The sequence below is a fragment of the Acinetobacter corruptisaponis genome (assembly GCF_030053775.1).
Classification (GTDB): Bacteria; Pseudomonadota; Gammaproteobacteria; order Pseudomonadales; family Moraxellaceae; genus Acinetobacter; species Acinetobacter corruptisaponis.
This window is the reverse complement of sequence record NZ_CP125669.1, coordinates 1,267,256-1,324,926: the sequence shown is the minus strand read 5'-3', so window position 1 is coordinate 1,324,926 and position 57,671 is coordinate 1,267,256. Positions and strand designations below refer to the sequence as shown.

The following is a 57,671-nucleotide window of genomic DNA, read 5'->3' as shown; positions in this document are numbered from 1 at the left end:
CTAGCCGCACCACCATTTTTCAAATCTCTTAAGCTAAACTGGGTGTAGCCAAGCGAAACATTGACCTGATTGGTCAATTGTCCAGCCAGACCAACCTCAACCCCTTGTGAACGTAAATCACTGATTCCCACCTTACGGTTGAGCGGATTGCCATCGGAAGAACGCAGTGGATAATTGTTTTCCTCAGTTCTAAAGATGGCCAATGTTCCTGTTAGCCTATTATCCAGCCAGGCACTTTTAAACCCGACTTCATAGCTTTTACCATCAATTGGATCGGCCACTTTTCCTGTTGCTTCATCCACAGAGGTTTGGGGACGGAAAATTGAGGTGTAACTCATATAGCCCGTATATTCAGGTGTAAAATTATAGGTAATCCCCGCATAAGGTGAAACCTTACTTTCATCATAGGTCATTGGCGCATCGTAACTTACACCCTCGCTTTTTGCCTTGACATAGTTCGCGCCTAGTGTGAGTTTGAGCTCATCGGTTAAATGTAAACGTGTTGCTGCATAAATGGACTGGTTGCGTTGGGTATAATCTGCCGTTTTTGCAAAATCTGACCAAGTTACGCTTTTCGGTGTCCAGCTTGCCCAGTTGGTGGTGTATGGCGTGGTATAGGTTACCCCATCGTATACTGATTCCTGAAAGTCGATGTTGCTGTCATGCAGGGTTCCGCTTTTTTCATGGTCGTTCTGATCACTTTTTGAGAATGTATAGCCAATAATCGCTTCATGCTCACGGCCTAATAGGTCAAACTTACCCTGTAGGTTGAAGTCAGCGGTATGTAGTTTATTATTTTCCAGATATCCGCTCGGTGTTAATGAAATGCCTGAACCATCCGTGTTTGGATAGCCATAATAGTAGAGCAGCTGGCTTTGACGGTCTTTTTCATTATAGTTGTAGCTGAGGTTGGCCGACCAGGTGTTGAGGAATTGCTGTTTCAGCTCAAGAAATGCATTTTTAGAGGTATTGTCCCAATAGGCCCAGTCTGGATTTGGATTGTATGAGCGATCAAAACTGAGCTGTTTACCCGATGAATCCATAAGAGGTAGGGCCCCCCAGTTATTGGCATTCGGCTTGTTCTTTTCCTGACTTGCACCTACAGTAAGCAGGGTTTTATCGCTAATGTCTGCTTCTAGAACACCTGCAATCCCATTCTTTTCCAGAGAGTAACGATCTAAATGGGAGTCACCCGTTTGCTGGAAACCTGAAAGTCGTCCACGAACACGGTCATTTGGCAACAGGCTACCTGATACATCCGCTTCATAGCGCTGCGTATTCCATGAACCATAACTGAGGTTGGTGTTTGCCTGAAGTTCTTTGCCTGGACGTTTACGCACATAATTGATGGTTGCGCTTGGATCACCAAATGCATTGGTCAGTGCATCCGCACCCTTAATTACTTCAATGCGATCATAGAAAAAACTGTCTGGGTTGGTATCGTTGTAGTTCCATTGACTAGATGGGAAACCGACACCATCAACCAATATGTTGGAGATTTCAAATCCACGCGCCATATAAACAGCACGTTCAGTTTCCACTGAGTTTACGGTTACACCAGGAGTGTTGTTGAGCACATCTCTGGATGAGGTAAGGCCAAAGTCATCCATCTGCTGGCGTGTCACCACATTGATAGTTTGGGGAATTTCCTTGGCTTCGATATTTAACTTGGTGGCGCTGTTGCTATTTTTAATGGTATAGGCTTTGGTTTTTTCAGAATTGTTCTCATCTTGGATAGCCTGAACCTTGATGGTTGGCAACTGGGAGGTTTCATCGGCAGCATGGCTATATGATGCGCTGATTGAAAGTATCCCAGATATGGCAATAAATAAGGGAGTGCGTTTGGTGAACAGGAATTGGCTCATATAATAACCATATAGATGAGAAGTATTGTTATTACAATTATTATTACTGTTTGCTTATTTTGCAATTTATTTCATCGTTTGGCTTATAGAAAAATTAAAGAATATAAAAACGATTGATAAGAATTTTTAATCGGAAAGGTTGTTGTTTTATGCAGTAATCTCAAAACCTCCTCAAGAATTAGCCGTTTTAATTCTAATGGACATAGTATAGTCATTTAATAAAGTGGTCATTTGCAGGAAATATAAGATGGAAAACCTCGTCTGTTATAAACAAATGCCGATTTGGATGCATGACACGATTCCGAGTGGTTTTCAGAAAGCACACAATACCAAGCTGGGTACATGGGCAAGGCTCCATATTTTAAAAGGACAGGTTCAATTTGCCATGCTCAATGAAGCAGGTGAGACGATTTCAGAACACAACTTTTCCAGTGAACAACAACCGCCATTTATTCCTCCACAGGTATGGCATAAAATTGTCTCTAGTAGTGATGATGTGGCATGCCAACTCAGTTTCTATTGTCAGCCTCAAGATTACTTTAGCAAGAAATATCAATTGACTGCGACACATTCAGAGGTTTTGGCCGCCATGCCTTACTTAAATGGAGGAAAGGCCTTGGATGTTGGCTGTGGCAGTGGACGGAATAGTTTATATTTAAGTCAGCAGGGCTTTACCGTCGATGCGTGGGATGTAAATCCGAATAGTATTGAAACACTGAATAACGTGATTCAGCAGGAGAATATCAGCAATCTTCATACCCAGCTTAGGGATTTAAACCTGAATTGCCACATCTCGCGGCAATATGATTTTATTTGCTGTACGGTGGTGATGATGTTTTTACAACCTGAAACAGTGAAGCAACTGATTGCACAGATGCAGCAGGCCACTGAAGTGGGAGGTTTTAATTTAATTGTCTGTGCAATGGACAGTGAGGATTATCCTGTACAACCTGATTTTCCATTTAGTTTTCGGGCGGGGGAATTAAGGGAGGCTTATCACGGCTGGACATTGATTAAATATAATGAGGATGTAGGTGAGTTACATCGTGTGGATGCGCAAGGGCAGAGGATTAAACAACGCTTTGCCACATTGTTGGCACAGAAATGTTAATGCCTTGATATCTGTTTTGAAATAAGACAAATTATTTTTATGGCATAAAGCAAAAAAGGTCGCCGAAGCGACCTTTTAATGTATCTGAAATATTAAGCAGATTTAACCGCGTTTAATAATTCAGCCTGACGATCTTTAAGTGCCTGAGGTAAGCGGTCACCCAGTTTGGTAAATAACTCAGTGTGGCTTTCAAGTTCCTTGATCCATTGATCTTTGTCCTGAGTTGTCACTGTGTCGAATTGCTCTTTAGAGAAGTCGATACCTTCCCAGTTTAACTGCTCATAAGCAGGAACTAGGCCGATTGGTGTTTCAGTTGCTTCTGCACGACCTTCACAACGGTCAATGATCCACTCAAGAACACGCATGTTCTGACCGAAACCAGGCCATACGAAGTTGCCTTCAGCGTCACGACGGAACCAGTTTACGTTGAAGATTTTTGGCAGCTTGTTACCAGCAGCTTCAGCTTTCGCACCAACTTCTTTACCTAATTGTAACCAGTGGCCAAAGTAGTCAGCCATGTTGTAGCCAGCAAATGGAAGCATTGCAAATGGGTCACGGCGGACAACACCTTGTTGACCAACTGCCGCAGCAGTGGTTTCAGAACCCATGGTTGCTGCTTTATAAACACCATCCACCCAGTCAAATGCTTCTGATACCAAAGGCACAGTGTCTGCACGGCGACCACCGAAGATGAACGCGGAAATTGGAACACCTGCTGGATTTTCCCAGTCAGCGTCGATAGATGGGCATTGACCAGCAGAAACAGTGAAACGTGAGTTTGGATGTGCTGCTTTTTCGCCCTCAACATATGGCTGACCTTTCCATGTGATCAGGTTTGCTGGGACTTCTTTGGTCAGACCTTCCCACCATACTTCACCATTCTCAGTCACGGCAACGTTGGTATAGATCACGTCTTTATGCATTGTTGCAATACAGTTCGGGTTGGTTTTGGTATTTGTACCTGGTGCAACACCGAAGAAACCAGCCTCTGGGTTGATTGCATATAAGCGACCATCTTCACCTGGTTTAATCCAGGCAATATCGTCACCTACAGTTTCAATCTTCCAGCCTTCATAACCAGCTGGTGGAATCAACATTGCAAAGTTGGTTTTACCACATGCAGACGGGAACGCCGCCGCGATATAATGTTTTTCGCCCTGTGGATTGGTCACGCCTAAAATCAGCATGTGTTCAGCCAACCAGCCTTGTTCACGGCCCATGACAGATGCAATACGTAATGCAAGGCATTTTTTACCTAATAGCGCGTTACCGCCGTAACCTGAACCATAAGACCAGATTTCACGGGTTTCTGGATAGTGCACGATATATTTTTCAGGGTTGCAAGGCCATACAACGTCTTTTTGACCATCTTTCAATGGTGCTGCAACAGTGTGTACACATGGGATGAACTCGCCATCTGTGCCCAACACGTCATAAACTGCTTTACCCATACGCGCCATTTTGGTCATGCTAACTGCAACGTAAGGTGAGTCTGTTAATTCAATACCAATGTGGGCAATGTGGCTGCCTAAAGGTCCCATTGAGAATGGAACCACATACATGGTACGGCCTTCCATTGCACCATCAAATAATCCATTTAATTTTGCACGCATTTCAGCAGGAGCAACCCAGTTGTTGGTTGCGCCAGCATCTTCTTTGTTTTGAGAGCAGATATAAGTGCGATCTTCAACACGAGCAACGTCAGAAGGGTCAGAATTTGCAAGATAAGAACCAGGATGTTTTTCTTGGTTAAGTTTTTGCATGGTGCCGTTAGCGATCATCAAGTCGATCAGACGTTGATATTCTTCTTCGCTGCCGTCACACCATTCGATTTTTGCTGGCTTGGTTAGTTTTGCAATTTCTTCCACCCATGCAATTAGCTTAGGGTGACGAACGAATTCTGGTGCGTTCACTTGGGTCATGGTGATGCCTTTTTAAAGTGTGTACAACGTACAAGTTCCATTTACTGGATGACAGTAAGATAGATGAAGTAAAAAAAGTGGCTGTATTAAAGCATAAAATCATAAAAAAAATAAGACTAAAGAATGTCAGAATCTGTTAATGCAAGCATGTATATTTATATATAGGTAGTTGTTTTTAATTGATTTGATCGTTTTTTGAGTAATTATTTGAAATTTTTATATGTGTTATTTTTATTTAAAATTATATTAAAAAACAATATTTTAAAATATTATGATTTTTTTGAGAATTATTATTGATTATATGAATGACGTTCATTCAAAATTTACATAAACAAGCTTTTATTTGTTGATTTTGTAAACAAAAATAAGATTGTTAACTTTATTCAGGTTAAGTTGTATGAGTCAAAATTTACGGCCTTTATCCCTCATTTATAATCAAAAATCAGGTTTTCATGCAGCACAACAAGATGAGCAATATGAACGTCTTATGACGCTCTGGACACAATATGGCTTTGAAATCCAAGTTTTTGAGTTAAATCAGCAGGTTAATTTTGACGAAATGATGACATCGGTACTCTCCAGACATCAGCAGGCCGATTTGCGTGGCGTTGTGGTGGCGGCAGGAGGGGATGGTACCTTGAATGCGGTTGCCAAAAAATTGATGCATACTGATATTCCAATGGGAATCATGCCACTAGGGACATTTAATTATGTTGCCCGCGCCCTGAATATTCCAATTGATCTGGGTCTGGCTGCGGAGGTGATTGCCACAGGTATTGAACATAAGGTTCATGTTGCCACCCTGAATGACCAGATTTACCTGAATAATGCCAGTCTGGGTTTATATCCCTTATTTATAAAAAAACGTGAATTATATAACCAGCGTTTTGGCCGTTTCCCCCTGAATGCCTATACATCGGGTTTGGATGTGCTGTTGCGTGAACACAAATCATTAAAACTGGCGGTCACTGTAGATGGACAAAAATATCCTGTTGCTACGCCGCTGGTTTTCTTTGGCAATAACCAGCTTCAACTCAGCGACATGAAGTTGAGGATTGCGGAATGTGCTGCTAATGGAAAGCTGGCAGGGGTGGTTGTGGCTAAAAGTGATCGGTTAAGCTTGCTGAAAATGTTATGGACACTGATTCAGGGGAAAATTGATCAGGCTTCTGATGTTTATTCATTCTGTGCTGAACAGATTCAGGTGGATTGTAAAAAGAAAAAGCTCACTGTGGCGGTGGATGGAGAACTGATGGAAATGCAGACCCCCCTAAAATTCGCAGTTGAAAAATCTGCCTTGAAGGTAATGGTGCCAAATGCTGTTGCATCTGTCTGATTTACACTTTGGCACTGAAAGAGAAGTATGTATTCAGGCCATACAGCAGTTTTGCCAACAGCATCGGCCAGAGGCGATTGTGGTGAGTGGGGACTTAACCCAGCGTGCCCGCTTTAAGCAGTTCTATGCTTGCCGACAATTTCTGGATTCCCTGTCACTGCCTTATTTGGTGGTGCCAGGAAATCATGACATCCCTCTGTATCAGGTCTGGAACCGATTTTTTTCCCCTTTTGTACTGTATCAGGCATTTTTTGGTCGCCTGGAAACAACGCTGGAAACTGAGCATTTTTATATTGTGGGGGTAAACAGTATTCGGCGGCGTTACCACACGCGGGGACATATTTCCCTGGAACAAATTCATGAAACCTATGAAAAGTTAAACAATGCACCCTCAAATAAAATAAAGCTGGTGGTTTTTCATCAGCCTTTTTACATATCTCCTGATCAGCATGATGATAAGGATTGTCCTGTTTTAGGAAAGATTGCTTTGGAACGCTGGGGCGAAACGGGACTGTTTGGCTTGTTGCATGGGCATTTACATCAAACAGCAGTATATGACCTCACAAAGATTTATAAGTTAAATGTCAATCATCCCATCTATGACATTCATGCAGGCACCGCAATTTCGAGCCGTTTACACCATGACTCAACCAATAGTTTTAATGCCATTTTAGGCAACGGCAAGATTGAGCATTATTGGTTTGATGAACGCTTGGGAATGTTTAAAAACTTATAATAGAAAACGAGATGAAAAGTTTCGCTAAGCGTTTTAAATCTATCCTGTTATATGAAAAACATAACTTATTAAATATCTTTAAATTATGAGTTCCGTACACTGATATAAAAATAAGCATATTAGACTTGATTTTTGAATGCTTGAAAAATATTAATGTTTTAAATATCAGAATATTGTGTTGATTTTTTTAAAAATTATCAGTCGATTTTTAACTGGAAAAATCTCTTAATACAGGTCAGTCTATTCCCCATTTGAGGAATATAACTGCCACAAAAAAATACATAAAATCTTTTGAGAGTTGATGAAATTTTGCTCCCCAAATTCTTCATTTGTAAGATATCGGAAAACTCTAAAACTGGAAAAATAATCATTTTAAATAACATATACATACGCACAAAGTAATAAGTATAAGTACTTTTGCGATTTCTGCATGCTGAAAGGTGACAAAATGACACGTATATATTTGGTGGATAAAAGTATTCATAAAACAACAGCTAAATCTGAGGTCATAGCAACTGGGCAATCAACAGCAATCCCTTTAGATCAACGCTTAATGGCAAAGTTTGAGATTCATCCAGAACAAGTCTCTTCAATTGTGCGGGTGGGAAATAACGCGGTTGTACATTTAATAGATGGTACGCAAGTTGTTTTAGAGGGGTTCTTTGTTCAGGAGCTTCTACAACTTCCCTTACAGGATGGGCAAAGCTTATGGGCAACACTTGTTGAGGATGAGGTTACAGAGCAACCTATAGATGATTATCTGGTACTGGATGGTGTGCCACCTGAGGCTGTGGTTCCTGATAGTTCGATTGTTCCTGCCGCTGGCCTAAACCCTGAGATACCAGCTGCAATTGTACCTGAAGCTACAGGTGCTGCAGCAAGTGCGGCCACGGCAGGTACTATCGCCGCGACTACAGTACCCACTTGGGCTTTGGTTGCAGGTGGACTTGCTGGTGCTGGAGCCATTGGTGCCGCTGTCAGTGGAGGAAGTGATAAAAAGGATAATCCTCCAGACACCACAGCACCAACTCAGCCTCAGGGTGGTTTTACTGATAATAAAGATGGCAAAACCATTACCGGGCAGGCTGAAGCTGGCAGTACCGTGATTGTAAAGGATGTGGCAGGTAAAGAGCTGGCCAAGGCAACGGTAGGTGCTGATGGCAAGTTTAGTGTGACTTTGCCAAATGCATTGAGTAACGGTGAAAAAGTCAATGTGACTGTCAAGGATCCAGCAGGCAACGAAAGTACAGTGGCGAGTATCACTGCGCCTGATACAACCGCACCAACGAAGCCAGAGAGTACTTTTACTGATAATGATGGCAAAACCATTACTGGGCAGGCTGAAGCTGGCAGTACCGTGATTGTGAAAGATGCGGCAGGTAAAGAGCTGGCTAAGGCAATGGTAGATGTTGATGGCAAGTTTAGTGTGACCTTGCCAAATGCATTGAGTAACGGTGAACAGGTTAATGTGACTGTCAAGGATTCAGCAGGCAACGAAAGTACAGTGGCAAGTATAACTGCACCTGATACCACAGCTCCAGTTGCAGGCACCTTGGGTTTTACCAATTTAATAGATACGGGTACTTCATCTACAGATCGAATTACGCAGGATAAAGCCTTTGACCTGAATTTGATGGGGCAAGAGACAGGTAGTACAGTTAAATATCAGCTTTCCAAAGATGGAGGAGCTTGGACCAATACAACTGCAAACCAGACGAATCTGTCAGATGGTGTCTATCAGTTTAAGGCGATTGTAACTGACAAGGCGGGTAACAGTGCTGAGACTCTGTCACCGAAAGTAACAGTGGACAATACTGTACCAGCGGCAGGTACTTTAACCCTAACCAACTTAACAGACACTGGTTCATCATCTACAGACCGCATTACCCAGGACAAGAATTTTGATCTTAGCCTGACAGGTCAGGAAGCAAATACAACGATTATGTATCAGGTTTCTAAAGATGGTGGGGTCTGGACTAATACTACTGTAAATCAAAATAATCTGGCAGATGGTATCTACCAGTTTAAGGCGATTGTGACTGACAGGGCGGGTAACAGTTCAGAGGTATTATCTTCAAAAATAACAGTAGACAACACGATAGTAGCTGGCAATTTATCATTTATTAATTTTGTTGATAGTGGTGCTTTGGCAACTGATCATATTACGCAGGACAAAGCTTTTGATCTCAGCTTAACTGGGCAGGAAACTGGAACGACTGTCATCTATCAAGTTTCAAAAGATAGTGGAGTATGGAGCAATACAACCGCCAAACAAAGTAATTTGACAGATGGCATCTATCAATTTAAGGCGATTGTGACTGATAAGGCGGGAAACAGTGCAGAGGTATTATCTAGCAAAGTTACGGTTGATAATACAGTACCAGTTGCAGGTGTTCTTTCATTTGCTAACTTAACCGATACAGGTTCATCATCTACTGACCGCATTACACAGGACAAAACCTTTGATCTCACCTTAACAGGACAAGAGGCTGGAACAACAGTCGTTTATCAAGTCTCTAAAGATAATGGTGCGTGGACAACAACGACAGCAAACCAGACCAACCTGACAGATGGAATTTATCAGTTTAAGGCGATCGTGACCGATAAGGCAGGAAACAGTGCAGAGGTGCTATCTGCAAAAGTTACCGTTGATAATACAGCACCGATAGCGGGAACCCTGTCATTTACGAATTTAAACGATACAGGCTCATCACCTACTGACCAAATTACACAGGATAAGGCTTTCGATTTAAGCCTGACAGGGCAGGAAGCAGGGGCCACAATTCAATATCAGGTGTCTAAAGATGGTGGGGTTTGGACCAATACCACTGCAAACCAGATGAACTTGTCAGATGGAGTCTATCAGTTTAAGGCAATTGTGACTGACAAGGCGGGAAACAGCGCAGAAACCTTATCAACAAAAATCACAGTAGATAATACTCCGCCAGCTACAGGAATATTATCTTTTGCTAATTTAGACGATACAGGTGTTTCTGATACGGATGGTATTACAAAAGATAAAGTCTTTAATTTGGCACTAACAGGGCAAGAGACGGGAGCCACTGTTATTTATCAGGTTTCTAAAGATGGAGGTGTCTGGACAGATACCAGTGTAGAACAAAGTGGCCTAGTTGATGGAGTCTACCAGTTTAAGGCAATCGTGACTGACAAGGCGGGTAACAGTGCAGAGGTATTATCTACCAAATTAACCGTTGATAATACTGTACCAGTTACAGGCATGCTTTCATTTACCAATCTAACGGATACAGGCTCATCAGCTACTGACCAAATTACACAGGATAAGGCTTTTGATCTCACCTTAACAGGACAAGAGGCTGGAACAACAGTCATTTATCAAGTATCCAAGGATAATGGTGCCTGGACAACAACGACAGCAAGCCAAACCAACCTGACAGATGGAATTTACCAGTTTAAAGCCATTGTAACGGATAAGGCAGGTAATAGCTCAGAAGCATTATCTTCAAAAATAACAGTAGACAACACGATAGTCGCTGGCAGCCTGTTGTTCACTAATTTGACAGATACAGGTTTGTCCTCTACGGATTTAATTACACAGGACAAGGCTTTTGATCTGAGCCTGACAGGTCAGGAAGTAGGAACCACAGTTGTTTATCAAGTGTCTAAAGATAATGGTGCGTGGACAACAACGACACCAAGCCAAACCAACCTGACTGATGGTGTTTACCAGTTTAAGGCGATTGTGACTGACAAGGCAGGGAACAGTGCAGAGGTACTATCTGCAAAAGTTACCGTTGATAATACAGCACCGATAGCGGGAACCCTGTCATTTACCAGTTTAACTGATACAGGCTCGTCATCTAGTGACCTGATTACACAGGACAAAACATTTGATTTAAGTTTAACTGGGCATGAAGCTGGAACCACTGTTGTTTATCAAGTGTCTAAAGATAATGGTGCATTGACCAATACCACTGCAAACCAGATGAATCTGTCAGATGGTGTCTATCAGTTTAAGGCGGTTGTGACTGACAAGGCGGGTAACAGTGCAGAGGTGTTATCTAGTAAAGTTACGGTTGATAATACAGCACCAGTTGCAGGAGCTTTATCAATCACGAATTTAAGTGATACAGGTTCATCATCTACTGACCGCATTACCCAGGACAAGACCTTTGACCTCAGCCTGACAGGTCAGGAGGCGGGAACGACTGTTGTTTATCAGGTTTCCAAGGATAATGGCGCATGGACAACAACGACCACAAACCAAACCAATCTGGCAGATGGAATTTACCAGTTTAAGGGGATTGTGACCGATGTTGCGGGGAACAGTGCAGAAACGCTGTCTCCAACTGTAACTGTTGACAACACTCCACCAGTAGCAGGCACATTGTCATTTAGTAATTTGACAGATACAGGTATTTCAACCACAGACTTGATTACGCAGGACAAAACATTTGACTTAAGTTTAACTGGGCGTGAAGCTGGAACCACTGTTGTTTATCAAGTATCTAAAGATAATGGTGCATGGGCCAATACTACTGCAAACCAGACCAATCTGGCAGATGGTGTCTATCAGTTTAAGGCAATTGTGACCGATGTGGCAGGGAACAGTGCGGAAACACTATCAGCCAAATTGACTGTGGACAATACCCCACCAGCAGCAGGCGTACTGTCATTTAGCAGTTTAACTGATACAGGTATTTCATCTACTGACCTGATTACACAGGATAAGGCTTTTGATTTAAGTCTAACAGGACAGGAAGCAGGAACGACAGTTGTCTATCAGGTGTCCAAGGATGACGGCGCATGGACAACAACGACTGCAAGCCAAACCAATCTGGCAGATGGCATTTACCAGTTTAAGGCGATTGTGACTGATGTTGCTGGAAATAGTGCGGAAACCTTTTCTCAAATTGTAACTGTGGACAATACGCCACCAGCAGCAGGCACACTGTCATTTAACAATTTGACCGATACAGGTATTTCATCCACAGACCGAATTACACAGGATAAAGCTTTTGATTTAAGTTTAACTGGGCAAGAGCAGGGTACCACTGTTGTCTATCAAGTATCGGTGGATGGTGGACAGACTTGGGTTGATACTGATACAGCACAAAGTAATTTGGCAGATGGAGTGTATCAGTTTAAGGCCGTTGTGACCGATGTCGCAGGGAACAGTGCAGAAGCCTTATCTCCAATAATCACTGTAGATAATACTGCACCCGTAACTGGAACATTGGCTTTCGCAAATTTCAATGATACAGGTATTTCGGCTACAGATTACATCACCAAAGACCAAGCCTTTGACCTAAGTTTAACGGGACAAGAGACAGGAACAACGGTCGTTTATCAGGTCTCTAAAGATAATGGTGTGTGGGTTAATACTGGTATTGCACAAAGCAATTTGGTTGATGGCCGTTATCAATTTAAGGCGATTGTAACTGACAAGGCAGGTAATAGTGCAGAGACCCTGTCTGCAATTGTTGTTGTGGATAATACACCACCTGTTGCAGGAACCTTAACATTTAGCAATTTGAATGACACTGGTGCGTCAGCAATTGATCGAATTACTCAAGACAACAGCTTTGATTTGCAATCCTTACATCCAATCGTAATTGGAGAGGAAGCTGCGATTACTGATCATTATGAGGTTTCTACAGATGGTGGATTGACATGGACAACCACCACAGCACAACAGACAAATCTGGCAGATGGAACGTATCAGTTTAAGGCGATTGAAACCGATGTTGCGGGCAATATCGTAGAGACAGCCATTGAAACGGTTGTGGTGGATACCTTGAAGCCTCAAATCGCAACCGATTTATTCATCAGTGAAGATGGCTGGACTTTAACAGGCTTGACCGAAGCTGCTGGTTTAAAGGTAAATGTATTTGATCAAAATGGGTTATTGGTTGGAACTACTGAAAGCTATGCTAATGGTGAATTTAGTCTGCAACTCAACCAATCCTATGTTGATAATGAAGAATTCACGGTTGTATTGCGTGATCGTGCAGGGAACGAGAGTGATGAAGCGAATGTCGTTGCATTGGGTGATGTGACCCGACCTGAAGCTGCGACAGAGCTTGAACTTAGTGAGGGTGGCAGTGGTTCGGTTTTAACAGGTAAAGCGGAACCTGATGCCATCATTAAAATTTATGATCAGGATAATAACCTCGTCCATCAATGGAACAACAATGTTAATGCTGATGGCACATTTACCATTTATTTGAACCAGTATTATTTAAAAGGACAAACCTTAACGGTAACAGTGACAGATGCTGCTGATAATGTCAGTGAAAGCGCAACGATTGTCGCGCCAACGGACAATACGAATCCTGAACCGATTGATGAGGTTGTTTTTGATGAAAATGGTCTGAACTTTACAGCCCAAGCCGAGGCCAATAGTACGGTTAAGGTTTACGATATAGACAACAACCAGGTCGGTACTGGATATGCGGATAGTGAGGGAAACGTTTCAGGCTGGTTCGATCATGTTTATCTGGACGGTCAGTTACTCACATTTATCGTATTTGACCGTGCTGGAAACCAAAGTGCTGAAGTGCCATTGAATGCGATAAATGATGACTCTATACCTGATCCAGCAACAAATCTTGTCTTGATCGAAGAGAATGGTGGTTCAGTCTTAACAGGTACAGCCGAACCGAATGCCACCATTCAGGTTTATGATCAGGATGATAACCTTGTCTATCAATGGAACAACAATGTCAAGGCTGATGGCACATTTGAGATTTATTTCAACCAGTACTATCTAAAAGGGCAAACCTTAACTGTCACTGTCACTGACCGTGCTGGTTTGGTCAGCGAAAAAGCCACGATTGTTGCACCGTTGGATAATACTAATCCTGAACCAATCCAGAATATTGAGTTTAATGAGGATGGGCGTAACTTCACTGCAACAGCCGAAGCCAATAGCACGGTTAAAGTGTTCTATCAGGGGAATGAAGTTGGCAGTGGTTACACAGATAGTGAGGGCAAGGTATCTGGTTATTTCTATGAGGTATTTCTGGATGGGCAGGAACTTTCATTTATCGTTGTTGACCGTGCACAGAATGAAAGTGACACAGTTAATCAAAATGCCCTGACTGACCGTGATGCTCCAGCGGTTGCGACTGACCTTGAACTGATTGAGGGTGGTTCTGGCTCTATTCTGCTTGGCAAAGCGGAGCCATACGCAACCATTCAAGTGACTGATACAAATGGAAACTCAGTAACCGCATGGTTCGCAAATATCACTGTGCAGGTGGATGGCACATTTAGAATCAACTTAAATGACTACTATCTACATGGTGAAACCTTAAAGGTTACTGTCACTGACCGTGCTGGTAATATCAGTGAAGTGGCAACAATTGATGCCCCAATTGATGAGGTTAAACCCGATCCACTGGATGTCAGTCATATTATTTTCAATGAAAACGGCTGGAATTTCACCGCAATTGCTGAAGCAAATAGCACTATTAAGGTGTTGTATCAGGGCAATGAGGTCGGACAGGGGTACACTGATAGTGACGGTAATGTTTATGGTTCTTTCAATCAGGTATTCCTGGATGGTCAGGAGCTCACCTTTATTGTGGTTGACCGTGCGGAAAATGAAAGTAATCCAGTAACCGCTATTGCATTAAATGATGACATTGCGCCTCTAGCCGCTGAAAATGTCACGGTTACACCTGAAGGATGGATTTCTGGGGAAGCTGAGCCGAATGCAATGGTTGAAATTATTGACAAATATGGTGCAGTTATCACATCAACCTATGTGAATTATAATGGTTCCTTTGGTCAATGGATTAACCTGAGCCAATACCAGTCACAAGAGTTAAGTATTGTGGTGAAAGATGCCGCTGGAAATCGCAGTGACCCTGTCTACAAGGTTTTGCCTGCATTGGTGGATACACCAGCGGCGGCGATTGACTTGGTGCTTGATGCCGAAGGGCATGTTCTGATAGGTATGGCAACGGCTGGTTTCTATATTGTGGTGACCAATGCGGCTGGTGAGCGTGTCGATAGTGGTTGGTGGAATACACTGGTTAATGAGGATGGCACATTCAGTATTCAGCTAAATGACTATTATCTACAGGGGCAGACATTACAAGTCCGTGTTGTTGATTTATCAACAAACCAATATAGCCCAATTACTGAAATCGTTGCACCTTTGGACAATATTCTTCCTGTTGTTGAAAATGTCGTGATCAGTGAGGATGGCTATTCTGTTGCTGGACAAACAGAACCTAAATCAACCATTAAGATTGTGGATGCGGATGGTGATCTTCGAGGCGAATATCAGGCCGATGAGACAGGTTATTTCAATTTCAGTGTCTATCCACAAATCTTGCGTGGTGAACAGCTCTTTATTACAGCCACGGACTTAGCAAAAAACGTGAGCAACCCATTCAGCATTAGTTTTAATGCGGATAGCAATGCACCGAATCCAGCCGAAAATGTAGTGGTGTCTGAAAATGGCTTCTTTATTGAGGGCGATGCAGTACCAAATGGCTACGTCCGTATTGTGAATACACAAAGCAATGCGATTGCTAGTGGTACAGTGGATGAGTTTGGACACTTTAATATTCAGTTATATCCACCTCAGGCAAATGGTGAAGTCCTACGTGTTGTTGTGGAGGAAAATGGATACCAAAGTGCCTATACCGAAATTACTGCACCAATAGATAATGTTGTGCCTGAAGCGGCAACAGAACTCGTATTGGAAAATGGACAACTACTTTCAGGACAGGCGGAAGCTTATTTAACCATTAAGATTTTTGATGCCGATAATAATCAGGTTGGGCAGACCACAGTAGATGCTAATGGAACGTTCACGACCTATTTATGGTATCCATACTGGCATGGTGAAACCTTGACTGTAAAAGTGGTTGATGGCAACCAAAATGAAAGTCCAGATAATACTATTGTTGCGACGAATGATACGACAGCACCAGATGCGGCAACGCAACTTGCAATAAATGAGTGGGGTTATCTGACGGGCCACGCCGAAACCAATGCCACAGTCGAAGTGACCTATTATTTTGCCGATCAGGAACCTTATACCAATAGTGCAACAGCAGTGAATGAGGGAACTTTTGAAATCTATATGTATGACAACGCCACTTCATTTGATGTGACTGTGGTGGATCGTGCAGGAAACCATAGTCCGACTGTGACGGTGAACCAGACGGAAATTCCGCATATTACCGTAGACCAGTTGAGGGGAGATAATACCGATAACATCTATCAGTTTGATCATACTTATGATTTTGTTCAGGAATATATTGTTGAATACTATGAAACTTATGAAGAAGTTTGGGTAGGTGCTGGTTATTATGAACAACAGTGGGTTGAAGAGGGGCATTACGAGCAGCAATGGGTAGAGGGCCATTATGAGGATGTCTGGGTAGAGGGCTATTATGACTATGTCTGGGTAGACAGTGGTGAATGGCGTTATCGTGATTATTATAGTGATCAATATGGTGTGCGTTACTATACCGATGACGGTTCGTATGATTCTTATTTCAGTACTTATTATGACTATAGTGCTGGTCAATGGCAGGAGGGATATGCACTTGATGGTCCATTTGTTGAAGAAGAGTGGTTTGGTGATGGTTATTATGAATACCAATGGGTAGATGGTCATTATGAGCAGCAATGGGTAGATGGCTATTATGAGGATGTATGGGTAGACACCAGTCATTATGAAGATGTATGGGTTGAAGGCGGTTATTGGGAAAACCAACTGGTTGATCAGGGCTATCGAGATGTAGACTTTGGTGGCCATGACAAGATTATTAGCTCTGTCAGTTATAGCCTGGTAGACCACTATGATTCAGTTAATGATCCAACCAGTGCTGAGTCTTATTTGGAAAGTGGGCGTTATATTGAGGATTTAGAACTGGTTGGTAGTGCGAATTTAAGTGCTACAGGCAATGGGCTGGATAATGTCATCACAGGTAATACAGGAGATAACATTCTGGATGGACGTGGTGGGCACGATACTTTCTTTGGCGGCGCAGGTTCGGATACGGTCATCTATAACCTCTTGAACTATAGTGATGGATTGGTCGATAGCTGGCAGGATTTCCATGTTGGCAATGTGCAGGAAGATTCACAGGCAGATAAAATTGATCTGAGTGAGTTATTAACCGATTATGCGGGTGATGGTTCAGCCGAGTCCTTGTCTGGCTTTATCAATGTGAGTCAGGATGGGGACAATACCGTGATCAGTATTGACCGTGATGGCGGTGCAAATGGCTATCCACAGGTTCAACTTGTAACCTTAAACCAGATCCATACCACTCTGGATGAGTTGTTGGCAAATCAGCAACTTATTATCTAGAAATCGTGCAAGATAGAAAAGAGATCAGCAATGGTCTCTTTTTTGTGTTTTTTTTAACCTGAGACATCTTTTTTATAAAAAAAATTCTTTTTACCCCTTGAAGCCATTTTTTTTAACCCCACAAAAGTGGCATATCAAATTTTGTTATGGCGCTTTTGTCTTGTCATAACAATTTATCAAAAAAGACTAAGTCTGATGGAGTTAATTATGAGCAACATTCGTCCATTACATGATCGTGTTGTGATTCGTCGTGTAGAAGAAGAAACCAAAACTGCTGGCGGTATTTTACTTCCAGGTTCTGCTGCTGAAAAACCATCTCAGGGTGAAGTGATTGCAGTGGGCAATGGTCAGATCACTGACAATGGTGTGCGTGCTTTGGATGTTAAAGTTGGAGACAAAGTATTGTTTGGTACTTATGCGGGAACAACTGTAAAAGTAAACGGTGAAGAACTCTTGATTATGAAAGAGTCAGATATCTTGGCTGTGCTTGAAGGCTAATCGACACATAACTCACATTTATTATCAGATTAAGTATTTAAAAAGATTCGGAGTTTAATATGTCAGCTAAAGACGTAAAATTTGGTGATTCAGCTCGCTCAAAAATGATTGCAGGCGTAAACGTTCTTGCAGATGCGGTAAAAGTAACTTTAGGTCCTAAAGGCCGTAACGTTGTCATTGACCGTTCTTTTGGCGCACCGCACATTACTAAAGATGGTGTTACTGTTGCGAAAGAAATTTCATTAAAAGACAAGTTTGAAAACATGGGTGCTCAACTTGTTCGTGAAGTTTCCTCTAAAACCAATGACATTGCAGGTGACGGTACAACAACTGCAACTGTACTTGCTCAAGCGATTTTAAATGAAGGGATCAAGTCAGTAACTGCTGGTATGAACCCAATGGACTTGAAACGTGGTATCGACATCGCAGTGAGAACTGTGGTTGAAAATATCCGTACCAATGCTAAACCTGCTGATGATTTCAAGGCAATTGAACAAGTGGGTTCGATCTCTGCAAACTCTGACACCACTGTCGGTAAATTGATTGCGCAAGCAATGGAAAAAGTGGGTAAAGAAGGTGTGATCACTGTAGAAGAAGGTTCTGGCTTCGAAGACGCTTTAGACGTTGTGGAAGGTATGCAGTTCGATCGTGGTTATATCTCTCCATACTTCGCGAACAAGCAAGACACCTTAACTGCTGAACTGGAAAACCCGTTCATTCTTCTTGTTGATAAAAAAATTAGCAACATTCGTGAATTGATCACGGTATTGGAAGCGGTTGCTAAAACAGGTAAACCACTTCTCATCATTGCAGAAGATGTTGAAGGTGAAGCGCTTGCAACTTTAGTTGTAAACAACATGCGCGGTATTATCAAAGTATGTGCGGTTAAAGCACCTGGTTTTGGTGACCGTCGTAAAGCAATGCTTCAAGACATCGCGATCTTGACTGGCGCAACCGTGATTTCTGAAGAAGTGGGTATGTCTTTAGAGCAAGCTTCTCTTCAAGATTTAGGTACTGCACACAAAATCACTGTATCTAAAGAAAACACTGTGATTGTTGATGGTGCTGGCAATGCAGAGCAAATCGCTGAACGTGTTCAACAGATCCGTGCGCAAATCGAAGAGTCAACTTCTGAATACGACAAAGAAAAACTTCAGGAACGCGTTGCTAAATTAGCTGGCGGTGTGGCAGTCATCAAAATTGGTGCTGCAACTGAAGTTGAAATGAAAGAGAAGAAAGACCGTGTAGACGATGCACTTCATGCAACGCGTGCCGCAGTTGAGGAAGGTGTGGTTGCTGGTGGTGGTGTTGCGCTGGTACGTGCGGTTAATGCATTAGATGGCCTAAAAGGCGCGAATGAAGACCAAACAGCAGGTATCAACATTTTACGCCGTGCGATTGAAGCGCCACTTCGTCAGATCGTTGCCAATGCGGGTGATGAGCCATCTGTTGTAATCAACGCTGTTAAAGCGGGTGAGGGTAACTTCGGTTATAACGCTGCAACTGGCGAATATGGCGATATGCTGGAAATGGGTATTCTTGACCCTGCTAAAGTAACCCGTTCAGCACTTGAACATGCAGCTTCTGTTGCTGGCTTGATGTTGACGACTGAAGCAATGATTACTGATATCCCAGAAGATAAACCAGCTGTTCCAGATATGGGCGGAATGGGTAGTATGGGCGGAATGATGTAAACCGCTCATATATAGTTTAAATTATTGTAATTTAATAATATTTAAACAATATTTGTTAAGCTTACTCATAATGTTACTCACATTCGAGTTTGTTACAAAAAAGGTCACAAATTTTATTTGTGACCTTTTTAATTTTATAGATCTACTAGATCTCTTAAAAACTAAAGTCATCATATTAGATAAGAATTTAACTATTGGATGAATGAAAATATTGAAAAAATACGCCTGAGAAAAATCAGGCGTTTTTGACTTAGAACAACAGCTATTTCATTCTGACGTAAGAATGGAGTTTTCCTCATGAATAATACAGGAAAGGACATAGCTATTAAGCCAGTAATTTTTACGTCCATCTTTGATTGGTCTTGTCACGCGACCATTTTTAATTCGATCATATAGCTCCTTTTCTGAAATATTCATGCGCAAAGCGAATTCGGCAGTAGATACTCGACGTTCGGTATTAGTTAGGTCTATAGATACAGCCATTAAATATCTCCTTCAATAAAGTTTTAAGAGAAAACCTCTTAAAATAAAGGCTATCAGAATATTAAAAAAAAAGATGAGATATATGGAAAAAACTAAAAAAATATGAGATATATGCAGAAAATAAAAAAAGATGAGATATGTTTAAAAAATCAAAAAAAAGACTTATTTTTTTATTATGTCAGTAAATAATCTTTTGTTAGTTTTAGGTAATAACAACGTTGACTGCTTATCTCATTTAAAATAAATGAGATAAACGTATACTGCTTTATCTTTTAATCTATATTTCTATTTAAAAGGATTTTTAGGATCAGATAAAATCGCGTTTTTCTTGTCGTTAAAGTTTCTACCTTGCTCTGAAAATTTAAATTCTTTAGTTTCTGATTTTAAAAATAACTCTTTTCTAAAATAGTTTTTAATTTGATACAGCTCTATCATTTTAAGTGTAATATCAAGATAATTCATTTCAATATTTTGTGATTTAAAAAATGATATAAGCGCACTTCCAAGAAAAAATTTCTCATGATTCTCTTGCTTTCGATCTTTTATCTTTTGTTTTTCTTGTCTGTAAGAACTATGAAATGAATTTTTGATTTCATCATGTGCTTTTTGTTTTATTGAATCAGGAACTCTTCGATTGTAGTTTCTTAGCATTTTTAATGCTATTTTTAATCTTTCATCAGTCTGAGAAGAAGGATCTTCATATCCACTAAAAAAAACGATATCATTTTCAATATCAGAACGATCACCCTTTGCGATTGTGCAGATGGAGTCCATTAATTCTGCTAATCTGTTTAATTCCAAAATTTTGTGATATTTATTTTTTAATTTTCTTGTGTCTTCTTCTGTAAATTGATTTACAGTTTTCGATTGAATTAATTGTAGTATTAACTCATCTGAATGAGTACGTTTAGCTATCTGTTTTAAGTGTTTTTCGACTCTTAAAGTTATTTCATTCACTGTTAATTTCACTCTAGCCATTTTAAACCATATTTAATTAAGAAAATGTTGGTATATCACAGAGTCTTAAAAAAAATCGCCATATGTTGAGTTTTTCAAAAAATACTACTCTTCTGTTAATTTGAGCTGTTAATTTATGGCTGTTAATAGTGGGACAGATAAAAAATCTTTTTTGCGAATGCAAAAAAGATTTTTTATATCTCGTATCCGTGTCTTTTTAAATTTCGCTTCGCTCCCATTTAAAAAGACACTTCTCCTCGTGCTGCGCAGCCCTGTTAATTTTTAAGTCTATGATTATTAATGATTATAGGGTGTTACTCTTATGTGCTATCGGCGTTACTCATATTTTTAGTAGGTGTTACTCTTATTTAGTTGAACTGTTACATGTTTTTTATAAATATCTTATGTGTTTGTTTTTATTGGTAAAGATTGATATTTTTGTTTTTTTATCGTCTGTTACTCTTATTTTTAGGTTTTGTTACTCATGCAGTTTTATTGACTGTGTGTTTTTTGATCGAAATTTAAGTTTTTTTTATTTTTCTTCACGAAACGAATCATGAATTTTTAAAATTTTGTAGGATCCGATATTCCAATTAAATTAATATCGGAAGTAAAAATGTATTATTTTCATTTAAGTCACAACGTTAAAGGTAATAGTCAAATAAAATTGAGTGACGGTCACTCAAAGTATCGTCTATCAAAAAGTGCTTATCATTATATTACTCGTACTTTATATTTTTCTAAGCATAAGAGTGAGGTTGAGGAGCTTGAATATTGTGCTTCATATAATATGCCAGAATGGGTTGAGAGTCATCCTGAAAAATTCTGGTATGCGGCAGACCAATATACAAGTGTGACTAGACGAACATCATCCCACATTACAATTGCTTTACCAAAAGAATTGGATAAAAATCGCCGTATAGAATTATCTGAAATATTAATGCATGAATTTTGTGGTCAATATAAAATGCCATGTACAATTGCAATTCATAATCATGTAGCTGCGCTAGATGGACAGTCAGAACAACCACATTTACATTTATTATTTTCTGAAAAAAGTATGCTGGATAATATTCAACGTTCCCCAGAGCAGTTCTTTAAGCAATATCGTCAAAAAAATCCAGCTAAAGGTGGTGCATTAAAAATTACTGCGGATGTACTAGGATTTAGTCGTAATATATTATTTCACTACCGAACAAAAACTGAAAAAATAATAAATGAATTTTTAGAAAAATATGCGCCAACTAAGATTGTAGAAATTCATGGTCTTAAATTAGAAGTGAGCAGTGCAGTGTCATGTTTATCAAATGAAGATTATAATAAAAAATATGGAACTAAATTAAAGGATGTTCCTCAAATTCCTAGGCACTTACTGTATAGCACCGATCCTGAAGATCAAGACAAGGTAACTGAATCTAGAAATGAGATTCGGGAAATTCGTCAAAATAACCTGTGTGAACTCTATAAAAAAGAGTATGAGTTAACATTGGCTAAAAAACGTGAACTGGAAAATGCGAATACACATCATCGTGATCAATCGAAAAATTTAGATTATGACTTTTAATATACATAGATTAAAAAACCAAGGTCGGTTATCTCTGATGAGCCTGTTGAATGGATTTAATCAGTCTTTGTTTAACCTTTGATTTAATCAAATGATCCGTCTAGGCACTTTAATAGATGGATCATTTGAAATTGGTCTTCGTTCAATTTGACCTATTTCTTTAAATAATTTTCCATCTGCAATTGTTCAAGCGTGTGCCATTGGTAACGCTCATGTCCTGCAAAATTCTGTTTGATATATACAATATGTTGAAGAATCCGCTTTTGATATTTCAACATTTGTTGAATGCGTTGATCATCACAATCAATATCTACACGTTGCTGCCTGAGTGCTTGATAAAAGCGGCGGTAATTGAGATCCATATTTTTTAACGTTTCGTTTAATGCAAGAGGGTGGAGTGGTTGGCTTAATCCCTTTACTGAATAAGATTCAGGCGTTACAAAGTTGGGGCGTAGATGGGATTCTTTTGCCACTTTTAATGAGGGTTCAACTGTATTTGATTTAACCTTGATATTTTGAAATGCCTGTTGAATTGATTAACATGGATGATTGGACGGCTTGAACAGAGTTTCCCAAAGGTGGTGTGATTACGACTGAATCAGAAGAGGGAATTACTTCGTTAGGCAGATTATTTTGTCCGTTATTCATCGTGATGAGTTGTTTTAATTTCTTATAGTTAATCGTATAGAAATTGGTTTGTAGCCATTTATTTTGTGCCAATTTTTCAATGACTAAAATTCCAGCTTGCTTTAACTTTGCCACAATTCTTTTAATCGTTGATATGCTATACACACCAAGTGTGTTTTGCCATTGATCGTAGCTGTGAAACCAATACTTTTTTCCATTAAAAATTTTCCCTTCGTTATTTTCTAAACAGTAATGCAATTTCTGTAGAAAATTGGCGGCGGCTACGCCAAACGCTTTTGCAAGCGTTGGCGAAGCAATTAAAGGATAGTCTCCCGAAATCAGGAGATTGTTCTTATTAGCTTTGGACATAACCAGCTCCAAGCAGTACACGCTGTGCACGTTCAATCATCTTTTGGCGTTGATGTGTGCGGAATGCCCATAAAGAGGAGAGGTTGTTATTTTGATTAAGTTTTGCGACTTCAAGAATTTGTTCATCATTCATCTCACGCATACATTCACGAATGATTTGATGTGCTTGTTCAAGCTCTTTGAGCAAGGAATTTGCGGTGTCAACAGCAATATAAAGATTGGTGAGTGTCTGACGCTGAGGGTTTGAAATAGATTTACCGAGTTCAACAATCAGTTGAGAGGCTTGTTTTTTAGGTGTGCAAGTGTTTGCACCATGAAGAATTGCGTTCATAGCAGTAGTCCTAGATAAGTTTAATTACTTACCGCCATCATTTTCCTACGATGATGGTGGCAGCTTAACAGGAGTAGGAAATACTGAATCTAGGCTCAGCCAACCTTACGGTTGTCCTGTCAAACTGCCATAACGACTGCTAAACAGTAGACAAAAAAATAGCCGCAAGTGCGACATTTATTTGCACCTAGATAATATCAGGTTTCCTACGCCTGAACACAGATTTTGCTGTGTAGAATTAGCTTAGCTGGGTATACCTTAACCTGTCAACGATCCAATTCAATCTTTTTACATATCTTAACATTAAATAATTTATTGATTAACCTGAAGATATTTTAGGTTTCTGACGGCTAGGAAACTGGTTATCAGAAGTGTTAATGGACGATGGTCATTGTTCAATGTTTGTTCTTTTTCTTGCTTTTAGGGCTCATCTGAATAGGTCTTAGATGTGTTTAGGTCATAAACTCAGAGTGATTGCTCTTAATCATGAGCTGAATTCATGATCGATTTGTCAGTGCCTCAACAATGTTTAAGGCTTTCACTAATCTTTTCTAATATGAATGGGTTGAATCGGGATAACACCCATAGCTGTATTGGATAAGATCATAAAAGGATAAGTCCAATCTGAATCTTAGCTGATATGACTAATCCCATTTCATCAGTCCAAATATTTAAAGGTATGGTTGGGAGATTTATTGATTCATTTTATTGTTTTATTTTACTAAAGAAGAAAAGTTCATTTTAGCCCCATCCATGAAATCAAAATAAGCCAATCGAGTGGCTTAATTTGGCCTAATGGGAAAAATCAACCATTTAGATTAAATTCGTTTACTCCTCACTGATTGTCCAGAATTTAGTATTGCTAAAATTGACTAAAGCGCTGGATAAAATTAATATGGGCTCGCTGGCCTACATTGCCAGTCGGTTTTGACAGACCGTCCAACACAAGAACATTAAGGGACTTGTCCTTTAGTGTTTATCCCCTCGTGCCCCTCTGCGGTGGAACGGGAGGGGGACGTCTTCGGACGTGCTGGATTCTTGTGTTCCAGTCTGTCAACCCGCTCTCGTTCTGCCACCATTATTTGACAGTAATTGGTAGAACTTCTTTAACACAAGGAGCTTCTCATGCTGTATCTATCTTTTCAGATTTGTGCCTCGCCACCTGTTCAACTTTGTTGTGCTTTGCAACGGGGGCTAGACGGCTAACTATTATTATTCGTCTGTATTAAAAAACATTTTACAAGAACAATCCAATGGTGGATGGCTAAATCACGCCTATAAAAAATAGACTTTTTTATATCTGCTGCTGATTGTGAATTGCATTGAACATGCGGGAAACAACCATGACTGAATTAACTAAACCTAAAATCATTCCAATCGAAAACCGTCCTCAGAAATCCAAACTATTTTTAAAGTGTGTGGTCTTGCCAGTTGTGATCTTTCTCATTGTCGCCAAAATCTTTTCCTTTGGATGGTTTGGCTACTTTTTCTTTGGCTTTGACCTATTCTGGTTTGTGATCATCTACTACCTCTATGAATACGGAAATACCTACTTTGACGGGATGACCGAGCAACTGAAACGTCAGGGTGAAAGCTTTAATTATCAAAATCGTGGCGTCTGGATTAACAGTCAGGACAAAACCATCATTCTGTTTGATCAGCCTGATCAACGTCTCGTGAAATATCCTTTTGACTACATTACTTCTGTTGGACATTACAATCTGGTTGAAGATCGCTTTAGAACTACGACCACTGTGATCAGTAACCCAATGATGGGAACCCATGTTAACCAACAAGCCCATCGGACACCGATGAAACGAGAGTTTCAAGTCAATATAGGAACACGGGATCAATTTAAACCAAATTACAGCCTTAAAGTGCTGTTTCCTTGGCGTAGTCCAAAAATGGCCAGTGAAATCCGTCAATTATTATCCGCTGATCATTATCAATAACAACAATATAAAAATTTGAGGCAGTTAATCATGATGATTTCAAGATCGTTTATGCCATCTGTTTTAATGATGGCAATCAGCACCGTAATGGTCGGATGTGGTGGCGGTGGTTCGGGTGGAGATTCGAGTTCATCCAATGGAGGTGGAACGGGAAATCCAGATAATGGCAATCCCAAGCCCGTGACCTGTGCTGAAAGCCAATATCTGGAAGAGGGGGTATGTAAAAACAAGGCAGTACAGAATATTCAGGCATTCCCATTGAGTAACCTGATTCAAGGTCACAGCTATCCATTATCGCTGCAAACAGATCAAGGTCTGGCAGTGACGTTTAGCAGTAACACACCCAACATCTGTAGTGTAAGTGACGGTGAACTCAAAGCTTTAAATGTTGGTCAATGTACTCTGGCACTGACACAGCTGGGCACGGAAAAAGTTCTACCATTGAACAGCAGCATGACCGTCAATGTGACTTGTGCGGCGGAACAATATTTAGAAAAGAATGTGTGTGTGAATAAGCTCAAACAAACCATTACCCCGCTAAAAATTAAATACATCCTGACGGAGAGTATTTATTCACTAGAGGCTGAATCCAGTGCCAAACTTCCTGTCACGATTAGCAGTCTTTCTACTGTAACCTGTACTTATTCTAATGGTGAACTAAAGGGGATTAGTGCGGGTGTATGTACCCTTAAATTCACCCAAGAGGGGGATGCTAAAACACTGGCAGCAGAGAGTCAGAGCATCAGCTTTGATGTATTTAAAGCCTCATCTATGAGCGATGCTCCTGATATCAATAACTGTTATGCAGGCAAGCTCAGTGCAAAGTTTAGAACTGAGTTTTTAAATGAGCTCAATACGGTTCGTGCCTTGCATGGGCTGCCAAGTATTACATACGACTATGCCCGTGAAGATGAGATGATGCAGACGGCACTGATTCTTGCTACAAACAATATCCTGACCCATTACCCTGAAGTTAACACTAACTGCTATTCAGATATTGGTGCGGTGGGTGCAAGAACCAGTAGTCTGGAAATGGGGGTAAGACAGAATAAGAATGACTATTCACCTGCTGAAAGCATTACAAATATGGTGCATGACAAATTAAATCTGTTTGCAGGAGATGTAGGACATCGACTCTGGATGCTCAATCCTTTCTTACAAAAATCGGCGTATGGTTCAGTCAATGCGCCATCATTTAAGGATAGCCGATTCCCTTATGTGATCGGTACGTCCTACAAAGTAGTTTATCCCTTCGACAATCCAACCACTGCACCACTCGGTGTGGTTGCCTATCCCTACCACAACTATCCAGCCAAATATTATATGGCGGGTTCAATTCTCTCGATTTCAGTTTTAACCGATCAGAAGAATTTTTTTGCCAATCGTAATGTGGACTATGCCAAAGCCACTGTTGTTGTGACAGAACGAAGTAGTGGAGCTAAACAAAAGATCAGCAATATTCGTTATGAAAATATCGGAGTTCCTAATCATATTCAGTTTAACTTCGACGATTTAAAAAAGAACGTGATCTACGATGTCAAACTCAGCAATGTTCTGGTGAATGGTCAGCCTAAAGAATATTCCTATTGGTTTAACGTGAATGATAGGTAAATCCTCACAGCACATCTTACAGTGAGGCTTTATTGATAATGTGTTTTAACTAACAAAATCAAGAGTCAAATTAAATGAAAAAATTAATAGTCGCAGGATTATGTTTAAGTCTTTCAACGCTGGCTTGTGCAGGTATGAAAGAAAGTCTGGTAGGAAAGCGTCTAATCTTAGATCTTCCAGATATTGAATGTGCAGGATTGTCTTTTGCCAAAAATGGTAAAGATGCAGCAATGTATGCTGAAATGGGGCAATGCCAAGATCCTTTAGCACTGAGAGTGAGATGGCTAGATGACAAGACCTTTATTTTAATTGAGAAAGTACGAACGAAAAATATTTCTCCACCACGAAGCTATTTATATAGAGTCCAAAGCCTCAATCAGCATTACGTAAAGTTAACCGAAATATGGACAGGGTGGGGAGATTCAAAAGACAATACGTTAGGCTATTATTTTAAATAGCTTAAGCTGGGAGAGGCTGAATAGATGAAGCTAAAACGATAACTGGTCACAGGGTTTTTAAAAAATGAATTACTATGCAGAGGATCCCTTCTAGATAACTTAATCTAGGAGGCAATATGCAAAAGCTGAAATTTCAGTACCAACGACTTGTAAAAATCTATCCTAATGATGGTATCCGAAGAAGATATCCATACCACAACTATCCCGCAAAATATTATATGACAGGTCTAATCCTCTCGATTTCAATATTAACTGATCAAAAGAATTTCTTTGCCAATCATAATGTGGACTATGCCAAAGCCACTGTTGTTGTCGCTGAGCGTAGCAATGGGGCTAAACAGAAGATCAGCAATATCCGCTATGAAAATATTGGTGTTCCCAACCATATTCAGTTTAACTTTGATAATTTAAAATTGAACGTGATCTATATGGTGTCAAACTCAGCAATGTATTGATAAGTGGTCAGCCAAAGGAATATTCGTATAGGTTTAACGTGAATGATCAATAAGAATCAAATGAATTTTATGCCAAAGTGAAATAGGTAGTCTCATTTCATATCCTCCAATTTTTGGATGATACTAGCAATTGGAGGAAGAGCTTGGTGCTTATAATGAAGTTGATCGAAGAGGAGAGGTTATTGAATATTGAGCCAATTAGAAAAGATGATGATCTTACCAACACTTTTATTCGCTTAGAAAGCTTCTTTTCAGCATACAAAAGTATGTATGTGCAACTTATTATAATGCTGCCCAAGTAAATGGATAGTTTTTCAGATTTAGCGAATACACGTACCGCTTGTTCTTTGATTCCTGGATTGGGAGTATTGAACGATATTGGTACTAATTTAGTAAATCGATCTACTATAAATAGCTAAGTTATATTTTTAGAATAGCTAACTCTATCCATATTTTGAATTGAATGAGTAATCTAATTTTCAGAGAATAGGTTAGTTGATTCCTGTAATTTTTACATAGGGATTTTTATTGGAGATAAAGGTATGTCATTTTCTTGATTTGCAAGTGATTCTAATTATTTCTTTTAAAAAATATTCTATTTTGAATATATTGTTAATTTTATTTAATAAATAAAATTTATTGTGTAGAAAAACAAAATAAATAATAGTTTACTTTGTTTTTTAAATTTAAATAAAGACCTATTTTTTAAAAATTTTAAATTAAATTTTTATTTGAAAAATACAATATAATTCTATCTAAAATTTTATATAAAAATCAAAAACAAATTGCTGAATATAAAAACAGTCTTTACAATTCAACCCATAAACTTGTTTTAAACAAAAAATCACAAATTAGTAACAATCTGGGGTAGGGTCATGAACCAAAAAGAAATGAATACACAAGAGCAAATGTGGGCAGTTGAACAACTTGAGCCAAAACTTTTGCTTTCGGCAGATTTGATGCCAGGAATACAAGAAATATCAGGTTCCATTGATCAACCAGGAGAGCAGAAACAATATGAATTTGTTATTACCGAAAAGACAAAATTCTTCTTTGATGGTATCGATAACAATAAAATGCAATGGAATTTGCAAGGGACTCAAACTGGAAATCAATTTAACACCACAAACTTCACTGCCCAAAGTCATTTATTTTTAGATTTACAGCCAGATACATATACGTTAACGGTGAATGCGATAGATGATGTTAAGACGAATTTTGAGTTTCATCTTATAGGTGAAAGTAGTGCAGAATCATTAGTTGTAAATCAAAATATAGAGTTAGAACTAACACCTGCTTCAAGTGCAAAATTATATCGTTTTGATGTACAGGCTGGAGATCGATTATTTTTTGATTCATTGTCAGTGCTGCAATCCTATGGAACTTGGAGTATTTTTGACCCTGATGCAAAAATAGTAATTAATAAAAATAATCTAAATAACGATCAAGGTTTTACTGTTGATAAAACAGGGACATATTGGTTAAGTATTGAGGGTTCGGAGTTACAGGATACACTTGGAGCAAGTTTTAAACTGTTTCACTCTCGCCCAGTAGTTCAGTCGATTCAAATTGATCAAGAAATTGATGCAAAGTTTAGGACTCCGTCACAACTCAGTGTATATGAGTTAAACTTGCAGGATGATCAATGGATCGCACTGGATAAGCTATCACTAGGTTTAAATAGCCATACTTTTATAATTAAGGATGCGTGGGGGAATACAGTCCGCTCATCAAATACTACAGATAATGATATTAATTATACGCCAGTATTTCTAAAAGCAGGACTCTATCGAATAGAAGTGGGAAGCTTAACCAATACATTAGGTAGTATTCGTTTCCAAATTAAATCGAGCACTAATCCTGCGACTACTTTAGGTCAGAATGGTCAGATAAATTTAGAATCTTCATTACAGACAACACAGGTGATCAAACTTGATGGCAGTGTTAGTCAAGTTTTTATTGATAATAATACTAGAATTTATGATGCAGAAATTGGAGAACAAAAAGCGACTGTTTACTCGTATTATTTACTCACAAATGAAGTATTAAGATTTAAGACAGATGAAATAGTTAGTTTTTCGGTGTACGATAAAAATGGCAACGTTCTGAAAAAAGAAAATACTGAAGATTTTAGCTTTACATCAAAAGTAGATCAAGAGTATTTTATTGCTATTACCATAGTAGAAAACCAATTATTTAATATTTTTGATAGTGAGAATTTAAGTAATGAGACTGATAGACTTATCAAGCTAAAAATTTATAACTCATATCAAGTAAATCAGAGTTTTAATTTTGTGGGCGATATTGGAAATAGTTTAAGTGCTGCTCAATATTTAAGATTGAGATCCAACCAAGATCAAAATCTTAAAGTTGTTTTTGGAGATAATAACGACTCTAAGGGAGATGTAGATGTTTATAAGATCAGAGTGCAGCAAGGTGATAAACTATATGTTTCTACCCCAAATGGTAGTATTGATGGTTATTTAAGTGTATATGATACCCAAGGTAATAGAATTGTAGTAACAGATGATAGCCCATTAAACTATACATTTAATAACAGTGGTGATTTTTATCTTGCATTTCATTCATATGGAAATAGAAGTAGTTTTAATATCGTTACTGGCGAAAATACTAGTGGTTATTATACTGGAGAGTTAAATTTAACAGTTCGATTAACAAAAGTAGGGCAGAGTAGTACTAACTCTAATTTTAATTATACTGTTTTAGATTTTTATGACTTTAATGCCAAGTGGTATCTAACAGATAATTCAGGGATAACAGTAAGACAAGGAAATTCAAATTTAGTTGATGTCACTAAAGGCTTATCGTATTTATGGTTGATACCTAGTGATACTGGTTCTAGTAAAGTTGAATATACAATCATTGATGCTGATCATGAAAATTTGACAAAAGAGAAGAATTTTATTTTAAATGATAATCAGTCATTGAATTTAAATTTAGATGATTCTATAAATAATAAAAAAGTCATTCAAAATATCACTGTGGTAGAAAGTGGTTTGTACTTTTTTGATATTGATAGTACAAGATATGCTACGGATATTAAAATAATTGGTAAAAATTTAGATAAGTCATTGTCTAGAGATGAACAGGCGAGAACACAAGCGATCTATTTAGAGCAAGGTCAATATCAGATTGTTGTTCATAAAAATGTATTAGAAGATATAAAACAAACAATATCAATTCATTCTAAAAAGTTATATGAAGAACTTGAGTTGAATAAAGAAACTCCATTAGATATTGAAAAGCTAGAGTCGCAGATATTTTTACTCAATACTCAAAAAGATAAAAAATACACCATTGATTTTGAGCAACCTTTACAGAGTGGTGTTCTTATTACCGTATGGGATGATCTAGGTAATATATTAGTACAAAGTGCTAGTCCTGCAACGAATCTGGAGATTCTATCTCAATATTCACAAAATATTTATATTGGAATATTAAACCAGACATTAACATCACAATCGTTATCTATCAATGCTACCGAAAGTGCAACCACACCAATATCAGGAAGCGTAGCTCAAACTATTCAACTTAATCAGATTAAACCCGTTCCTGCACAGCAAGTGACTGAAAATCTGGCATTTGCATTTACGATAAATCAAGCGGATTCATATGCCTTAGCATTTGCTGGACTACCATTTAATGATGTAAAAATCATTAATCTGGATAAGGGTGCTGTTTTTTTAGGCAATCTTGATTTAAATTATGCTGGATTTGTACAATGGTTAACACAAGGAAACTACCGTATTGAGTTTTCGGGACTGCAACAAGTTCAAGCATTTACTTTTACCATTAGCAATCAGGCAATAAATTTAACAGAAAATACTGTTCAAACAGTTAATTTTTCTACCCAACCTGCTTTTATCTATCAATTTAATGCGCAACAGAACCAATCCTATTATATTCAGGCACAAAATGCTTCCAGCTGGGCAGGATTAAATTATCGTCTTTATAATACAGCTGGGGGATTAGTACAGAATGGCGTACTCACCGATAATATTCTTGCCCTGAATTTAAATGAGTATCAAAAAGACTATCGATTGGTTGTTTACTCCACAAATGGCAATGCTGTACTCAATAACATGCAGCTCTCATTGCTCACAAGTACCAGTTTAGCAATACCTGTTAACTTAGATGAAAATTTAACAGTTGATTTTCATCAACAAAATCAAAATAAAACGCTACAATTCAATATTGAAAGAACAGGTCTGGTTGAGTTAATTCCAAGTCAAGCAGGATATAGTTATCAAGTATTTGATGAAAATGGAAATCAAATCATTCAGCAGCTATATTGGTACGGTGATAATAAGGCTTATTTTTTAGAAGCAGGTCAATATACAGTAAAAATAACTAATACACAGGCAATTGCTAATCAGCTTCGTCAATTAAATCTTAATATAACACAAAGTAAAACAATAAAAGATATTGCTATAGAAACAGCTATTACGGTGAACTATAGTAATAGTATACCAAGTATGGTACTAAAATTGGAGTTGGTGGCAGGGCAGGAATATGATTTATTATCTAATTATAGTTACAATTATAGTTCTTATACTGACAATAGTAATTATTCATCTAAATTAAAATATTATTTGTTTAATGAAAATGGACAATTGGTCTATAGTTTGCAAGCTAATCGTGGGGCTAACTTTAAAGTTGATGTTGGAGGAAGCTATTACTTAGTTACTTCTGGCCAGGAGTATTCATCTGTTAGTGGATATGCATTTAGAGGCTATAAAAATAGTATTGTATTCAACTTGAAACAAAAGCAAACAGTTAATCATTACCTTGTTGGTGATTTTGTTTCTGATACGATTAACTATGTAGATAATAACCAAAAATTATACCGATTTGAACTTACCGAAAAAACACAAATAAATTTGTCAACTTTAGGAAATGGGTTGGAGTTTACTCTAAAACCAACTTATTCTACTAATTCATTATGGAGTGTAAGTGCAGGAAGTACTTATGCGAACCAAGTTATTACTCTAGAAGCGGGTAGTTATGATTTGGTCATTCGTAATCATTTTGATTATCCAAATGCTACACGTCAATTCAACTTTACAATTACTGATCTCAAACAGGCAATTGAACTACCTTTGGATCAGACTGTAATTAAAACAGTAAACCAAAGTGCTGAAACAACAGTATGGAAAATTCCAGGTCAAGCTGGGCAGGATTGGATGATTGATCCACGTACAGTTGGAGGCACAGCCTCTCGCAATATAGTATGGTATCTCTATGATTACTTGGGTAATCAAATTGCATCTTCTACACAAGCAGGTACTTCAGATGGAGCGGTAAAATTTAACCTCAAAAAAGATGGTGTTTATTATTTAGCACTCCAGGGAGCCAATGAATCACAACGCCAACAATCACGCTCTACGACGATTCGAGTCAGTACTCCACAGGTTGTTACTCAAGTAGTCCAACTTAATCAAGCGATGTCAGGTACATTATCTGAAGCAGGTGAGATACATCGATATAAGTTACATTTGGAACAGGCCCAAACATTAATTTTAGATTCTATATCTGGTAGTGTTACTTATGCTTACTTAAAAGATGCTACGGGGCAACAAAGAGTAATTAATTTATCTTCAAATCAATATCAAATCATTTCTTTGCCTGCTGGAGATCATGTATTTGAGTTCTACTCAGATCGGACAGGATTAGGGAATTATCAGCTTCGGTTATTATCCTTGCAAGAGAATAATCAAATTGTAAATGAAATTGAACCACTCACTGCAAAGTTGGGTATAAATCAAAAAATAGCAATTTATGCCTTAAATCTTGATGTTGATAAAAAATATAATATTGATTTCCTAAATTCAAATAATTTATATTATTCTGTTTTTGATAATTCAGGAAATATTCTGCTCAATAATTATTATTCAAATAATGGTGCACCCTCTTTTATTGCAAATACTTCAAAGTTATATTTGTTAGTAAAACGTACAGATAATTCTACAGCAGAAAAGTTAATTACGGTTCAAATTGATTCAGTAGAGAATAGAACAGTACCTTTAGTGCTTGATCAGATGACATCAGGCACATTATATACATCTGATAGTACTTGCTCTTATCAATTTACTATAGAAAAAGATGGTTGGTTAAGTTTAAAAGATTTAAGATTAAATCAATCTTCAATGTATTTAAAGTTATTTGGTCCGAATAATAATTTGCTTTCTCAATACAATAATTTAATGGCTTTACAATCAGCTAAAGTCTACTTAAGAGCAGGACAATATCGCTTTGAAATTAGCTCAAATAATGATAATGACAGTAGTTATCAATTTTATGCGAATTATATTGCTGATGATAATTCTGGAAGCTTGAGTAGTATCACTGATGCAAAGGAATTGTTCATTGACGATAAAAAGACGCTGTTGGTTAATCACGCAGCTTCAACAGATCGTTACTACCGTGTCATGTTAAATCAAGGCGATCAACTCTTCGCACGACTGGAAAATAGTCAAATTGTCTTGTTGAGTAAGAGTGGTGAGCAATTAAATGTTCTAGATCAAGAGGGAACTTTTGCAATAAATACAACTGATATTTACTATGTAAAGATTACAAGCCAACAGGATTTGGTCGGAAAAGAGCTTTATTTAGAGCGTCAAAGTGGTAAACCAACCATTGCCATTGATGCAGGCGAAACCTTGGTGACAGCACAAGAAATATTTGTACCCCAAGGAACTTTATATACATTAGAAACTTATATCGGTGATGGAGCAAATACAAATAAAGATGTTGATATGTATCAAGTGATGCTTACCGCTGGTGATACCTTGGTGTTCAATGCTTATTCAAGTTCAAATTTTCTTACTCGAATATTTAATGCGAATGGACAGCAAGTCTATAGCACGCGTTATGGAAATAATACCAATAGTTATATCTATACTGTACCAAGTACGGGTGTTTATTATATCGGTTTAAGTGCTTATGAAAATCGTGGTTACAATGCGGTAGATAATACTAATCTAATTGCAGGAGCAATAGGGCAGAATAGTATCCAAATTGCTCGTCGTTTAGGTGCTTTGAACCCAGTTGTTAACTATGTGCTACCGAGAACTTTACCTGGAGATATTATTTCTGAAAGCACTTGGAGTGGTACCATTTTAAATGGTTTTAATGATCAAGATTTATTCTACTTTGAGGTTGAAGAAGCTGGTTTATATTATTTGGATCGAATAGCTGCAAGTTATGAAAATTATTATGGTGCAACTTTAAAGGTTGTTGGTTTAAAAGATAATAAACAGGTTTTATCTGATTTTAATAACTTAGCTTATTTGTTAGAGGGAAAGTATGTTATAAGGGGACATTTAAATAGTTATTCAACTAGTACTGCTACCTTTAAATGGATAAATGTTTCAGAAAATAAAAAAATAATTGAACTAGGGCAGTCTATTACAACATCTAGTATTCAGACACGACAAGCAAATAATATCTATAAGTTTAGTGTTGAACAAGCTGGCTATGTTCAGTTTAATAGTCTATCGTATTCTGGTAGTGCTCTAAATTACAAATTTTATAATCAGTATGGTCAGTTGGTTACGTCAAGTAATAATTCAGGAAGTATTGATTCAAATGCAATCTATTTGGAGAGTGCTGGAGAATATTATTTAATTTTTGATACTAGTGGAAGTTATTATGATGAGGTTGATGGATATAATTATACAGGACAAGTAACATTTCAAGTGGATTGGTTAGGTGACCAAAAGGTTAAAAATGTTCAGTCTACTACTCTTAATGCCATGAATAGTGGTATTTTGACAGCGAATAATCAAAGCCATTCTTATAGTCTGAGTTTTGATAAAACGACAACGCTTTATCTGGATCATTTGAATTACAGCAATAATAGTGGTGTTACCTTACAAGTTATTAATCAAGTTGGAACCGTTATTGGGAATTATGCGTTAAATTCTTATTATAATCCAATCACTTTAATGGCAGGAAGTTACCAATTTAGAGTTTATACCCAAGAGTTTAGTGATAAGAATTATGGATTTAAATTGCTTGATCTTACTCAAGCACAGCAAATCGAAAGTGGAAAAGTAGTAGAAGATCGCTTAAAACCGCTAGGGGAAAAACAAGTCTATCAAATAGAAGCCAAGGCTGGTGACCGAATTTTTATTGATTTTGAAGATTTAATCACTAGAACAACTGGTTATTATAACAATGTTTGGAAATACAATTATTCTACTAACTTAATTGTTATTGATCCATATGGTAGAGCACAGACAATTTCACGTGCTGAACTTAACAACTTAGGAACGGAATTTGTTGCCGCTGTTTCTGGAAAATATACGATTTTATTAGATGAGTCAGATGCCCGTGATATCGAGCTGCCATATCGTATGACAGTCTATGTTCATGCACCCTCTGAGCCACTCATTATTGATTTAAATAATAATCAAAGAAAAGTTGATTTGAGTATCCATAATCTCACAGTACAAGCTTCTTACGAACAAACGATTCACTCTGGTAGTTTGTTGGAAATTCAATGGGATGTAAGTAATTTAGGTGAACAAGCAACATTTGGAGATTTTACGGATCGAGTACTCATTAAACGTAAATCGACTGGTGAAATTTTAGCACAAAGTTTGGTACCGTATACTGAATATGAATTGGGAAGTTTATTACCACAACAAACTACCCAACGTAAGGCCTATATTCGATTACCAGAAGGAACATTAGGGGTAGGTGAGTTTGAAATAGTCATTGATAGTGATTATTACAATTCACAAAAAGAGACTGTTCAGGCAAAAGAGAATAATCATCTCAGTATTATTTTTAATAGTACGATGCGGGATTATCCAAATTTAATCGTTGAGCAATTAGCATTATCACCAAATGCAAATTGGCAAACGGGTGATGTTGTAACTTTAAATTGGACAACGAAGAATACAGGAAATGCAAGCGCACAAGGTTCTTGGGTTGAACGTATTGAAATTATCAATTTAACAACAGGCGCAGTGATTACTCGGCAGGATATTCAGCAGAGTAGTCAGAGTATTGGTGTTGGAGAGCAATCCTCTAGGCAAATTACCTTTAACTGGCCATCAGAGAATAATGCAATTGGACGTTTCGTTGTTACAGTCAAAGTAGATGCCCTCAATGTAATTGCAGAGCATAACGTGGCAGGGTCTTTAGAATTTGATAATGAAACTCGTTTAGAAGTCGTTGCAGGGCCTGATTTAATAGTTAAAAATTTGCACATTGAGCAACAGCAACTACAAGCAGGCGATCAAGTTACGCTGAGTTGGCAGGATTATAATCAGGGCAGTGTTGCAACACCTAAAAATTATCAAGATCGTATTATTGTTAGAGAAAAAAATGCCAATGGCTCTGCTGGTAAGATTGTTCTGAATTTTGCATCGGCATTTAGTGGACAAGACGCAGCACCATTATTGGCAGGTGAGACACGAAACAGGAATTTTAGTTTTAATTTACCTGAAGGTATCGCAGGCGTTGGGCAGTTTATTGTAGAAGTGATTGCAGACAATAACATTGTTGGACAAGGCGTAATTTATGAGGTTAATGATCAAGGTGATGCAGAAATAAATAACAGCTTAAGTACGCAATTTACTTCTACTGCCCAGACTTATGCAGATCTTATAGTCTCAAATATTGTTGTACCTGTAGAAGTCGGTTCTGGTACCTTTGCTCAAATCCAATGGAGTGTTACAAATCACGGAGACAAGATTGCGCAAGGTCAATGGGTTGATCGGGTTATCCTAAGTCGAGATGCGATAATAGGCAATGCAGATGATATTGTTCTAGCTAATTTTAATAGAGTCAAAGAGTTAGCAATAGGAGAAAGTTATCAACAAAGTGTTTCAGTAAAAATTCCTGCGCGTTTGGAGGGACAATATTATATTGCCGTAATTAGTGATATTAATCATAGTGTTAAAGAGCCAGATACACGTGGTAATAATCAATTAATATCAAGTGGTTTTAATATTATTAAAACATTTAATGATCTTATTCCAGAAGTTATCGCATCCCCTAATAGTTTAAGTGTTAATGAGCAAGGGCGAATTATTTGGAAAGTATCCAATATTGGAAACTTGGCAACAGATACTAATCGTTGGGTAGATACGGTTTACATTTCTTCTAAACCAACATTTGATGCAACGGCAATAGCTTTGGGTTCAGTTACTCATTTGGGATATTTAGGATTAAATGAGTCTTATGAAGCATATTTGGATATTCAGCCTAATCTCGCTGCTGGAAGTTACTACTTATTTATTAGGACAGATAGTTATGGTTCAACCTATGAGCCTGAACGTACTGAAAATAACATTGTAAAAACAGCTATTACTTTAGAGACGGAAAAACTTCCAGATATTCAAGTGTCTGATCTTTTGGTTGAATCACAATGGCAGTCTGGAAACCAGGTCCAATTGACCTATACATTGACAAACATGGGAACAGCCGACTTTACAGGCTTTGTATATGATCGTTTCCGTTTGGTAAATACCACAGATCCAAGTCAGACGTATGTATTGGCGGCTCCTTCTTTTAACCGTAATGTTAAAAAGGGTGAAAGCTTTAAACAACAATTGACATTAAATGTTCCAGCTATTGGTTTAGGGACATGGCGTTTAGAGGTCACTTCTGATGTAAATGACTATATTCGTGAGTTGAATGTAGTCAATCATTCAGCGAATACACTGATTGAAATGGTAAGTCCTGATCTTGTGGTTGGTAATGTAAAAACGACAGGGGTTCTACAAGGTGGTCAGAGTATTGATATCTCATGGACAACCTACAATCAGGGAAGTGCAAAAGCTGGTCAGATCAAGGATATTGTTTACCTGTCACTAGATGATGTTATTGATCCTAGAGATATTAAAATTGGTGAGGTACTCCATACAGAGATAGGTAACCAATCATTTATTTCATCGGTATTGAACTATAAAATCCCGCAGGATTTATCTGGTCGCTGGCGCTTAATTATTGTTACCGATGCTGATAATAAAAATGTCGAATATAATGCTGAGAACAATAACAGATATCTACAAAGTCTTGATATTGCGAAAGCAGAATATGCTGACTTAATTGTCACAAATATTAGTGTTCCTACACAGACAATTGCTGACCCAGCTACTTTAACGGTTGAGTGGACTGTTTCCAATATTGGAACGGGTGCTGGACTAAATACGACCTGGACAGATACCGTTATTTATTCTAGTGATGATGTGATTGGAAATTCGGATGATATCATCTTAGGGAGGGCTGTACATAATGGCGCCTTGGAGAAAGATGGTAATTACACATCATCTATTCAATATCGCTTTGGACCTAACTTTACGAAGCATGGTTATATATTTGTTCAAACAGATAGCTTGAAGCAAGTTTGGGAAAATGATCTGGAATCAAACAATACAACGAAATCAGATCATATTGTTGATGTAATGCCAAAGGCCTATGCCGATTTACAGGTTAATACACTGTCAATTGATAATGCACAGCAATTGATCAGCGGTACAACGACAACAGTTAAATGGTCTGTGAGCAATAACGGGATAGGAATTACTGACAAGGATACCTGGGTTGATCGTATCTGGTTGAGTAGTCAGGCAGACGGGAAAGGACAAATCTGGGAGCTTGGTTCAATTCAGCATTTGGGTTATTTAGCAAGTAACCAAGGTTATGAGCATTCCCTTACTGTTACTTTACCTGATGGATTGTCTGGAACCTATTATTTAAATGTGAGTACAGATACAGGAAAAAATGTATTTGAATTTATACATGATGGAAATAACCAAAAATTAGGTTTATCTACGGTAATCCAGTTAGCAGAATATCCTGATCTTGTCATAGAAAGTATTGGTCTTCCTGAAACTGCATTTGAGGGAGAGGAAATAGAATTTGGCTGGACTGTTCGTAATCAAGGCGCTAAGGATGCTACGGGTAACTGGGTCGATAGTGTCCGTTTAATTTCTTTAGATAATAGTAAAACTCCAATTTATTTTGGTAATTTTAGCTATACGCAGGGACTGGAGTCAGGCAAAACGTATACTCGAACAGAGAAAGTGCGTTTGCCTTCTCGCTTGGAGGGTGCATGGCGTCTAGAGGTTGTCACCAATGCCGATTTAGGTAAAAACTCGGCTAATCAAATTTATGAGTACAATACTGCTCGTCAAAATAATACTTTGCTTTCTGATGATATCTTGCGTGTAGATTTAAACCCTCGTCCAGATTTACGTGTGACTCAGATTGAAGCGCCAGATACAGTTGTGGCTGGTGGCAAGGCAAGCGTTAAGTTTACTGTCAGTAATATGGGGCCATTGGTTACAAGTAAACAGTGGAAAGATTCTGTCTACTTGTCTCTTGACGATAGGCTAAGCTCTGACGATATGCTTATTGGTCGTTATGATAGTGGGTCAGCATTAGCACCTACTCAAAGCTACACTACAATTACGGATGAATTTACAATTCCTGTGCGTTACCGTGGAGATGTCTACATTATTGTTGTGTCAGACTCTGGAAATAGTGTAGATGAATATCCAAATGAAAATAATAACATTCGAGTAGAAAAGCTTTATGTTGAACCCACACCTTTTGCTGACTTGGTTGCAAGCGATGTGGTTGCACCAGATCAGGCAAGTCATGGAAGTAAAATTACTGTTGATTATAAGGTGACCAATAAAGGTTCTGCAAAAACACAAGGTGATCAAAGCAGTATTAATAGCTGGATTGACAGCGTTTGGCTGACTGTAGATAGACGTCAACCGAATCCATCTAAAGGTGATATCAAGTTAGGGGATATCCGTCATACAGGACATCTTGAGGTTGGAGAAGATTACTTAGGCCAACTTACCGTGACAATACCTGAAGGGGTGTATTCAGGACAGTATTATATTACTGTCTGGAGTGATACCTATGATGCGATTTTAGAGGATACGCTTGCAACCAATATCAATTTGGATGATGCTACTCAGATCGATAATAATAATTATAAAGCAAGAGCAATTGACATATTAGGCTTTTCACCACCAGATTTTGCTGTGGTTGATATACAAGCGCCAATACAAGCTGTTGCAGGCGGTAGCTATCAATTTAGTTATACTGTTAAGAATCGTGCTGACGAATTTGAGGGTTCATGGACCGATGAGGTTTGGTTGGCTGATCAAGCTGATCTATCTAAGGCAACGATTAAATGGAAACTTGGTGAATTCAGCCAAAATAGGAAGTTAGGTTATAACGAAACCTATACAGTTGAACAGATCATTCCATTATTGGCACCGACAGTTACAGGTTTGCAACTGGTTGTGCAAACAAATACAGGTAAATTAAAAGACAAAAATGACAAAGTCAAATTAGAGAAAAATAAAGAGAATAATACTTCTTCAGTTGCTTCTCGTGTGACTGCATCTGCATCAGATTTGGCTGTAACCCAGGTTATTGTCGATCAGCAAGTCTTTTCAGGTGAGTTAGTTAATGTTTCTTGGATAGTGGAAAATAAAGGTGCGGATGTTTGGTCGGGTACAAGATCATGGACAGATTATATTGTTATTAGTGCTTACCCTGAATATCGACCAGAATACTCAATGTTGATTGGTTCAGTGGAGCATTCCAATGCACAAGGTTTAAAATCTGGTACAAGCTATACGACCACAGGTCAATTTAGTATTCCTGCTGGTTATGATGGACAATACTATATCTACGTTTTGAGTGATGCTACATTAGCCTCTGGTAAGCCATATTTTCCAGCTGATGCCTTAAATGGTATATATAATCAAAGCGTTTTAGAGTCTTACCAAAAAACTGTTTTTGAGAATAACTTCACACAAAATAATATTGCTTCTACTTCGTTAAATGTTGTTTATCGTGAGCCTGATTTGATTATTCAGGATATCCAAATTTCAAATTCAAACCCGAATGCAGGTGATACAGTTACTCTTACCTGGACAGTTAAGAATGACGGAACACGAGATACTCGTGTTAAGAGTTGGTTTGATGGCGTTTACTTATCTATTGATAACACAATCGATGCTTCTGATTATCCAGTAATTGATCGCGGTCTGTTTGTTGAAATAATGAGTAAAACAAAATTAGTATTATTAGATGATGTTCTTAAAGTTGGTGAGTCATATACACAATCTGCGACCTTTACGATTCCTGTAGGTATTGGTGGTGATTTTAATATTATTATCAAAGCAGATACTAATTACGCTAGTACAGGTACTAGCTCTGATGGACGTTATTCTAGTATTAGAAAAAATTTACAAGTCATTAAAAAGACACCAGGATATGATCAAGCCGCTGTCCTGGAATTTAAGGATGAGGGAAATAACGAAAAATCTATTGTCTTGACTGTAAATTATGTGAACCCACCTGACTTGCAGGTTACTACGGTGGTGAGCCCAACTAGTGTAATTTCAGGACAGAAAATAGATGTTTCTTATACAGTGAAGAACTTTGGTGGTAAAACATCATCAGATCAGGGCTTATGGACAGACTTGATTTATTTGTCTACTGACCGAGTGCTTGATTTAAATAAAGATAAGCTTCTAGGCTTTGTGAATCATAATGGCGGTCTTGCTGAAAATGCAGAATATTCTGCTTCTATTCAGGCACAAATTCCAACAGACATGAATGGGACTTATTATGTCTTTGTTGTGACTGATCCAGCATATTACCGTGGTGGTGCAACGGGTCAAGTCCTAGAGTTTGAAAATGATTTAAATAATACGCTTGCTGCTGAACGACCTTTATTGATTATTCAGCCTGAACCTGTTGATTTACAGGTGACAGATATCGTGTTGCCTGCCCAAACCAAAACAGGTGAAAAGGTTCATATTGAATATAATGTTAAAAATCTGGCAGATTATCAGGCCCATGGCCAATGGTCAGATGCAGTCTATTTATCCAGAAATAATAGTTGGGACAATCAGGATATTTTACTGGGGCGATTTACCCATCAAGGCGGGTTGGATGCGCGTCAACAATATACTGGATTTATTGAAGCACTTTTACCAATGGTTCAGGATGGGCAATGGTATATTATCGTTCGACCAGATATTTATAATGAAGTATATGAGGGCGATATTGTTTATACTGAAACAGGTTTAAATATCGCACCAAATGAAGCAAATAATGAAACAGTTTCAGCATCAACTATTACGGTAACAGTACCTAAGTTATTGTTGAATACCAGCACTGACCTCAAATTGAGTAGTAGGGATCAGTATCTCTATAAACTGGAAGTAGGTCAGGGTGAAACCTTGCGTGTACGTCTGGACTCCAGTGCGATTAATGGCTCAAATGAACTCTATATTCGTTATGAGGCTGTACCGAACAGTGGACAATATGATTTTGCCTACACTTTGGCAAACTCACCTGATCAGGAATTATTCGTCCCAACCACACAGGCTGGAAACTATTATATTCTTATAAAATCCAGTAATTCCGCAAAAAATACAGCAGCAACGATTATTGCTGAAACATTACCACTCTCCATTACCAAAGTGACACCAGACCAAGGTGGTACAGGAACAGATGATTATCGCTGGGTCACCATGGACATTTATGGTGCCCAATTTGCAGCGGGTGCTTTAGTTAAACTGAGCCGTCCTGGTGTTTTTGAGATTGAACCAGAACGTTGGCAGGTATTGGATGCAACCCATATCCGTGCTGTGTTTGACTTACGTCAGGTACCACATGGTTTGTATGATATCGTGGTCATTAATCCAAATGGAGATCGAGTGGTTGAACCTTATCGCTACTTGGTGGAACGTGCAATTGAACCTGATGTAACTATTGGTTTGGGCGGGGTGAGTCAAATCGCACCAGGTGAAACGGGTATTTACAGTATCTCTCTGCAAAGCTTAACCAATGTTGACACACCATATGTCCGTCTTGATATTGGTGCAGTGGAGATGGGTTATAATGATTCACTGATTGATGGATTAAACCTGCCATTTATTATTTTTGGTTCAAATGTGGGAGGGCAGCCATCAGGTCGTATTATTGGAGATCAAGCCAATACCCAGCAGTATGGTATTACACCAACGGATCAAAATAAACTGAATCAAATCGCTTGGGCAAGTTTAGATGGAACTTTAAATACCTCAGGGATTAATTTAGCTCCAGGTTATGCTTTTGATATGAATGCCGCTGGATTTACGGGCTTTACCTTTAATATCAAAACTTATCCTGGCCTAAAAGAATGGATCAATATGGATTTTGAGGGCTTGCGTGAACAGCTCTATATGATCCATCCTGAATGGAAAGCACAGGGTTTATTAGATAATGGTGTTTATGACCTGAATAAAATTTCAGGTGGACTCGCAGCACGATTCCTAGATCCTGAAGAACGTCTAACCAAAAAAGAAATGTTGGCGTTGGACTTCCGTTTTAATATTGCTGCCGCTGCGACTCCAATTACACGTGCTGAGTTTATTCAGGATCAAACCAAACATGCATTAAAAATGCGTGAGGCGATTTTGAAAGATGCCTTGGCAAATGCAAGCTTAAAAGCTCTGGCTGCGGATGAAACCCAATGGGTACAAGGCTGGTTGGCAGCTTTGGAGGATGCAGGATTATTACGTCCAGAAAATCAGGCGCCAGCAATTCGCGAGAGTGTTCAGGTTCTTAGTCTGACAGCAAATTTGGCAACGGGTATTCTATTATCTAAAGCTGGGGAAAGTTACCAAACCAAGGCGAGTGTATTGTCGTTCTTTGAACAAATGCAAAAATGGTATGGTGACACCTCTAAGTGGGCAGGTGACCCTGAAGCCCTAAAAGCTCAGACTGATTATTATGAATATCGTCAGGATGATGAGGGAAATTTTGCATTAAGCCCTGTTCCAAAAAATATCACACCAGAAGACCTGATTTTAAATAGTGAAAATAATAAGCATTTCATTAACTTTAACATCTTTGCTGGTGGTAGATCACAGTTAGAGTATCTACGTCATTTAGGTTTACTGGATGTAGATTTCAATCCAGTTGGCGCACAGGCGCTTGCCTTAACTCAATATCTCAAGCAGATGGCGGCTGTAAATACTGATATTGTACATATACAGGGTCCATCAGTGATGCCACATACTGATGGTAAGAGCTATGTACCAAGCGAGACAGCACTACCATTTAAGATCAGTTTCCAAAATACGACTGAACAATCACTGCACCAGATTCGTTTGGTCACAGCGATTGATGAACAGCTTGATCCATATACCTTGCGTTTAACAGACATGAAGATTGGAGACATCAATATTCATGTTCCAGACAACCGCAGTAGTTTTACCAGTGATTTTGACTTTACAGGTAGCCTGGGCTTTATTTTACGTGTCAGTGCGGGCATTGATGCAGAGAACCATGTACTCACTTGGTTGATACAGGCGATTGACCCAAATACAGGTGAGCTTTCAACCCAGAACCTGCATCGTTTATTAAAACTGGATGGTAATAATAAAGGTTTTGTTGGCTATACCATTCAGTCAATTGAAACTGCAAAATCTAATGAGGAAATTGTGTCACAGGCCCGTATCTATTTGAATAATACGCCACCTGTAGATAGTCAAATCTCAACCTATGTTCTAGATAATCAACGTCCAGTAACAGCCTTAAATGTAGTTTCTCAGCAAAGCACCACGGCGAATCAGGTGCACTATAAAGTACAGTGGACTGCACAAGATGATGTCAGTGGTGTCAAACATGTGACTTTATATGTTGCAGAAAATGGCGGTGACTTTAAAATCTGGCAAAAACAACTGACCCAGGCGACAGGTGAATTGTTATTTATTGGGCAAGCAGGCATTCACTATGAATTCCTTGCAGTTGCCACGGATATTGCAGGAAATCAGGAAGTTGCTAAAGTAACGAATGCAGTAATTCCAGATGATGGTTCAAGACAACAGTTACTCACCGAAATTGGCAGCAATGAGTCTTTACAACAAACCACCCAGGTACCTCAAGCTGCGCAGGATCGTAGCTATCTCAATAATTCTATTTTTGTAGAGGCTCAAAAAGGTCTGGCAGGACAAATTGATAAAAATCAAAATACTGATTTAAATTCAGTTTTATCTCCATTTACCCTAAATACATTTGCAAGTGGTTTTAATACCAGCCAAGGTGAAGTGGGTGCATTGGCAATGGTTGAATTGCCTGATCACCGTATTTTAGTCAGTGCTGGGCAGTACCGTAATCAATTGTTTATTTATGGGGAAGATGGAGGTACTCAACAGAAACCACTTTATACCTTTGATCAGCCGATTATGGATATGGCAGTGGATTCTAAAGGACAGTTATGGGTGCTGACTGGACAGGAATTGTGGTTACTGGATTATTCAACAGGTCAGATTATTGAGCGAATCAAGGGACCTGCCAATGAACCATTGACCCATGCTTTGGCGGTTGAACCTGAAACTGATCGCATCTATGTTTCATCTGGCAATGGTATTGAGATTTTTGATATTAATGCACCAGTTGGGCAACAATGGACACATTTCTCGAATACTCTGGTATCAGATTTAAGTTTCTCACCAGATGGTCGTTTATGGGCAGTACGCTGGACCAGTGCAAATATTCTGTCTCATCTTGGCAAAACCGATATCATCAGTTTCCCATTGACAGGAAAAACCAAGGGTCGTGCAGAAGTTGAATATACCTTAAATGGTCTCATTGATAGTTTGGTGTTTGGTCAAAAAGGCACAGCATTTGAAGGGCTATTATTTGCTTCTGCCAATAATAGCCAACAGTTTACCAATAGCAGTAAGTCATTACCAAAACAGGACAATGCTGCTGTCTGGATGATTAGCTTGGCAAAACGTCAGGCAATTCAATTGGCCCAAGGTGGTTCACGTGGTGAATCGATTCTGATTACACATGACCAGCGTATCCTGGTTGCACAAACCAATACGATTGATGAAATTGCCTTGCTGAAAGCACCAACTGTGATTGCCAGTTCAATTCAGGATGGTGCATATATTCCACTACCATTAAGCTATGCAACGATCAGCTTTGATCAGGCAATGTGGTTGGGGAATAATGGGAATGATAGTACTGATGTTGCCAGCGTTTTAAATCCAGCAAACTATCGTTTCGTCGGTGTAGGCAAGAATGTCAATCAAGTCCTGACTCCAGAATCAGTGCAATGGAATAAGGCCACCAATAGTGTCGTTTTGACTTTGCCAAATATTGCTGCTGGACAATGGCGACTTGAGGTGTCCTCTAATCTACAGAGTGCTAAACAAACTCGACTTGAGGGTGTGTATACCGCAGCATTTACCACAGTGACTGACTACAGTGCCTTTGTTCACATTGAGTTTGATAAGACCCGTGCAGATCGTTTAAATGGGACAGTCAGTTATGATGTAAAACTCACCAATATTGGTCAGGATAATATTCAGGGCCCATTGTTGTTGCTACTTGACCCAGGTCATTATTTTAATGGTGGTATTGTTTCGGCAATACAGGGGCAAGGACTACAAAATGAACTGTGGTTACTGGATGTAGGCAGTTATTTACAGGCCCATGGAGGCAGTTTAAAAGTTGGTGAAAGTCTGACAGGCATTACGGTCTCTGTAGTTAAAGCTGAAGACCTAACCCTGTCTAATGATGCAGCCCGTTTATTAAAATTCGATCTTGCACATCAAGTTTATGCACTTCCTTATGATAACCAGCCACCTGTGATGAGTTATGATGAAACTAAACTCAAGGCCAAAGTCAATGAAAGCTGGAATTTCGATTTAACAGCCACTGATCAGGATGGTAACCAGTTCTACTGGAGTATTGTGGAGGCACCACAGGGTGTAAGTATTGATTCAGTCACGACAGGACAAGTTTCTGATCAGGGCTATCAGGCACATGCCCAATTACATTGGACTCCAACGACCCAGGATCGGGTAGACAGTGAAATCTTGGTAAAAGTCGTTGATAGCCGTGGTGGTGTTGCACTTAAACGACTCAAAATTCAGGTGGATGGTGCAAATCATGTGCCAGTCATTGCGACGATACGAGATATCGTCTTAACCGAAGGGCAGAGTCTCGGTCAGCAACTTCTAGTAGCTGATGAAGATGGTGATCGCCTCAGCATGGTGGTGCGTAATTTACCTGCTGGCGCTGAGTTTGATGTGGCTACAGGCCTATTAACCTGGACACCAGCTTATGATCAGGCAGGTCAATATGAAAATATTGAGTTGATCGTATCTGATGGAAAACACGAAAGCCGTTACCAATTCAACATTACGGTAAAACAGGGCTATGAAAAACCTGTGTTATTGCCTGTGGCAGCACAGCAGTTGCGAGAAGGTGAACGCTTTAGCTTGCAATTGGCAGGAAACCTACCACATGGATTGATGCAGTATACTGGTCAGGATATCAAACTGAACTATAGTGCAGAGTGGTTACCGAGTGGTGCGATCCTAAATAAAGATACGGGCTGGCTGGAATGGACACCAGGTTATGCACAGGCGGGTAATTATGATATTCCAATCCGTTTAGTGGCAACCTATACCCCAAGCAATGGCGGTATTCCTGTTCGTACAGTTGCAATCCAGACACTGACATTGGTGGTAAACAATGCCAATGCTGCACCACAGTTTGAATCCAGCCCAACATGGACGGTGTTGGAGGGTGCAAGTGTTCGTTTAAGCGTATTTGCTTTTGACCCTGATAATCCTGGATTTGAACCTGCTTTTAAATCGCATCCACAAGGTCAGGCGGTACAGATGTCCGATGTACCTGCTTCTGTAAGCTATGTGGTCACAGGCTTACCAGAGGGGGCAACATTTGATCCTGAAACACTGGAAATTTACTGGAATCCAGGCTATCAACAGGCTGGTATTTACAAAGTTAAAGTACTTGCAACTGATGATGGTAATGGTACAGGTCAGCCGCTTTCCACAGAGCGCATCTTTACCATTAACGTACTCAATGCGAACCGTACCCCTGAAATTGGTGACCTCCAAAGTGTGATTGTTGATAAAGGTGCTGTGATTGAAATTCCAGTTACAGCAACCGATAAAGATGGCAATCCAATTGAGTTACAAATTGAGGGTCTGCCAAGCTTTGCAACCTATACTCAAACCCAGTCTGGCAGCAATGTTAAAGGTGTGATCCGTTTTGCACCGCAAGCAGGACATCGTGGTGATTACACCATTACCGTGACAGCACGGGATAATGGCGATGGTGACATTAATCAGGTGCAGGTAGAGCGCAAGAGCTTTGTTGTCACCGTAAGAAGCTATAGTGAAGCACCGAGCCTCAGTGTGCCTACTCGAAATGTAGCCGTTGTTGGACAACAAATCCGTATTCCGATGACTGTATCTGATTTGGATCAGGATACCTTGAATTATATTGTGCAGGGATTACCTACGGGAGCACAGCTTGTACAAAGTACAACTTATGGTTATGCCGAAATCGTCTGGACACCAACTGCAAATCAATTGGGACAATATGATTTAAGTGTTCAGGTATCAGATCAGGGCCTGCCACCAGCCAATCTAGGCTATGCAGTGCCAGAAAACTATGTGGCTGTGCCGAATGTGGTGGCGCAGGATATCCGTATTGTGGTACGTGCAAGTAACCTTGCACCAGAATTGCTGGATGTTCAGGTACAACAAGGGGGAAGTGTTGTACAGCAAGCGGACCAAATTATCCTGCAAGCACAGGAAGGACAACAACTCACATGGAGCATGACCGTTAAGGACACTGATCTGGATCAACTGTACTGGTCATTTAATGCCTTGCCAAAAGGTGTCAACATTACAACGCAAGCGTTGGGCAATGGACAAAGCCAGCTTGTGTTTAAATGGTTGCCATCGATGTTTGCTGCGCAAAACAGTTTGGGCAGCAGCCAGTTAGGTCGCTATGATTTTGCAGTCACTGTAACCGATGGTAGTGCCAAGCTGAATCGTAATATTCAAATACAGGTTACGAATGTTAATCAACAACCTGTATTTACCAGTGTGCCAATGCAACTAGTGTATGAAGGCGAAACACTTGGATTTAACCTATTGGCTCAAGATGGAGATAGCGATGCACTTCGCTATCAACTTGTACATGATGCCAATACCCCAACGGGTATCTATGTCGATGCCACCACGGGTTATGTGGAGTGGACACCAGCACAGGATATGGTGAATAACCACCTGAATGATCAGCAGGCATTTGACCTCACTTTCATGGTGACAGATGGGCAGGCCACTGTACTTAAAACTGTGCAGGTACGAGTGCTTGATATTAATAAGGCACCAACCATTCAGAGTAGCAACCGTACCTTACTGGTGGGTCAGCAATTCCAGCTTGATGTGGTGAAATCGGCTCAAAATAGCCTAAGCAATAATGGCAATTTGTATGTATCCGATGCGGATGGGCTGGCACAAACGCAAGGCTTAACAGTCAGCTTTGAACAATTGCCACAGGGTGCAAGCTATGATGCTGTGACAGGACGATTATCCTGGACACCGAGTGCAGGACAGATTGGTAAATTCGTGTTCTATGCACGGGTTTCCGATGGTTATGATACGGTTCGTCAGGCCATCACCTTTAATGTGGTTGCGGAGCATAATGCCTATCAACCTGACTTACATATTGAAACCACACCAGCAATCCCAGTTGTTGCAGGACAAATTGTAACAGCAACAGTACGGGCAGATAGTTTCAGTGCTATTGCCAATACTGTGGTTGAAGTTCGTGGTAGTGCATTAGGTACGGATCAATGGCAAGTGGTGACTTTGGATTCTACAGGACGGGTTAAACTCACTGGACAGCAGCCTGGTCTGATTGAGATACGGGCTACAACCACTGATATTGATGGATTTAGCCAGCAGCGCACTGAAATAATTCGGGTCAAGGATCCACAAGACAGCACTGCACCAGTTTTATCATGGCAAGGGCAGCTTGGCGGTGCATCATTAAATACAGCACCAATTGTGATTCAGAACAACACTGACCTGACTGCCTTGATTAAAGAACAGCAACTGATGGGCTATAAGTTGGAAATTGCCCGTAACAGTACAGGTGCATTGCAATGGCAGACCTTGCAGGATGTGTCATTGAAAGCGACCTATAGCAATCAGGCAGTCGATATCTTTGCGCTTGATCCTGCATTACTTGCCAATGGCGCCTATCAGCTACGCTTAACCGCATGGGATCTGGTTGGCCGAGTTGAGGAACTGTATGCCAATATTGAGATCAATAGCAGCACAAAACAATTGAATCAGGCAACGCATGTTGATGCAAGCCTGCTACTTGGCTCAAAAGTGCTTGATTTGGTTCGTTCAATTGCAACTGACGTAAACGGTGATTTCTCTAACTGGACTAGTGCACTATTTGATACCCAACTGACCCATAACCAGCGCTTAACCAACAGTGTGGGTACAGTTGCCGCATGGCAAACAGGAGCAAAAGTCTGGCTACAAATCCCACAGGGCTTGACAGGGATTGCTGCAACACAGACCCAATACCTAAGCTTTAGTTTAAGTTTGCAAACCCAATATGTGAATGGTGCAAATACAGGTATTCGCCAACTTACGCCACAATTTAGCAATGACCAAGGTTGGAGTTTAACAGCGCATAGCTCGGCTGATTTACATATCGATAACTTGGTACAACAAGGGCAAAGCCTGTATAACGAAAGTACAGGGTTGGCATGGGTTCCAAGTTATTTCAGCCTGACTGCACCAGATGGTACATGTTACCTATTAGACCAAACAGGCAAAGTACTTTCTATTCATCTGAATACAGGGGAGCAATGGCTTGTTAGTCAAAATAATATTGTGTTAGTGAGTGGACAAAGCTCACAAAGCATTGAGTTTAAGCGTGACAGTCAGGGGCGTATCAGCCAGATAATTGGGCAGGACAACCAAGGCAAAGCTATCAGCCTATTGTATAAATACAATAGTGCCAACCAGCTTGAATTGGTACGTAACCTGATTACTGGAGAAGTGGTTCAACGCTATAGTTACACTGCCGCAGGCGAAGTCCATCTGGAAGAAGCCACAGCGTATCTAGGGGCAAGTGTGGACTGGCTGAATCAAAACCAGTCTACTCCACAATGGCAGGGTGAACTCAATCACCAGACCCAATACTTTGACTTTGCCATTCGTGAATCTGAATTGGCATCCACCATTAAGGCGATGGGTGCAACAGGTGCGGTTTTAGTTGCGATTGAAACACAGGGGAATGTTCAGGACATTGATGTTGCGGATGCCACCATTGTGTCACAACAACGACAAGGCAACACAACACTGACTATAGTTCGTATTACCTCGGCAGGTTTTAAACAGTTGGCGGTACAGGGAACAGGCATGGTTGCTGTGCGTCTATCTATCGTGGGTGACCTTAACCGTGATGGCAATGTCGATGGCTTAGACAGTAGCCTATGGCAAGCACAGGCAGGACAAAGCCAATTTGACCTGAATGGTGATGGTGTCATTAACAATACCGACCTACAAATTTTATATGCCAACTATGGCTGGAAATCGAATCAGGCGCCAGTCAATATCGTGGCACAAGGCACACAAGCCTTGAAAACCCATACTGATTTATCCGTGAGTGGTGCATTGGCACAGATTGCGGTAGATCGTGAGGGGGATGCGGTTTACTGGAATATTTTAGGCAGTACCCACGGTATCGCCCAACTTTCATCAAATGGTAAAAACCTCAGCTTTAAACCAGAAGCAGGCTTCTCTGGTTATGCAACAGTCACTTTACAGGCCGATGATGGTTATAGCAGAGGCCAGCCAATTGAACTCAAAATCTATGTCAGTGATGCCAAGCTCGTGTTGATTCATGTTGAGCGTTTGGCTGCATTGGCACTGGGTAACGGCGCAACCCTGCATGTCACAGGTGATTTTGCCGATGAAGATGGTGTTGTTCTGACTGCTGACTATTTACAGTTTGTGAGTGATAACCCGAATGTGCTCACTGTAGATGCACAGGGCAATATCACAACCAAACAGGCAGGGATTGCCACGATTCATGTGTCTGCCCGTGGTATTGAGGGGGTGAATGTTATCTCGGTAGATACAAATCCTTATACGCCATATGCTGATGAAGATGGTTTTGAAGTTGATGTTTATCCAAGAGCAATCAATTTACCACTTTCTGCTACTCGACAACTTAAAGTGCACGATGCAGATGGACAATATATTTCTCAAGCGACAACTGGAATTAAGTACTACATTAGTAATAGCAGTATTGCAGAGATTACAGCAGATGGCTTACTCATTCCTAAGAAATTAGGCACAGCAAAGGTCACGATTATTTACCAGAATATGCAAACAGATATTGTGCTCAATATTCAGCAAGAACATATTGGTGCGATTAAAGTTTCAAGTAAGGATGGTGGAATTACCTCTGATGTGTCAGGCAATATTCTTATGGTGGCATCAAATTCATTACCTGAAGGTACAAAATTTTCGATTGAAACAGTTGCATTAGATAGTGTTGGTATTCCTTTGCCCGCAAAAGAATATTTATCAGGCTTGGCAGCATTTGAAATTGATTTATCAGGTGAAACAGCTACTAAGCCATTACAGTTGGCAATCAATGTAGGGGATATTTATGTTGATCCTCAAACAGGAAATACCGAACAGCTTACTGAAGGAACAGAAGTGCTATTCTGGAGAAAAGGTACATTTGTTGATGAAAATGGTGTTGAGCGGGAAACATGGTGGCTACTCGATAATGGCTATGTTGATGCTAACGGTGTAGCTCGAACTTCTAGCCCACCTTTTGGGGGTGTCTCTGTTTCAGGTACAGTCGTTGTTACAACCGCAGTAAAAAATGTCGATAAAAAGACAGGGGCGATGACTATTGTCCAGTCTAGTATGGACTATTCATTTATTAATAGCATGCTTGCAAATGCTGTTATGAGCGTAGGGCGTGGTGGTCTATTAAACTTTGCAATAGATTCAGTTTTTACCCTTTATAATAGTTTTTCTGTTGTGACCTATACATTGGCTGGTAGCTATAGTAAAGAAGTTATGGTGAACAAGGATGATGGTGGGATTACAACTGCGAAAATAGAAGTTCCAAAAAATAATGTAGAAGACCCTAGGATTACAGGATATTCATTTAATGCCAATACCAATGAACTTATTGTTGATGTTGAAAATGTATCGAGTGTATTTGATTTAAATATATGGCTTGTTCCACAGGGCGATCAATTAGGTAGTCCAACTGATAAAGCTGAACATGGATTAATATGGAAATCTTATAAAGCTTATTGGACAGGAGGGAATAAATTCTCTATTACCATTGATAATAATATTGCTCTTGGATTACATAATATTTATCTTGAGAGAAAACTATATACTTACACAGATAATGGTATTCGTGTAGCCAGTGATTATTCTGAATATTCAGATTTTGTTAGTTTACAGATTGAACCGCCAAAAGTCTCTATTGCTCTCAGTAATAGTTATATTCTGATTACAGAACAAGGAAAAACAACGGATGACTTTGGCATCAAAAGAAAAGTTGATGTTGATGAACAAGGTAATTCATTCTTTCTGTATTTACCAACCAATAAAACAGACCCAATTGCTTACAATGAAGCAGGAACTTTAGCCTTTATTGCAGGTAGAAATACCATTTATGTACTGGATATGATTTCTTACAAAATCATAGACTCTATAGAGGTAAAGAGTTCTGGTGAATACATTTCAGCACTTTTATATAACGATGGATGGTTATATGTGGGCAGTTATGGACCATCACCACTGATTCGTATTAATGTTGATGAGTTATCAACAGAGTTTCTAAAAGTACAACAAAGTTTAGATATTTCGAGTGCTGCTGTAACAGGCTTTGGGGATATGGCAATTAGTCATGGACGTTACTTGGCGGTGATTGCATCAGTTTCAAATCGTGGTGTTCTAGGTGGGATAGGCGGAGCTGTTTATTGGACAAAAGACCCTGTTGGTGATATTTATGTAATTGATTTAAATAAAATAAATTATCAAGGTGAATTTACCGAGAATAATGGGGTAGATGTTATTAATGCCAGTGACCTAGGTAATATAGGTCAGCGTCCAATGCGTATTACCGAAGGGTTATATGCAGGTGAGTTTATAATGACAAGTCTGCGAGATGTAAATCATGGGGTAAGCACCATTAAAGTTGGCTTGGATAATCAGGGTAATCTCACACAATCTTCTATACATAAAAAGATTAAATTAAAACCAACTTATACATCAAGAGATTACAATCCAAATGCTAGAACCAATCGTCAAGAGATTCAAAATTCTTCTGATGTCGTTTTAGTCAATTATAATAATATGATGTATGCCTTGGTTGCGGACTATAACTTCTGGTTCAATGATTCCTCCGTATCCGAAGAGGGTATGTGGGGAGCGAATAAAAGAATTGGTGGTAAGATTGGTATTATACAAGACCCATTTGGCTATTATGGTGAACCAATATTTATCGGTTCAACCATACCAATTATAGGGGCATCCATTGAAACATTAACTGTCACGGAAGACGGTTTATTACAAGCCAGCGTCTGGATGGATGAAATGGGAGGGCCAGATGATGGCTATTACTCACGAATGTTCAGAAGTATCTTTGTTTGGAGTATTCAGGATTTATTAGATTCTGCAAATAAATTTATTGATGCGGGTAAAGTCGATACACAACAACCGATTGATGCAGCCTTACCATCACGCTATGACGATCCGATGGATATCAACATTTTCTATCATACGATGAGGGCAATACAAAGTTATTCAAATGAACATGATTCTATTTTTGACTTAGATGGTTATCTACAATCACAGACAGGTACACAACAACCTTTACCTACGCCATCTAATGACAAAGTGGATTATACAGGTTTAAACCTTGCCGCATTGGGAACGACAGGCGTTACGATTACCCGTGAATATGCGAAAAATCTTTATATTTCGGCTATGGTACAGGTTGAGCTATTAAATGTGCTTTATGGCATATCAGATGCAGAACAAGAAAAAGCTGAAATAGCAAAAAAACTCTATTTATCTACTTTTGGAGATGATCGAAGTGCTGAATACTCATTATCCAAGATAGAGGAGGAGATTTTTGGGGTATTTGATCGACTACAGGAGTTGGCAATACAAGATATTGAAATCACATTGCGAATATATGTATTGACTGAACATTTACTAAATAAGGAAATGCAATGGTTACTAGATCAGTTAAATATAACATTACCAACATCCACACTTTTAGTTGAAGCTCTCAATGAAACAGTAACATTAGATTCATTGATTGCATTATTAAACGATGAAGATGTTGAGATTCAAGTTGTTGATGATGCTTTAACCCTAAGTGGTGGGCGTAACAATATTTTGTCTGTGATATTATCAGCTACTATGGCTGTTTCACCAGGTAAAGCAATAAATCCAATTAAAGGTGTTGCATCAGCAGAAGTGCATTTAATGGCTAGGACCGCAACTGTCACTGCGAAACCAATGACGGAAGCATTAATCCAAGCTGCAAAAAATAGCAGTAAACAAGCTACAAATTTAGCGAAAACCACAGGCAAGAATACAACTAAGGTTTTGGAGGAAATTAAGACAGTCAAGCAAGCAAAAAAATCAATTGCTACAAGTATCAAGGAAACGATTGCTAAGAATGCTCAAAATTTTAGGCATCTTCAAAATGCAAATACGATAAGTTCAATTGCTGAGTCAATGGTGCAGGCTGCGATTAGAAATCAAACGTCGTCAGATTCATCCACATCATCTTCAAATAATAACCAACAACGTAGACGTTTTGGGGATAGTTATTATGTAGGTGGAACATCTGTTTTAACAAATGATGCTTATGATTTCTTTAAAGAAATCTTAGGTAATGAATTCTATTCACTCCACGGAGAAAAAGTTAGTCCAAATAGTGCTTTAGGTAAGAAAGCTCAGGAAGAGCTATTAAAGGTTTATTTGGAAGACTTGGTTAAAAGACGCTTCTTATTCGCAGACTGGGGGGATGATATTGATATTAAGATTACTCCAATTGTAGATAAAAAATATGGTCTAGCACAAATTGAAATTGATATTCGTGATGCTAAACAGCCTTTGGTGTCTGAAAATGATGGGGCTGTTGTGACTATGTCTGGGCTGAGATTGCCAAAGAAAATAGTAATTTCAACTCGTCTTCCAAATTTTTTAATTCAGAATTATGTTGATCAAACAGTAAAACAAAAAAACCGTTTTTATACACAAGATCCTTTAGCAATACTAAATCATGATCGTGTTATGGCAGGTTTTAGTTTAAATGTACGTTCAGATAAAAATAATGTGGTTAATATTACATCGATGTGGAATGATACAATAAATATTGATTTAAACTATAATGCCTTAAAAGATAAGTTGTTATTTGCATCAGTGTTGCAACATGAATTGGCTGAAATTCGTGAG

Annotated in this window: 16 protein-coding genes and 2 pseudogenes (2 of these 18 running past the window's edge); 12 read left to right on the top strand and 6 right to left on the bottom strand. The window is 39.1% G+C overall.

What is annotated here, in order from left to right:
* A protein-coding gene (locus QLH32_RS06410) for a TonB-dependent siderophore receptor (RefSeq protein WP_283268731.1) crosses the window boundary here: on the bottom strand, positions 1–1,865 show its 5' portion. It extends 316 nt beyond the left edge of the window; 1,865 of the gene's 2,181 nt are visible here — the first part of the coding sequence; the start codon lies at positions 1,863–1,865; its stop codon lies off the left edge, out of view.
* A gap of 247 nt (positions 1,866–2,112) precedes the next feature.
* Between QLH32_RS06410 and tehB the strand changes: the two genes are divergently transcribed.
* Positions 2,113–2,976: an SAM-dependent methyltransferase TehB gene (tehB, locus tag QLH32_RS06405; RefSeq protein WP_283268729.1), complete on the top strand. Its 864-nt coding sequence runs from the start codon at positions 2,113–2,115 to the stop codon at positions 2,974–2,976.
* Between the two features lie 92 nt (positions 2,977–3,068).
* On the opposite strand, the gene QLH32_RS06400 is transcribed toward tehB, so the two are convergent.
* On the bottom strand, positions 3,069–4,898 hold the full coding sequence (locus QLH32_RS06400; protein ID WP_267981059.1) for a phosphoenolpyruvate carboxykinase (GTP): 1,830 nt from the start codon (positions 4,896–4,898) through the stop codon (positions 3,069–3,071).
* Between the two features lie 397 nt (positions 4,899–5,295).
* Between QLH32_RS06400 and QLH32_RS06395 the strand changes: the two genes are divergently transcribed.
* The 5 genes from QLH32_RS06395 to groL all read left to right on the top strand — a co-directional run bounded on the left by QLH32_RS06395 (position 5,296) and on the right by groL (position 19,483).
* Positions 5,296–6,234, top strand: coding sequence for a diacylglycerol/lipid kinase family protein (locus tag QLH32_RS06395; protein WP_283268727.1), 939 nt, complete (start codon positions 5,296–5,298; stop codon positions 6,232–6,234).
* Positions 6,215–6,970, top strand: a complete 756-nt coding sequence (locus QLH32_RS06390; protein WP_283268725.1) for a metallophosphoesterase family protein — start codon at positions 6,215–6,217, stop codon at positions 6,968–6,970. Before QLH32_RS06395 ends, QLH32_RS06390 begins: the two co-directional genes overlap by 20 nt.
* A 448-nt stretch (positions 6,971–7,418) precedes the next feature.
* A complete protein-coding gene (locus QLH32_RS06385) occupies positions 7,419–17,291 on the top strand; it encodes an Ig-like domain-containing protein (protein WP_283268724.1) in 9,873 nt (3,290 codons plus the stop codon).
* A 207-nt stretch (positions 17,292–17,498) separates the two neighbouring features.
* A complete protein-coding gene (locus QLH32_RS06380) occupies positions 17,499–17,789 on the top strand; it encodes a co-chaperone GroES (RefSeq protein ID WP_000065579.1) in 291 nt (96 codons plus the stop codon).
* A gap of 59 nt (positions 17,790–17,848) precedes the next feature.
* Positions 17,849–19,483 carry a chaperonin GroEL gene (groL, locus tag QLH32_RS06375; protein ID WP_283268722.1) on the top strand — a complete coding sequence of 545 codons (1,635 nt, stop codon included), beginning with the start codon at positions 17,849–17,851 and terminating at the stop codon, positions 19,481–19,483.
* A gap of 267 nt (positions 19,484–19,750) precedes the next feature.
* On the opposite strand, the gene QLH32_RS06370 is transcribed toward groL, so the two are convergent.
* Positions 19,751–19,966, bottom strand: a complete 216-nt coding sequence (locus QLH32_RS06370) for a hypothetical protein (protein WP_283268721.1) — start codon at positions 19,964–19,966, stop codon at positions 19,751–19,753.
* A gap of 285 nt (positions 19,967–20,251) precedes the next feature.
* Entirely contained in the window at positions 20,252–20,944 is a 693-nt protein-coding gene (locus tag QLH32_RS06365) for a hypothetical protein (protein ID WP_283268719.1), read from the bottom strand.
* A gap of 595 nt (positions 20,945–21,539) precedes the next feature.
* Between QLH32_RS06365 and QLH32_RS06360 the strand changes: the two genes are divergently transcribed.
* Positions 21,540–22,487 carry a MobA/MobL family protein gene (locus QLH32_RS06360; protein ID WP_283268717.1) on the top strand — a complete coding sequence of 316 codons (948 nt, stop codon included), beginning with the start codon at positions 21,540–21,542 and terminating at the stop codon, positions 22,485–22,487.
* Between the two features lie 152 nt (positions 22,488–22,639).
* Here QLH32_RS06360 and QLH32_RS06355 read toward each other — a convergent pair.
* Positions 22,640–23,483, bottom strand: a pseudogene (locus QLH32_RS06355) (hypothetical protein).
* Positions 23,470–23,814, bottom strand: coding sequence for a hypothetical protein (locus QLH32_RS06350; RefSeq protein WP_283268716.1), 345 nt, complete (start codon positions 23,812–23,814; stop codon positions 23,470–23,472). The pseudogene QLH32_RS06355 and the gene QLH32_RS06350 overlap by 14 nt, the downstream one beginning before the upstream one ends.
* A 1,343-nt stretch (positions 23,815–25,157) precedes the next feature.
* Here QLH32_RS06350 and QLH32_RS06345 point away from each other — a divergent pair.
* The 5 genes and pseudogenes from QLH32_RS06345 to QLH32_RS06325 form a co-directional block, all read left to right on the top strand.
* On the top strand, positions 25,158–25,766 hold the full coding sequence (locus QLH32_RS06345; protein ID WP_283268714.1) for a hypothetical protein: 609 nt from the start codon (positions 25,158–25,160) through the stop codon (positions 25,764–25,766).
* 30 nt (positions 25,767–25,796) lie between these two features.
* Positions 25,797–27,377 carry a CAP domain-containing protein gene (locus QLH32_RS06340; RefSeq protein ID WP_283268713.1) on the top strand — a complete coding sequence of 527 codons (1,581 nt, stop codon included), beginning with the start codon at positions 25,797–25,799 and terminating at the stop codon, positions 27,375–27,377.
* A gap of 74 nt (positions 27,378–27,451) precedes the next feature.
* Positions 27,452–27,835, top strand: a complete 384-nt coding sequence (locus tag QLH32_RS06335) for a hypothetical protein (RefSeq protein ID WP_283268712.1) — start codon at positions 27,452–27,454, stop codon at positions 27,833–27,835.
* A 185-nt stretch (positions 27,836–28,020) separates the two neighbouring features.
* Positions 28,021–28,343, top strand: a pseudogene (locus QLH32_RS06330) (CAP domain-containing protein); the annotation flags it as partial.
* Between the two features lie 822 nt (positions 28,344–29,165).
* Positions 29,166–57,671, top strand: partial view of a tandem-95 repeat protein gene (locus tag QLH32_RS06325; RefSeq protein ID WP_283268711.1) — the 5' portion only. It continues 5,976 nt past the right edge of the window; 28,506 of the gene's 34,482 nt are visible here — the first part of the coding sequence; the start codon lies at positions 29,166–29,168; its stop codon lies off the right edge, out of view.

What these genes read in the sequence shown, in the direction of transcription:
- tehB (WP_283268729.1), top strand. Translation starts at nt 2,113, where the DNA reads ATGGAAAACCTCGTCTGTTATAAACAAATGCCGATTTGGATGCATGAC.
- QLH32_RS06400 (WP_267981059.1), bottom strand. Translation starts at nt 4,898, where the DNA reads ATGACCCAAGTGAACGCACCAGAATTCGTTCGTCACCCTAAGCTAATT.
- QLH32_RS06395 (WP_283268727.1), top strand. Translation starts at nt 5,296, where the DNA reads ATGAGTCAAAATTTACGGCCTTTATCCCTCATTTATAATCAAAAATCA.
- QLH32_RS06390 (WP_283268725.1), top strand. Translation starts at nt 6,215, where the DNA reads ATGCTGTTGCATCTGTCTGATTTACACTTTGGCACTGAAAGAGAAGTA.
- QLH32_RS06385 (WP_283268724.1), top strand. Translation starts at nt 7,419, where the DNA reads ATGACACGTATATATTTGGTGGATAAAAGTATTCATAAAACAACAGCT.
- QLH32_RS06380 (WP_000065579.1), top strand. Translation starts at nt 17,499, where the DNA reads ATGAGCAACATTCGTCCATTACATGATCGTGTTGTGATTCGTCGTGTA.
- groL (WP_283268722.1), top strand. Translation starts at nt 17,849, where the DNA reads ATGTCAGCTAAAGACGTAAAATTTGGTGATTCAGCTCGCTCAAAAATG.
- QLH32_RS06370 (WP_283268721.1), bottom strand. Translation starts at nt 19,966, where the DNA reads ATGGCTGTATCTATAGACCTAACTAATACCGAACGTCGAGTATCTACT.
- QLH32_RS06365 (WP_283268719.1), bottom strand. Translation starts at nt 20,944, where the DNA reads ATGGCTAGAGTGAAATTAACAGTGAATGAAATAACTTTAAGAGTCGAA.
- QLH32_RS06360 (WP_283268717.1), top strand. Translation starts at nt 21,540, where the DNA reads ATGTATTATTTTCATTTAAGTCACAACGTTAAAGGTAATAGTCAAATA.
- QLH32_RS06350 (WP_283268716.1), bottom strand. Translation starts at nt 23,814, where the DNA reads ATGAACGCAATTCTTCATGGTGCAAACACTTGCACACCTAAAAAACAA.
- QLH32_RS06345 (WP_283268714.1), top strand. Translation starts at nt 25,158, where the DNA reads ATGACTGAATTAACTAAACCTAAAATCATTCCAATCGAAAACCGTCCT.
- QLH32_RS06340 (WP_283268713.1), top strand. Translation starts at nt 25,797, where the DNA reads ATGATGATTTCAAGATCGTTTATGCCATCTGTTTTAATGATGGCAATC.
- QLH32_RS06335 (WP_283268712.1), top strand. Translation starts at nt 27,452, where the DNA reads ATGAAAAAATTAATAGTCGCAGGATTATGTTTAAGTCTTTCAACGCTG.